The organism is Bacillus sp. FCW2 (assembly GCF_021228595.1).
Lineage (GTDB): Bacteria > Bacillota > Bacilli > Bacillales > Bacillaceae > Bacillus > Bacillus velezensis.
The window spans coordinates 3,945,352-4,000,296 of the sequence record NZ_CP089436.1 but is presented as its reverse complement, the minus strand read 5'-3'; the positions used below and the strand labels follow the sequence as shown (position 1 = coordinate 4,000,296).

Sequence of the window (54,945 nt, the reverse complement as noted above, 5' to 3'; positions counted from 1 at the left end):
TCATTTTGTCTTTCGTTCAAGCGACTTTATTATTATATCTTATCAATCTCTTGAAGTCAACAACTTTTTGAATTTCTTTTTTTCGTCAGCGCCTTGTTTAGCGGCAACGAATAATAATATACCACCTCACAAATAATAGTGCAATAGTTTTTTAAAAGAAAATCAAAAAAGTTTTACGAGCGGCTTGTTTCTAAAAAAGCGCCGTACTGCGATAAGCAGAAACGGCGCCTGCCCTTTTATTAGCGTTGTCTCATTTGAGGGAATAATAAAACGTCTCTGATAGACGGAGCATTTGTTAACAGCATGACAAGGCGGTCGATACCGATACCCAATCCCCCGGTCGGCGGCATGCCGTATTCAAGAGCTTCAACGAAGTCTTCATCCATCATATGCGCTTCATCGTTTCCTTCTTCTCTTTCTTTTAATTGCGCTTCAAAGCGTTCCCTCTGGTCAATAGGGTCATTCAGCTCCGTAAACGCATTAGCGTGCTCACGGCCGACGATAAACAGCTCAAAACGGTCTGTAAAGCGAGGGTCCTCCGGATTTTTCTTAGCAAGAGGAGAAATCTCTACAGGGTGGCCGTAAATAAATGTAGGCTGAATGAGTGTTTCTTCAATTTTTTGTTCGAAGAATTCATTGATGATATGACCCACCGTCATTGAGTTTGTGATCTCGATACCATGCTCTTTTGCATGACCGCGCGCTTCTTCAACAGTCATCTCATTCCAGAAATCTACGCCTGTCGCTTCTTTGACCGCATCTACCATGTGGAGTCGTTTCCATTCAGGTTTCAGATCAATCTGCTCTTCGCCGTACTGGATTGTGGTGCTTCCAAGCACTTCCTGCGCAATATGTGCAACGAGGTTTTCCGTAAGGCTCATAATATCTTTATAATCGGCGTACGCTTCATACAGCTCGATCATCGTGAATTCAGGGTTATGGCGTGTAGAAACACCTTCGTTACGGAACACACGGCCGATTTCGTAGACTTTTTCCAATCCGCCGACAATCAGGCGTTTCAGGTGCAGTTCAATCGCAATACGCATATAAAGAGGCATATCGAGCGCGTTATGGTGCGTGATGAACGGGCGTGCAGACGCTCCTCCCGGTATGCTGTGCATCGTAGGTGTTTCAACTTCTAAGTATCCATGGTCATCTAAGTATCTTCTCATCGCTTGGATGATTTTGCTGCGTGTGATAAACGTTTGTTTGCTGTCAGGGTTTACGATGAGATCGAGATAGCGCTGGCGGTAACGCTGTTCAACATCTTTTAACCCATGATATTTATCAGGAAGAGGACGCAGTGCTTTTGTCAGCAGTTCAAAAGATGTCGCTTTGACAGAAAGCTCGCCTACGTTTGTTTTGAAAACTTTCCCCGTGATGCCGATAACGTCTCCGAGGTCTGAAGATTTAAAGATTTCATATTGTTCTTCGCCGACACTGTCTTTTCTTACGTAAATTTGAATTTGACCTTCTAAGTCCTGCAGATGCGCAAAGCCGGCTTTCCCTTTTCCGCGCTTTGTCATCATACGGCCTGCAATGGTCACTTCGATCGCTTTTTCTTCCAGTTCTTCTTTAGAAAGCTCCTGGTAGGCGTCAATGATCTGTTGAGATTGATGCGTTCTCTCGAAACGTTCGCCGAAAGGGTCAATGCCGTTTTCTCTCAGCTGGTTCATTTTATCTCGTCTGACTTGCAGCTGGTCGTTCAATTCCTCATGATTTTGCTCTTCTTGACTCATTGGTATCACTCCGTTACATTTTGATTTCACGAAAAAGCAGAAAAACTGCCAGCGGTAAGCTGGCAGTGAGCAGCAATAGAGGGTGTATATTAACCTACTTTTGCATCTTGAAGCTCTTTTGCCTCTGCTTCGGCGGTAAATGCATCTAAAAGCTGCACAACTTCTTCACGCGTCTCACATTGGTTGATTTCGTTGCGTACATTCGCATTGCCTCTGACACCTTTCAGGTACCAGGCAGCGTGTTTTCTCATTTCTCTGACTGCCACATTTTCGCCTTTTAACTTAATCAGGCGGTCTAAGTGCAGTTTGCATACCGACATTTTTTCACGGACTTTCGGTTCGTCTTTTAACTCACCGGTTTCAAGGTAGTGCACCGTACGGTAAATCATCCACGGGTTGCCGAGTGCGGCCCGGCCGATCATGACGCCGTCAACTCCTGTTTCCTCAAGCATACGTTTCGCGTCCTGAGGCGTTTTGACATCACCGTTTCCGATGACGGGAATGGAGACGGATTGCTTCACTTCTTTAATGATATCCCAGTTCGCAGTGCCTTCATACATTTGCACTCTTGTGCGGCCGTGCAGGGCAACGGCTTTTCCGCCGGCACGTTCAACGGCTTGGGCATTTTTCACCGCATAGATGTGCTCTTCATCCCAACCCATTCTCATCTTCACTGTAACCGGCTTATCAACAGCATCTACTACTGCGGATACCATTTCATAAATCTTATCAGGATCGAGAAGCCATTTGGCGCCCGCATCACATTTTGTAATCTTGGGTACGGGACATCCCATGTTAATATCAATAATATCAGCAGTCGTGTTTTGATCTACAAACTTCGCCGCTTCCACAAGAGTTTCCTTTTTCCCTCCAAAAATCTGAAGGCTGAGCGGTTTTTCACGTTCATCAATGTAAAGCATCCCCATTGTTCTGGCGTTGTTGTAAAGAATCGCTTTGTCACTGACCATTTCAGCGCATACCAATCCGGCTCCGAATTCCTTTACAGTCAATCTGAACGCTGAGTTGCAGACACCGGCCATAGGGGCAAGCACAACCCGGTTTTTCAATTGAATATCACCGATTTTAAACATTTTTCCCCTCCTTTCATTTGTCTATTTTTCAGGCGGGGCCAATTCGTCCGCACTTATATTTAAAACATCTGCCGCATCTTGAATGATGGCATCTGACGGCAATCGGTTTCCGCGTTCAATTTCACCGACAATAGAAACTGATATACCTAATGCTTTTGCAAATCCTTCTTGAGTATAACCTTTCAGCTTTCTGAATGCACGAATTCGCCTACCCCAGATTTCTGCTTCCATACTCTTACACCTTCTTGGTTTGTTTCAGCGCTTATCGTGATATGATCCGCCTGCGGACATATTTCTTTTAACGGCGCAAGGACAAATAAGCGCTCATACATTCTCGGATGCGGAACAATCAGCCGCTCTGTTTCAATATTTTCACGATTATACAGCAAAATGTCAAGGTCTGCCGTCCGCGGTCCCCAGCGAATCTCTCTCGTTCTGCCTAATTCAGCTTCAATGCTCTGCGTTACATCAAGAAGTTCAAAAGGAGATAACGACGTTTTCACTTCAACCGCCATATTGAGAAACTGATCTTGATCCTCATAGCCGACGGGATCTGTTTCATATATGGAGGACACCTTTGACACCGTCAAACCATGATGCCGGCTGAGCATGGCCACTGCCTGGCGCAAATAATGTTCACGGTCGCCCATATTGGAACCGAGGCCGATATATGCCGTATTGTTCATGATTTCTTTCTCGTCATTTCTATAGCTACTGATTTATAATGGCCGGGAATCGGCGGGTCAGGCTTAACAACCTTTACCGTACATTGCTGCACCGGCTCAAATTTCTCAAGGACGGTGTCTGCGATCCGTTCCGCAAGGGTCTCGACCAAATTAACGGGCTCGCCCTCAACGATGCCGCGGCAGACACTGTACAATTCCGCATAGTTAATGGTATAAGAAAGGTCATCCGTTTGCCCCGCTTTGCTCAAATCCAGTTCGGCAGTCAGGTCTACTTTGAAGCGCTGGCCGAGTTTGTTTTCTTCTTCGAACACGCCGTGATATCCGTAAAACTCCATACCTTCCACATATACTTTATCCATAATGTGCGCCTCCTTTGTTCAACATAGCATCCATCATCTTAGTCATTCTTGCGATCTCTTTGACATCGTGCACCCTCACAATGTCGCAGCCTTTCTGGACGCCAAGGCATACTGTCGCTCCCGTTCCCTCGGCACGTTCTTCAGGGGGAAGGTCAAGTACACGGCCGATGAACCTTTTTCTCGATGTCGCCAGGAGCAGCGGATAACCTAACCCGCTGAACACCTCCAGCTTGTTCATGACAGCCAGATTGTCCTCATAGTTTTTCGCAAAGCCGATCCCCGGATCCAGAATCATGTTTTCATCTGTGACGCCGGCTTCTGCGGCAATTTTCACGCTTTCCATCAGGTCTGCAAGCATATCAGGAATAAGATCGTTGTAGTTTCTTTCCATGCGATTATGCATTAAGATAATCGGAACCCCGTGTGCGGCGGCTACTGACGCCATGTCAGGATCACCTTTCGCCCCCCAGATGTCATTAAGGATAGAGGCTCCCGCTTTGACCGCTTCGTCTGCCACGGACGCTTTGTACGTATCGATTGAAAGCGGAATGTCCAGCTCGCTTGTGATCCGTTCTATGACGGGGATGACTCGTGACATTTCCTCATCAGCCGACACGAGTGATGCGCCGGGTCTTGTCGATTCACCGCCGATATCTATGATATGCGCCCCTTCTTCAGCCATCTTCACCGCACGCAGAAGCGCCCTTTCCGTACTGTCGTATTTGCCGCCGTCAGAGAAGGAGTCTGGCGTTACATTTAATATCCCCATAACGAGCGTCTTCTCTTTATAGGACAGAGCGCCTTTTTTTGTATGAATCAGTTTAGGCTGTTCAATTGTTTGCTGCGCCATTTTGTTCCTCCTCCTGTACATTCATTTTGTTTATTTCATGCTGATACTGCTTACGGAGCAATTGCACCGTTTTTCCGCTCATTCCTGGCAGCGGAACTTCCTCTATTTTAGAAAACGGGATGATTTCAAGCACGGAGTTTGTCATCCATGCTTCATCCGCTTCAAGCATTGATTGAAAACGGAATCGGCCTTCGGTGACTTCTGTCCCCTGCCGTTTCAATTCATCAATGACAAACTGTCTCGTTACGCCGTCGAGAATTCCCGTATCCAAAGATGGCGTAAAGACCTTGTCTCCTTTTCGCCAAAACACGTTGGAGACAATGCCTTCCGCGACATCTCCTTCTCCGGTCAGGAAAATGCCTTCAAGATTGGGATCATTCCCGATCTCCCGTTTAGCATACATGTTGTTTAAATAGTGATGGGATTTTAACCGAAAAGATCCTTCAGGCGTGTTTCTCCGGACAGAGAGAAGCCTGCCTTCTTTTTGAACAGGCAGAGTTTCCGGATTGAGCCGGTTGACAAAACAAAGGACGGTCGGCTTTTCATAAGTCTGCGCGGCAAATCCCTTATCGCTGACGCCTGCCGAGATGTTAAGCCGGACACGCGCGCTGCCGTCCTTGATGTCATTGAGGAGCAACAGTCTCAGAAGCATATCAAGCAGCTCCTGTTTGTTCACCTCATATGCAATCTGCAGATCCCGAAGCGCCCTGTTGAGCCTGGCGACATGCGCATCCGGCAGAAACGGCCGGCCGCTGTAAAGCCTGAACGTCTCGAACGCGCCGATCCCGTACAGATAACCATGGTCAAAAGGAGAAAGCGCCGCTTCTTTCTCCTCTATATATTGACCATTCAAATATATAATCACACCGTTACTTCCTTTTTGCGGTGTGTCTCTATAAAGTTTCTGAGCATCTCTTTGCCGAAGGAGGTCATGATGGATTCCGGATGGAACTGAACACCTTCAACAGGCAGCTCATTATGGCGGATTGCCATAATTTCTCCTTCTTTGGTTTGAGCGGATACCGTAAAACAATCCGGCAGCGTGTCCGCTTTGACAATAAGTGAATGGTACCGGGTGGCGACCAGCGGATTTTGCAGGCCTTTAAAAATCGTCTGTCCGTCATGCATAACTTCTGACGTTTTGCCGTGCATGAGCCGCTCTGCTCTGACGACATCGCCGCCGAATACTTGCGCAATCGACTGATGCCCGAGACATACGCCGAAAATAGGAATACTGCCGGCAAAATGTTTGATGGCTTCGAGGCTGATCCCCGCTTCATCAGGACTGCACGGCCCGGGTGAAATCATTAAGAAGTCCGGACCCAGCTCTTCAATCTGCTCAATCGTAATCTCGTCATTCCGTCTGACGATCAGTTCCTCCCCGAGCTCACCCAAATATTGAACCAAGTTGTACGTAAATGAATCATAATTGTCAATCATTAAAATCATCTCTGCTCACCTCGTCTGATTTTTTGTCTCTTCTTCGCTCAGCTCTAACGCCTTTTTCATCGCAAAAGCTTTTTTGAACGATTCCTTGTATTCATGCTTCGGAACCGAATCAATGACCACTCCTGCTCCGGACTGCATAAAAGCATGTCCGCCGGCTGCATAGATCGTCCGGATCACAATGTTAAACTGCAAATCTCCGTTGAATCCGAACCAGCCTATAGATCCAGTATAAAGCCCCCGTCTTGTCGGCTCAAGCTCTTCTATAATTTCCATCGTTCTCACTTTGGGCGCTCCCGTGATGGTGCCCCCCGGGAACACCGCATGAATAATGTCTGTCGCGTCATATCCGTCCTGCAGCTCTCCCTGTACGTTTGACACGATATGCATGACGTGGGAATACTTTTCGATCGCCATAAATTCGTTAACGCGCACGGAGCCGTAGCGCGATACGCGCCCGAGGTCATTGCGCTCAAGATCAACAAGCATGACGTGTTCCGCACGTTCTTTTTCATTGTGAATTAATTCGTCAGCCAAAGCCTTGTCTTCAGCATCGTCTTTTCCTCTTGAACGCGTACCCGCGATCGGTCTCGTTTCAAGCTTCTTCCCCTTCTTTGTCACCAATAGCTCCGGCGACCCGCATATCACTTGAAACCCCGGTGTCTCGAGATAGGCCATGTAAGGAGACGGATTGACGTTTCTCAAGTGTTTATACACCTCATACGGATGAACGGATAAGGACTGAGACTGCCTGATGGACAAATTAACCTGGAACACATCGCCGCTCGCGATATATTGTTTAATTTGTTCTACAGCCTGCGAAAATCCTTCTTCAGTGAACGGAGCGGCGTACGATCCGTCCCCATTCCGATCCAGCGGTGAAAAAGGCTCGTCCGCCGTTTGGAGGGAACACCACATGTCCTCTAAGCCGGACAGCTTTTCTTCCGCAAGATCCGCTTCTTCCGCTTCAGTATGGGTAATGAGCCATAACGCCTCATCCTCATGGTCATAAACGGCCACATCATCAAAAACAAGAAAGTAAATATCAGGTGTTTCCAGATCATCTAACGACAGCATCTTAAAATTCTCAATATATCGGGCGTAGTCGTAACTGATAAAACCAATCGCACCGCCCTGAAAGTCCGGAAACTCAACGTTTGTTTCCGTTCCGAGCGTTCCAAACCATTCATGAAAGGCCCGCAGCGGGTCACCTTCTTTAAACAGTGTTTCCCCCTCATGCTTGATCGTTGTAATTCCGTCTTTCCCTCTGACGGACGCAATCGGATCTAGACCGGCTATACTGAATCTTCCCCCTCTCGCGCTTTCGAGCAGAACATGCCGTTTTCTCGATTTCGAAAGGTTTTCATATCGCTGTAAAAATGCTTGTTTCGTAAAAGGTATTTTTCTTCCTGCCGGTCTGCGTTGTGCCATCATATCAATCCTCTGCTTCGTTTTACTGTAGTTTTATTTTAAAGCAATCACACTGGTGAAAAAAGTGAATTTCACTTCCAACCATAAAATTCGAAACGTTTTTTGGATTTTCGATGCTTCAGCACAAAAAAACTCCCGGATACAGCCGGGAGCCGTGTGTATGTCTCTATTCAAACTGATAAAGCGGTGTGCTTAAGTAACGTTCTCCGTTACTAGGGATGATCGCAAGCACTTTCTTGCCTTTCCCCAGTTTTTTCGCGATTTCCAGTGCCGCGTAAATGGCCGCTCCGGAAGAAATGCCGCCGAGAATCCCTTCTTCTTTTGCCGTTTTACGGGCATATTCAAATGCATCCTCGTTTTTGACGGGAATGATCTGATCATAGATGTCCGTATTCAATGTTTCAGGGACAAATCCCGCTCCGATACCCTGAATTTTATGCGGGCCCGGTTTTCCGCCGGAAAGAACTGGAGAATCCGCCGGCTCTACCGCATAGATTTTGATGGATGGATATGCTTCTTTCAGCACTTCGCCCGCTCCCGTGATGGTTCCGCCGGTACCGATTCCGGCCACGAACGCATCAAGCTGGTCGTCACCAAACTGTTCTACGATTTCTTTCCCCGTCGTTTGGCGGTGAATTTCCGGGTTTGCTGCATTGTTGAATTGCTGAGGCACAAAGTATCCGTGTTCCTCGGCAAGTTCTTCCGCCTTTTTAATGGCGCCCTTCATTCCTTCTGCGCCCGGAGTCAGCACAAGCTCCGCTCCGTATGCGCGCAGCAGATTGCGTCGTTCCATACTCATTGTATCAGGCATAACGAGAATGGCTCTGAGACCTTTAGCCGCTGCCACCATCGCAAGACCGATCCCTGTATTTCCGCTTGTCGGTTCAATGATTGTGTCGCCGGCTTTTAATTTTCCTTCTTTTTCAGCCGCTTCAATCATCGCCACTCCAATCCGGTCTTTTACGCTGCTGCCCGGATTCATGTATTCAAGCTTCAGATATACATCTGCACTGTTTTCATCCGTCAGGCGATTCAATTTCACAATAGGAGTATTTCCGATTAGTTCAGTAATAGAATTTGCAATACGCACCATGTTGGACACCTCAATTTCCGACTAAATTTATTGGTATTATAAATATAAGTTATCAATTTCAAAATTTTTTGTCAATCATTTAGTTCTTTTTTCCCCGTAGAACCAAGAGACCCCCGCCTCTTTCCACAGCGTTTTGACTGTCGCCTTGTCACCTAATTGATCCATCGCGATCTGGCGTCTGATTTGGCTCTTCACTTCATTGTATGAGAAAGTTCTCGCTTTAAGCTTTTCTTTCAGCTGAATGACGGCGTATCCTGAGGAAACTTTAATCGGTTCAGCGGACCATTCATCTTCTTTAAGATTTTTAGCTTCTGTGATATATGCCTGCGGGATATTTTCCTGGTTTTCTGTCACAAAGCCGAGGTCTCCGCCATACTGTGACGTGTATCTGTCCGTGGAACGCTCAGCGGCGACGGCTTCAAAGCTGGAACCGCCTTTCAAATCAGCAAGCACCCTGTCCGCCTCTTCTTTGTTTTTGACGACGATGTGCCGGATTCTGTAGGAATCATCGAAATGGTACAATTCTTTATTTTTATTATAAAATGATTGCATTTCCTTATCCGATATATCGATGTCCTTCGTCAGCAGTTCTTCAAGAAGAATGTTGTAGCGGATCTGGTCTTTCCATTCTTTTTCGGTAATATGGCTGTCTTCATAAAATGAATTATTCACCGCTTTGATTAAAAGAAACTCCCGCTCCAATTCGCTGTTTGAAACTGTGAGTTTATTCTTTTTCGCAAGCTCTTCCACTACTTGTGCATTAATCATGTCTTCCAGAGTTGATTTTCCGTACTGGTCTTCCATCTTTTTCATCCAGTCTTGCCGTGTGATATGTTTATCACCGATTGTCGCGATGGATTCTTCAGATGACCCCGCGGCTTGGGATTTTGTTAACTTATACGCCACTGTCACACTGCATACTAACAGCGCCGCTACAATAATCGTCAAAAGTGTTCTCGATTTCAAAATCTACCCCATCCCTTTTATAAAATAGAACAACCCGCTAAAGAGCTAGCGGGTTGTTTCGTCACGAAGCTCTTCCAGTTCTTCTTTTGTAAATAAATATTTCTCATTACAAAAATGGCAAACCGCTTCGGCTTTTCCGTCTTCTTCTATCATATCTTGTATTTCTTTTTTGCCTAGTCCTAAAATGGCCGTTTCGAATCGATCTTTTGAACAAGAACAGTGAAATTTGACCGGCATTGTTTCGAGAACGTCCGGTTTTTGACCCAGAACTTCTTCTAAGATTTCTTCCGGTGTCAGGCCTTTTTGAATCAATTTTGAAATCGGTTCGATTTGAGATAATTGCTTTTCAATTGTTGAAATGGTTTCTTCATCAGTCCCCGGAAGAAGCTGAATGATGAACCCGCCCGCAGCGAGAATCGTGTTATCAGGATTTACTAGAACACCTACGCCGACAGATGAAGGGACTTGTTCAGAAGAAACAAGGTAATACGTGAAGTCGTCACCTAGTTCACCCGAGACAATCTCTACTTGTCCCGTAAAATAATCACGCAAGCCCAAATCTTTTACGACACTGAGTGTTCCGTCAGTTCCGACCGCCCGTCTGACATCCAGTTTCCCTTGTTCATTGAGATCAAAATGAACGTGCGGGTTTGATACGTACGCTCTTACCTCACCCTTTGCGTTCGCATCTGCGACAATGGCTCCGATCGGGCCGCCGCCTTCTATTTTGACTGTCAGCTTATCTTCACCCTTAAGCATCGCTCCGAGCATCAGAGAAGCTGTCATCGTCCGGCCGATTGCGGCTGATGCCGTCGGCCACGTGTCATGCCTTCTTTGCGCTTCATTAACCATATCTGTCGTTCTGGCTGCATAAGCCCTTACTTTACCGTCATATGCAATTGCTTTAATTAAATAATCCATCGTTTACCTCCTATACGTGACCCACACGATTTCGCTCATAAATGATTTCCAGCCCTTTCAGAGTGAGAAACGGGTCAACAATATCAATACAGTCTGATTCGTTTGCGATTAATGACGCAAGCCCGCCTGTCGCAATGACTTTCGGTTCCTGTGTTGCCTGCCATTTCATCCGCTTTACTATACCTTCAACTTGTCCGACATAGCCGAAAAGGATGCCGGACTGCATGGCGCTTACCGTGTTTTTGCCGATGATATTGTCCGGACGGGCAATTTCAATTCTCGGAAGCTTCGCCGCACGTGAGTACAGCGCTTCCGTCGAAATCGTAATGCCGGGAGCAATCGCGCCGCCCATGTATTGTTTGTTTTCATCAATGTAGCAATACGTCGTCGCCGTTCCGAAATCAACAACAATTAAGGGGCCGCCATACTGCTGGATCGCCGCAACGGCATTGACGATCCTGTCAGCTCCCACTTCTTTCGGATTGTCATACTTTATATTTAAACCTGTTTTCATTCCCGGGCCGACAACTTGCGGCTCGATGTGAAAGTATTTTGTGCACATTCTTTCTAAAGAGAACATAATCGGCGGCACCACGGATGAGATGATAATCCCTTCAATCTGTTCAAACATGAGTCCGGAATGTTCAAATAAGGAGCGGAGCAGCATGCCGAATTCGTCTTCTGTTTTGTGCCTGCTCGTTTCTATGCGCCAATGATATTCTAATTCCCCATCATGATATACACCAATCACGGTGTTGGTGTTCCCCACATCTATAACCAGTAACAACCTCTATCACCACTTTTGAATAGTTTCTAATCATAACATTTTCAACATTCTACAATACCATACACGATCTGCGGCTCTTTTGTAAACAAAACGGAACCAGTAAAAAAACCGCCGGTATACGCCGGCGGTTTTCATGTCAGAAAGCGAACTATTCTTTCGGCTCGTCTTTCTTTTCGTCTTCTGTTTTAGAAAGGATGTTTACTTTCACATCGTCTTTTTGAAGATGGTCATCTGAGAAATTGCGCTCAGGGAGTTTTCCGTGATCCACGAGATGCTTGATTTGTTCCGCATCTAATGTTTCCACATCAAGCAATGTCTGAGCAATCAATTCAAGCTTATCGCGATTTTCAGTCAGGATGGTTTTCGCACGCTCATAACATTCTTTAATGATGCGCTGAATTTCCTGATCGATTTCGTAAGCGATCTGATCACTGTAGTTTTGCTCGTTGTTGAAATCCCGGCCCAGGAATACTTGACCGCCTTGAGATTGACCGAACTGAAGCGGTCCGAGTTTTTCTGACATACCGAACTCTGTCACCATTCTTCTGGCAATGTTCGTTGCCCGCTGGAAGTCATTGTGAGCGCCCGTGCTGACTTCGCCGAAGATAATTTCCTCGGCAACGCGTCCGCCCAGAAGACCGACAATTTTATCGAGAAGTTCAGGTTTTGTCTGGAAGTAACGGTCTTCTCTCGGAAGCATGACCGCGTATCCGCCCGCCTGCCCCCTCGGAACGATCGTTACTTTATGAACCATATCGGCTTCATCCAGCACAAGACCGATAACGGTGTGACCGCCCTCGTGGTACGCCACGATATTGCGTTCTTTTTTCGATATGACGCGGCTCTTCTTCGCAGGGCCCGCAATCACACGGTCCGTCGCTTCATCAATGTCGCGCATATCAATTTTCTTCTTGTTTTGACGGGCAGCAACGAGTGCCGCTTCGTTAAGAAGGTTTTCTAAATCGGCGCCTGAGAAACCGGGTGTTCTTGAAGCGATCGCTTTTAAGTTCACCGTTTCATCAAGCGGTTTGTTTCTCGCATGGACCTGTAATACGGCTTCACGGCCGATGACATCCGGACGGTCTACCGTAATCTGACGGTCAAAACGTCCCGGACGAAGCAATGCAGGGTCGAGAATGTCCGCACGGTTTGTCGCAGCGATAATAATGATTCCTTCATTCGCACTGAAACCGTCCATCTCTACAAGCAGCTGGTTCAGCGTCTGTTCGCGTTCATCATGCCCGCCGCCAAGACCTGCGCCGCGCTGACGTCCCACCGCGTCGATCTCATCAATGAAGATCAGACAAGGCGCATTCTTTTTCGCATTTTCGAATAAATCACGCACACGGGAAGCACCGACACCGACAAACATTTCAACGAAGTCAGATCCGCTGATGCTGAAGAAAGGAACGCCCGCTTCACCGGCTGAGGCTCTCGCAAGCAGCGTCTTACCGGTTCCCGGAGGTCCGACCAACAGCACGCCTTTAGGGATTCTGGCGCCAAGCTCGGCGAATTTGCGAGGATCTTTCAGAAACTCAACAACCTCAACAAGCTCCTGCTTCTCCTCATCCGCGCCGGCTACATCTTTAAACTTCACGCGTTTCTTTTCTTCCGTATACAGCTTCGCTTTGCTCTTTCCGAAGTTCATGACACGGCTGCCGCCGCCCTGAGCCTGATTGAGCAGGAAGAAAAACAGAATAAAGATGATGACAAACGGAATGATCGTCGTTAAGAACGTCACCCACCCGCTTGTTTCCTGTGCGGGATCAACTTTTACGTCCGTCTTTTTAATTGCATCAAATATCTGGTCTGCTCCTTTTCCTTCAGGAACATGTGTTAAAAAGTACTGGTCTTTGTCGTATTTTTTCAGCTGTCCTTTTACCTCATAAACACCTCTGACAGGCTGAACCGATACGCTATCAACTTTCCCCTCATCGAGGTTCTTGATAAACGTACTGTACGACATATTTTCTGTTTTCGGGTTTGAAGTCTGGAAGTAACTCACAACCCCGATTACTACTAATAAAATAAGTAAATAAAAAATGGTATTACGGAAGACCCGATTCATTCCTTACCTCCTCCCACAGTAAGCACAACTATGTTCAATAGTACCATAGAAAATCATTCCAATACAACCGATAACCATCTCGGAAGCAGGCAGCCGATCAGCTTTCATAAATCGCCGGTTTTAATACTCCGATGTAAGGCAGATTGCGATAGCGTTCGGCATAATCAAGTCCGTAACCCACAACAAACGCGTCAGGAACTTCAAAGCCTACGAAGTCTGCTTTAATGTCCGCTTTTCTTCCGCTTGGTTTATCCAACAGGGTAACAATCTTAATTGATTTCGCTTTACGATATCGGAAGAGTTCTACGAGATAGCTCAAGGTTAACCCACTGTCGATAATATCTTCAATGATTAAGATGTCCCGGCCTTCTACAGATGTATCCAAATCTTTGATGATTTTGACTTCTCCCGAAGAAACCGTGGAATTTCCGTAGCTTGATACATCCATGAAGTCCATTTCCAAATATGTATCAATATGCTTTATAAGATCAGCCATAAAAGGAAGCGCTCCCTTTAACACACCGATTGCCAACGGAAACGTGTCGCTGTACTCGCTTGTTAATTGTTCTCCAAGCTGTTTTACTTTCTGCTGGATCTCATCTTCTGAGATCAGCACTTTTTCGATATCCTGTTTCATGTTAATGCTTGCCCCCTACACTTTTCATGCTGTCTATATTGTAATACAATGCGGTCACTGTTTGAAATCACAAGATCGTCAAAGATGGATTTTTTCAAGCCAGGCAGCCAGATAATTTCACCGCTCGCATCCGTTACAATCGGCCATTCGTCCCGATCCCGCAGAGGCAGTTTATGATCAATAAATATATCTTTCACCTTTTTCGAGCCATTCATCCCTTTAAGTTTGATCCGATCGCCGATTTTTCTCGTCCGGATTGTTAAAGGAAATTGCACCTTATTTCTGCTTGTCATAAAAACAGCATTCCCATTTTTGATATGAGGGTCAGCCTGATCGGCCACCTCTATCATAAAGCCGTTGGGGAGAACAGCAGTCTCGCCTTCCGCTCCTTGCAGCTGCAGCTCAAAGGGAACCTTTTCACATTGCCATTGTTCAAATGTAAACAAACATGTCTGATATGATTTGACCACCTTCAGCCCTTTCGGAAAATCAAGCACTCCCGAGGCGCTTCCATTTTCCGCCCATTCGAGAAACTGCTGTATGTGGCGGGCGGAAAACGACGATGGAACGTTTTCATAAAGATAGTTTAATATTAGTTGAACTCCTCTTCTTTGTAAAGGTATCGGAAGGGCAAGCAATTGAGAGGAATTGACTTCAACCGATGTGTCAGACTTGCTTGTAATAACCTTATTCATTCGTTCTTTCGTTAATGACTGCAGGTATTGTTCGTCTTCTGTCAGTGCTTCACTCACCTTTTGAAACATTTTATGAACGTCAGGTGATTCTTGTTTTAAAAAAGGAAGCACGGTCTTTCTGAATCTGTTTCTTGTATAATCGTCTTTTGCATTGCTCTCATCCGTTCTGTAGCTGAGCCCTTTTTGACGGCAGTATTCAAGGATTTCATCCTTTGCCGTATAGAGGAAAGGCCTGATCAGCCAGCCGGATGCAAATTCGCGGACGGGCTGCATTCCCGCAAGCCCTGCCCCGAGCGTACCTTTCGCAAGCCTCATGAGCATTGTCTCAACCTGGTCATCGCCGTGATGAGCCAGCGCCAAAAACTTCGCTTGGTGTTTTGTCATCAGATCTTCGAAAAACTGATATCTGCAATCACGTGCGGCAGCCTGCTTGTTCAGCTTATTCTTCTTTGCGTATGCAGAAACATCAATCTGTACCGTTTCGCAGAGGATGTGTTCCGCTTCGCAATATGACTGCACAAACTTCATATCTTCTTCAGATTCAGGACCCCTGAACTGATGGTCGACATGCGCCGCTATGATAACGGAAGAATGCCCGAAGTGCTTATTCAGCATACTGAGAAGCGCCATTGAATCAGGGCCTCCGGAGACCCCGGCAATAATCGTTTCTCCCTCCGCCTGAAGATGATATGTTTTGAAAAAATCTTCCACGCTTTTCACAATGTCCCCCTCACAATGAGCAGGTTTTTTAAAGATATACATATCCTATCACTTTCATTCCCTCCAAGCAAAGAAGAAGCATGAGCGCAGGCGTCCGGCCGGCACTAGATGAGAAAAAAGACGATGTAAGCGAAATAAAGGGCGAGAACACTGATTAAAATAAGTGTTGTTTCAAACAAACCATTGTGCTTTGCGGGTTTTTGTTTAGGTTTATACCGCGTCTGAGATACAGTGCCCTGCCGCGGTTTTGAATGCGGCGGCTTAGGCTTGACGGCGGCTTTCCTTTTGCTCCCGGCGCTCTGACCCGCTGTCAGGATGTCATGCTTCATGGCTTCTGCAGACGGATATTGACCGTTTAAAGCAGAAAACAGAACCTTCTTATACTTATTCAGAAACGGGTGGCCTTCAATGATAGAACGAAGCTGTTCTTTCGGCTGTCCTGACTTTTTGCACTCTTTCTTCTGGGCACAGTGGATCATGATCATTGCGACAGCAAACAGGTCATAGGATGGTTCTGCTTTTCTTGTTCCATACCCCCAATAGCCCCTGTCGTAAAACTCCGTATACTCTTTAATCGCGCGGCCCTGTTTTGTCGTTCCCCCTACATCAATGCAGCGAATGGCAGCCGGAGGTCCGGTTACAATGAGATTGTCCGGTTTGAGGTCGCCAAAAACCCACCCTTGCTGATGAAGGACTGACAGGCTGGAAAGAAGCTGCACCATCAGCACCGGAATCCACTCCGCTCCCTTACTGCTGATATATTGCGGAAGAAGCGGCCCTTCTATGTACTCCATCACGTAAAAAGAGACATTTTTATTCAGCTGCGGAATAAACGCATCGTCCGCATCAAAAAAAGAAGGCCCCATCGTTTGCGACCGGGCCTTTGAAAAGGATTTTAAGACATTCACTTCAGAGGTAACAGACATGCTGTCGCTGCTTATTTTCAAAGCGACCTGTCCGCCTGATGCTTCTGCCAAATATACAATACCGTTAGCCCCTTTTCCAAGCTGTTTGAGCAATCTGTAGGATTTGCCGTTCCATTTGCCCTGAATTGCCGTCCCCGGTGCCAGACTACATGCCAAACTCGTTAAAGCGTCGTTCATCATCTGCCAACATGCTCCTTCTTGAGCGGATTCTCTCAAACTGCTGCGTCGCTTCCCGGATAGCGGGGCCCGTAGGGGTGATACCGCCGGTCGACAGCTTCGCAAAGAGTGCAGAAAGGGATTCAAGCTTCGGCGTCCAATTCAGTACAAGCTCAACTTCCTGGCTTTTCCCGGGAAATATACACATTGCAAATTCATTTTGTCCGGCCCGGGAATTTAAACTGATGGAAAGATCGATCAGCGCTTCTTTCACCGTCGGCAGTTTCGGCGCCATACTCGCACTCGTATCAACCAGCACAAGCACTTGCAGATGAACCGTTTCGCCGAGTTCATCAACCACTTCCATCACTTCGCCGCGTTTTTCAGGAGAAAGCTCTTCCATTTCAACGTTTTTCCCTAAAATTTGTTTAAGCTCTTGATTGACGACACCTTGCAGCGTCTGGGTCATTGCTTTTTTCGTCACCATTTGAACCGTCTGAGACAATTGTGACGCGTACACAACTTGATGGACGCCGCCTCCGGCCATGGCGATGCCTTCAACTTCCTTCATTGCCTCTTGGTCAATCGCGTTTTCTTCCATAATTCCTATAACATTCACCGTAATCCCCTGCTCCTTGGCGAAAGCCGCCATTGCGATCGGGTCTTCACCATGATTGGAGCAGCCATCTGTAATCAGCAGAACTTGATTTAAATGTCCCTTATTCACATACATTCCTCCCGGTGATACGATTAGTCCCATCTTCGCCAGAAGGAAAGTGATTTATACGAAAGGATTAAGAAATCTCCTTTTTATTTTGGAAAACCGCCGGCACCGGGATGGAAGCCCATTTCGGCGTGTTGTGATCAATCCGGACAACAACCACCGTCATATCGTCTTCGATTTGGCCGGAACGCGTTCTGATGACCTCTTCCATTAATATATCAGCGATTTCCTGCGGATCTTCGGTTTTCAGCCCTTTCATTTTCCGTTTCATCCACAGGTCGTGGTTTTCAACGTGCTTCGGCCCTTCAAAAATACCGTCACTCATCATGACGAGCAGATCTCCCGCTTTTAACTGTTCACTTACAACCTCTACATCAAATTCATTGATGATGCCGATCGGCAGATTGCTGGCCTGCACTTTCATGACTTGATCTCCCCGCTTGATAAAACTCGGCGTTGAACCGACCTTCAAGAATTTGCAGCTTGCATCCTGAAGATCAATGATAGAAAGATCGAGAGTTGAGTAGATTTCGTCTGTCGTCCGTAAAGACAGAATACTGTTGATCGTTTTGATCGCTATTTTTTCATCAATACCTGATTCGAGAATTTTTTCGAGCAGCTTAATCGTTTCATTGCTCTCATAATGGGCCCTCGCCCCATTGCCCATGCCGTCACTGATCGCGGCCGCATACTTTCTCGCCCCCAGTTCCATCATGCTGTAGCTGTCGCCGGAGACAAGGCCGCCGCCTTTTGCCGCATGAGCCGCGCCTGTCGATACCCGGTACGACTTGGTCGAACCGAACGCGACATGGCTGTAGCCATTCGGATGAGTCGAGTGCTGTTCGCTTTTGACAAGTATCTGCTCCTCAAGAATGTCAGACAGCATCGGGGCGATAATTTTCTCACTCTCGCCGTGTCCTCCGCTGAACGGGATTGTCATTTCGATATCAATATTGCCCTGCTCCAAGCTGTATATCTCGACATGCTGAATCTCGATTCCGAAATGCTGAAGCGCCTCTATCATTTGTTCTTCTTGAATAAAATGCTGCTCCCTCTCCCGTTTTATTTCCCGAGAAAAGTCCGCCATGACCTCAGAAACCCCCAACAGCTGCTCGGCAACAAGCCTTCTGCTGTCCTGAACTTTTCTCTTCAGTGTCAGATGGGCGTGATGGTGGGCAAGTTCGTCCTCAATCAGCTCTTCCACCTGTCTGGATTTGGAGCAGTGTTGTTGAAACTCCTTTTTTAATCTGCGGTTTGAGGCATACTGTTTTTCTTCTGTTTCATGCATAACCTGTTTCATTAAGTCATATGTTTTATCAAAGTTTTGAACCCAGCATTTGCTTTTCTTATAGCAGGATTGGCAGGAATGCTCGGTGATTTTGCTTAAAAAGAGATCCACTTCCCCTTCTTCCGCCTGCTCATCAGAAGACGTCTGATGAAAGGTGGCGAAGCTCTCCGACAAGGCATGAAACACATTGGAGAACTGGTCTACTTTCTGGGCGGTGACATCTCTGATTTTCCTTGCGTACTGCTGCTGTTCCTGACTGTGCTCAGCAGTGCCCGGTATGTATCGCGCCACCTTTTTCGTAATCGATTGGGGCGTAATCAAAAACAAAACAACGGCAATCAAAGATTCATAAAGAGTGGTCATTAATCCGGCAGATCCTTCTCCATATAATGAAATCAGCAGTGAGCCGATCACTAATCCGACTGCGGCGCCGGCTTTCTTTCCTTCTTTCAGCAGCCCGCCAAGAAGCCCGGAAAACGCAAGCAGACTCATTTGATAGAGATTCCCGATATTCGCAAGCCCGAGGATCAGTCCGGTCACAACACCGACCGTACAGCCGATGCTTGCCCCGCCGACAAAGGAAAAACTCAGCACGACATAGCGGGCCAGGATATGTTCAGCCTGCATTCCCTGAAATGAAACACCGGCAAGCCCGGTTAAAACGGATGCGATCAAGATCATAAAACAGATGATTTCTTCTATTTTTAACGATTGCTTCACTTTTTTGATCGTGAAGATCGGCAGGCTTTGTAAAAAGATCAGCGTCAAAATAAAGGCCAGGCCCGCCTCGACAACAGCCATCACATAATCATAGGTGGTAAAAGCGCCGCTTTCAACATAAACAAATCCGATTCTCGCGGCAGCCATAGAGAAAAACACCACGATCGGCAGCATCTTCACCCGGTCCTGCACGATATATGTACCGATTTTTGAAAATAGAGTGAAGACGGCCAAAGCTGTGAGAATCAATAAAGAGTGTTTCGGCGAAATGGTTAAAGCGCCCGCAAGTAAAGACAGACAAGCATAGAAGGCTTTATCTCTTCTGATCAACAGCATCGCTCCGAAAAACGGCAGCGCAAACGGAAGAACCTCAGATAATATGAAAGCCCGTCCAAGTAAAAAACCGATCACGACATAAATGAACCCCTTATAGAAAAAAAGTGAATGCGCTTGATGGACTGTAAGCTTTGCCGCCTTTTCAAAAAACGATTGCAGTTTTTCCAGAGCTTGTCCCGCCATCGGCCCGTTCACTCTTCTTTCCGCTTTTTCCATTGCTCTCATCCCCCACCTGTTTTATTCGTTGCTTGTCATTATAAATGAAAGCACAGATAGGATTTTGTCAAAAGAAGGTAACAATTCCAAAGAACTCTTCGACGCTTTCTCCCTTGTTCCCCTTTCCTTTCGTATTTCCTCCGACATTTCTCAAAAAGTTGTCTAAATATGAAAAAATCGGCTTCTGCAACAGAAGCCGATTCGCTTGATGACCCGTACGGGATTCGAACCCGTGTTACCGCCGTGAAAGGGCGGTGTCTTAACCGCTTGACCAACGGGCCGGATATATATGGTAGCGGCGGAGGGGATCGAACCCCCGACCTCACGGGTATGAACCGTACGCTCTAGCCAGCTGAGCTACACCGCCATATAGGTGCTTATAAGCACAAGTTATATAATACAAAGGTTTCTTCATCTCGTCAACAGAAACTTTAAAGTTTTAATTTTCTGACTATACGGACGCATACAAAAAAAGCACCCGCTGGGATAGACGGATGCTCCATGTATTTATAGAAAGCAGCAAGTTATCCTCTTCTTGCTCCGCGCCCTCCACGTTTTGATTCCGTGTTTCGTTTTAAAGATGATAAGCGGTCTTCGCTATCTTTAAGAAACTTGTTCATTTTCTGTTCAAAAGATTCTTTCGGACGGAAATCATTTCTAGGTCTGGCTTGCGGACGGTCTTTAGCTTTTTTAATTGATAAACCAATTTTCCCGTCTTTTTCAACGTTGATGACTTTCACTTCAACTTGATCGCCGACTTTTAAATGCTCGTTAATGTCTTTTACATAATTATCGGCTACCTCACTGATATGAACGAGACCGGTTGAGCCTCCAGGCAATTCAACAAATGCTCCGAAATTTGTAATACCTGTTATTTTCCCTTGCAACTTGCTGCCAACTTCAATCGACATAAAAAAAGTGCTCCTCCTTAGGCTTATAAAAAGATCGTTTGTTTAATTATACCTAAATAAAAATTTAAGTGTCAACAAGGCTACTTGCTCTTCTTCTCTACATTAAAGAGAATCTCACCATTTCCTGACATAAACAAGTCTCTTCTGGCAAGCTCTGTGACGTAATCCTCATCCTTTAATTTGGAAATTTCATCTTTTAAATCAGCCTGTTTCGCGTTCAATTTTTTCACTTGTTTTTCCAGCTGAGCTTTCTTTTCTTCGTTTGCGCTAAGGGAAGAGGTCTGTGACCACAGAGAACCCGCTAAGACAATAGCCGTCAACAACACAAGGGCGCCGAATACGATCAACCGTCTGAAAAGCCCTTTCCGCCTTCTTTTCATAAGCTGGGATTGCCGTTCAACCTGCTCTTTATAGTCGTTTTGAATTTCAGTTATTGTACGTTCTCTAGATAGATTCAAACCAGACGGTCCTCCTTTCACCTTTTCAAAATACGTATCATGGTCGATCTGATTGTTATGATTAGTTTCTTGCTCTTTTGTGAAAATCCTGCACTTTTTTGAAAATATCGTTTGAAAGTAAGACGCCATTTTTCAGGAAGAAGTTTCAATAATTGTTTCAACAGGAAGAACAGCGGATACAGCAAAAACGCTACGATCTTAAAAAGACACTTCGCAAAAAAGGCACTCACCCGATAGGAGTATAAAGAAATAACCGTGATCAGCCCGATGAGCAGCTTAAAGAGCAGAAGCACCGGACGGAACAGCACGTGCTGAATGAGCTTTTTTGCGAATTGGTAAAGAGACACCGCAAGATGAATGGAAAATTTCAGTATTTTTATATACATTCGTTTAAACAGGCTTTGGTACGTCGCAATACCCAGTAAGACAGCCAAGAAAATGTATACCCTGAGTTCTCCTTCATTCACGTTGAGCAGCACATAGAAAAACATCAGACCTTGTACAATCCAAAAGAGAATGTCATGAATGAATAACAGCCATCTGGCCGTTTTGGCGCGGCTGACAAACAGTCTGTATGTATCAAGCGACGCTCCGAGCCAGGCGCCCATACCGGTCATTGCCAGCATCGTATAAAATTGGGTCGTCAGTGTCATTTAAACAACTTGCTAAAAAACCCTTTAGCTTTATCCCCTTGCTGCTCGTCTAAATATACAAGGTCAAACACCCTGCCTTTTATAGATACAATCCCTTTTTCCACATCAAGGTTTTTCATCTGCAGGTTCTCGCCTCTGACGGAAAGCATTCCCATAACTGTTTCCAGCAAAAACTCTTCGTTGTCAAAACTTTCCACATGCTTGACGCCCGAAATGTCTAAATGCTTTCTCCCTTTCATCGTTACATCATGCTGTTCCGGAACAGAAGAAGAACCTTTTTGCTCATAATATGAATTCATCTATTCAGCCCCCATATCCTCGATACTTTTAGCATTATTACTGCATTGTATGAGGCGGGAGCCTTGTTTAGAACAAGCCTATTCGCCGAGTTTTTCTTCTTTGACGATTGTATACATGCCCGCGGCTTCTTCTTTTTTCGTTGTTTCTTTCAATTCGTTTACCTTCACGGTGACAAGCTTCTGGCCGAAGCGGACCGTCAGTTCATCACCGGCTTTTACGTCTGAGCTGGCTTTCGCCTGATTCCCGTTAACGGTGATTCTCCCTTGATCGGCGACCTCTTTCGCCAATGTGCGGCGTTTAATTAATCTGGATACTTTTAAAAACTTATCAAGTCTCATATCAGAATCTCCTCTCCATTTCTTTTGCTTCATCCCACAATTTGTCCATTTCTTCAAGTGACATTGCGGTCAATTCAAGTCCCTTTGCTGCCGCTTCTTTCTCAATATAAGCAAAGCGTCTGCGGAATTTGTCATTTGTCATGGCGAGCGCTTCCTCAGGCTCAATTTTATAGTATCGGCCGATATTGACCAATGCAAATAAAACATCGCCGAATTCAGCTTTTAAGCTGATTTCATCTGCTGATTCGGCGGAAGCCTCTGCAGAAAATTCCTTTAGCTCTTCATTTACTTTATCCCATATATCCTGAACGTCATCCCAGTCAAAGCCGGTTTTTGCGGCTTTTTTCTGAAGCTTGGCCGCTTTTGCAAGAGAAGGCAGTGTTTTCGGCACGGCATCCAGCAATGAAGAGGATGTTGTTTGCTTTTCCGTCTTTTTGATTTCTTCCCAGTTGGCGACGACATCATGTTCATCCTGAACCTTAACATCCTTAAACACGTGCGGGTGCCGTCTGACCATCTTCGCACTGATGTCTCTGATGACATCATCAATTGAGAAATACCCCTCGTCTTCTCCGATCTGGGCGTGCAGCATAACCTGAAGCATGACGTCCCCGAGTTCTTCTATCATGTGATCCGTGTCCTCTTCGTCAATGGCCTCAAGCAGTTCGTAGCATTCCTCAATCATATATTTCTTTAATGACTGGTGTGTCTGCTTTTGATCCCACGGACAGCCGTTCGGCCCGCGAAGCTCGCGAATAATACTTCGGAATGCAGAAAATTCCTGGTAAAGGAGTTCTTCTTTTTTAATCGGCGGAACATACACGCTTGTTAAGTTATTTATTTCTACATTGCGGTCAAGTTCAAACAAAGGCACCTTGGTCATCTTTTCTCCCTTGCTTCCGGCTGCCGTGACGATGACCACTTCATAGTCGTCAGGCAATTTCTCCATAAGCGTCAGCTTTACCTCAGAGGCCGTCATCTGGTCATAAACCTGGCAAATGATCAGGTGATGGCGGAGTTCGAGCTCATCCGGCGTCATTGTTTGCGCATCCGTAAATTGAAACCCTTCAATCGGATCAATTCGCAATGCATTAAAAGTGGCATCCAGAAAGCTTTGCCCTCCGGCAGTATGAACAGCTACCTGTTGTTCTTCCCGGCGTTCAAATAACAGCTGAACGGTTTTCTCAGCGACAAACGGATGCCCGGGCACAGCGTAGACGATATCCTCTTGCTTCGCTTTTTCAAACAGAATGTCCGCGATCTCTTCATAGACCGCTTCAAACTGATCATGTTTTTCATAAATATCATCAAAATACCGGATGTCCGCTTCCGTCTCTTGCTCTAATTCCGGAATCAAAGGGTGGTCTTTCGTTCTTATATATAAATGCTTCGCCTGAGTCAGCAGCTTATGTACGCCCACTGTCAATTGATCCATGTCTCCGGCGCCGAGGCCGACGACCGTAATGTTACCTGCCATGTTTTTCTCTCCTCTTTTTCAATTTGCTTAAAGCACTGCCGAAAGGAAGGCCGCTCAGCTCTTCGTCCGTGAAAATCTTCATTCTTATCATACAATAAATAAACAATAGCCCTCCGATGACTGACGCAGACAGACTCTCACATACAGCTCCGGCCCTGCTGACAGGAACAAATAACTGCCAAAGCTTCATATATACGAGCAGAAAGAAGACCATCAGCAGGCTGCACCAGCATAGACGGGCAATCACGCCGCCGATATTCGTCAGCCAGCCCTTCGACCAAATTCTCCGGAGATTCAGGCACGCAACTGCGGCAAATGCCAAGACGGTCGCCAGTGCCGCTCCTGTAATACCCCAGCCGGGGACCAGCCAAACATTCAGCACCCATTTCAGCGCCCCTCCCGCCAAAACGGATACGGCGGGGAAAACGGTATGTCCCGCTCCTTGCAGAATCGCGGCTGCCGTAAGCGCAATCGAGGCAAAAAAGATAGATAAGCTGAATATTTGTAAGGTCTGCGTCCCCTCACTGTTTTGGAAAAGCATGATATTCACCGGCTCTAAAATGCAAAAAAGCCCGGCTGATGCACCGATCCCTACCGCAAGGCAGAGCTTGACGGCTGATGTCGCTTTCTCTTTTATGATAAACGGCTTATTCTCATGCACCGCTTTTGAAATTGAAGGAACCAATGACGCGGCGATACTGACGGCAAACACGGTTCCCAGCTGAAGGAGCGGCTGTCCGCGGTCATATATGCCTTTCAGCTGTTTCGCGGCATGGCTCTCCGTCCCGTCTGAAAGCAGTGAATATAAGTTTAAGGCGTCTACAAGCTGAATCAAAAGCATAAGTACACTGCTGATACAGATGGTGACTGAATAAAGCAGCAGCTTTTTTATAATGACGGCCGTTTCGATATGTCCGCCGTCCTTCTTTGTTTCTTCCCGCTTATACCAGAAAACAGCCAATACACAAAGGGCCGCCAAGCTTCCGGCAATTGATCCCGAGGCCGCCCCCGCACCTGCCGCGTATAATGAGCGGCCGCTTTTCAAAAGCCAGAAGGATAAACCGAGAAGCACCGCCACGCGAAGAAGCTGTTCCGTAATCTGGGATAAGGCTGACGGCATCATATCATGCACGCCTTGGAAATACCCCCTGAAAACCGCCGTAAACGGAAATAGTATGAAAGCGAACGCCGCGACCCTTATCAGCATCACAAGGCGGTCGTCACCCATAAAACCGGCCAACGGCGCCGCGCCGGCATACATGAGCGCAAACAGAACAAGTCCGGCCGCCGTGACATAAAGGGCGGAAATTTTCATTATTTTTTGTTTATGATCGCTATAATCGTTCATTAATTTAGAGATGATTACCGGAAAACCAGATGTTGACAGCATGACCGCGATCCCTAAAAACGGATACACCTGCTGATAAATGTAAAATCCGACGTCACCGACAATATTCTGAAAAGGAACCCTGTACACGGCGCTTAATATCTTCGTCACGATGCCCGCAACGACGAGCACAAAAGCACCTTTCCATGCCGATTGCCGCTTGGCGCCAACTGAATCGTTCATCCAAAAGCTCCTTCCAGCCGCTAGAAAATTACGTCTATAAAACGAGCTTATTATATCACAATCCTAACGGCCGAACCGATAGAGAGCACATATGAATATGAAAAAGAACAGCACTTGTATAAGAGCTGCTCTTTCTCCGTTTTCTTATTTCAATAATGGTAATAAGACCTACTGCTCCATTTGTCTCGCCAAAAAACTGGCTGCCGTTTCTACCGCTTTATGTTCTACTTCTCCAAGTGCCTGTTCCTTGGAAAAGATGACCACGGCGCCGATAGGATCGCCATTTGCCACGATCGGGGCTATTGTATAGGAGCTCATATCTTCATCAATGTCATTAACAAGCTGCGCGGACTTCACGTCGTTTTCTACCACTGAGCTGCGCTGATCCATCGTTTTTTCGAGCAAATCGCTGATGGCTTTGTTCAGAAATTCTTTTTTCGAACTGCCTGAAACGGCAATATACGCGTCACGGTCGCAAATCAAGACGGAATGGCCGAGACTGTCATACAATGCATCTGCATATTCCTTCGCAAAATCGCCAAGCTCACTGATAGGAGAATATTTTTTCAATATAACTTCTCCGTCGCGGTCAACGAATATTTCAAGCGGGTCTCCTTCCCTGATTCGCAGTGTTCTCCGAATTTCTTTAGGAATGACGACCCGTCCTAGATCATCAATACGACGTACGATACCTGTAGCTTTCATCTCTCTGGTGCCTCTCTTTCATGTGATGATATTTAAGGGAAAGTACTAAAGCTCTTTACTTTATGTAGCTTCCGCCACTCGCTTGAAATTAGTATCCGTCACATCAAATGTAATATACACCAGAGAGTAACAATTTTTATGAGGACGCGATTGTTTCTTTCTTCACATCCTGAAGGCCTTTCAGCATGCCGAGCACGGTCTCCAGCCACTCTTCCGTTTTGCGGCCTTTCGTCTGTACTGAGATTTTCAGCTTTTTCCCTTCCATTCCCAGTCCGATCTGCCGGCCGTATTTATTGCCGAGTTCGAACAATTTCTGGCCGTCAATCTGTGCGCTGGCCTCTTCAGAAATGGTAAATCTGATCGCGTCTTTATCCTGCTTGATGAGTTCGACGCGTTCATATTTTCCATATACCTTCATCTCAGCAACCGTAAACAGCCATTCAACCTCTTTAGGGTAGCTGCCGAACCTGTCGATGATTTCATCTTGAAGCTCATTTTTCTCCTCAATTGTGGCGATCGACCTGAACCGTTTGTACATGTCGATTTTTTGCTTGCCGTCTTGTATATAGTTTTCAGGAATATACGCGTCTAGCTCGATATCGATTTCTGTCTCAAACTGTTCGCTTTTCGGAATATCGCCTTTCCGCTCTTCAATCGCTTCCTTGAGCATTTGCGAGTACAGGTCAAAACCGACTGAGTCAATAAAGCCGTGCTGCTGGGCGCCGAGAAGGTTCCCCGCTCCCCTGATCGTCAAGTCACGCATGGCGATTTTAAAGCCAGATCCCAGCTCGGTAAATTCTTTAATCGCCTGCAGCCGTTTTTCCGCCACCTCAGTGAGCACTTTGTCTCTGCGGTACGTAAAATACGCGTAAGCGACGCGGTTGGAACGGCCGACCCGTCCTCTCAGCTGATACAGCTGAGACAGCCCCATTTTGTCTCCGTCGAACACAATCAAGGTATTGACATTTGGTATATCTACGCCTGTCTCAATAATAGTCGTGCTGACAAGGACGTCTGATTCCCCCTCCAGAAAATTGAGCATGACGCTTTCCAATTCATTTTCAGTCATTTTTCCGTGGGCATATGCCACTTTCGCATCGGGAACAAGCATGGAAATTTCATCAGCCTTCCGCTCGATGTCATCCACGCGGTTGTACAAGAAATATACCTGTCCTCCGCGCGCCAGTTCTCTTTCGATGGCTTCCCGAACAAGTGCGCCGTTGTATTCCACGACATATGTCTGAACAGGGAAACGGTTTTCCGGCGGCGTTTCAATAACAGATAAGTCCCGCACACCGAGCATGGACATATGAAGCGTACGCGGTATCGGCGTCGCTGTAAGAGTCAGCACATCGACATTGGCTTTGATCTGTTTGATTTTTTCCTTATGCGTTACGCCAAAGCGCTGCTCTTCATCAATGATGAGCAAGCCGAGATCTTTATAGACGACGTCTTTAGATAAGAGCCTGTGGGTTCCGATTACGATGTCTACAGTTCCGTTTTTCAGGCCTTTAATCGTTTCATTGGATTCTTTTCTCGTTCTGAATCGGCTGAGAAGACCGATGTTAATCGGATAGTCCTGGAAACGCTCCATAATGGTTTCATAATGCTGCTGCGCGAGTATTGTCGTCGGCACAAGAAGCGCGACCTGCTTTCCGTCTGCGATCGCTTTAAAGGCCGCTCGGATGGCTACCTCCGTCTTCCCGTAACCGACATCACCGCAAAGCAAACGGTCCATCGGACGCTCTCTTTCCATGTCCTTTTTAATCTCCTGAATGGAACGGAGCTGGTCCTCTGTTTCCTGATAAGGGAAAGCAGATTCGAACTGCCGCTGCATTTCATGATCCGGCGAGAACGCATAGCCTTTGCTTGCTTCCCGTTCCGCATAAAGCTTAATCAGATCATCGGCAATATCCTGAACGGAGTTTTCAACTTTTTTCTTCACCCGTTTCCATTCACTGCCGCCCAGTTTATAAAGCTTCGGTTCTTTTCCTTCAGAGCCGACGTACTTCTGCACCTGGTCGATTTGTTCTACAGGGACGTACAGCTTATCGCTGCCCTGATAATGAATGTTGAGGTAATCTTTATGAATGCCTTTGATTTCTAGTGTTTCAATCCCCAAATACTTACCGATCCCGTGGTTGACGTGGACGACATAGTCACCGACTTGAAGCTCGGAATAGCTTTTGATCCGTTCGGCATTTGTCAGCTTCTGCTTTCTCGGCTTTTTCTTAATTCGGTTTTTGAACAGCTCTTCCTCCGTAATGACGGCCAGCTTCATCAGCGGCAGTTCAAAACCGGATTGCAGCTCGCCTTCCATGACATAGACCTGTCCTTGCACAAGCGCTTTGGAGCTGTCCGTTTTTGCGGCTTCAATTTCGTAATCAGCCAGCACGGATGCCAATCTGTCGGTTCTGTCCTTATTCGCGCCTAAAAAGACGACGGTGAAGTTTGATTTCTTAAAGCGCTCCATTTCACCTGCGAGCACATTCATCTGCCCGTGAAAACTCTGCATCTGCCTGCTTGTCACATTCACGATATTCTGAGGGCTTGTATGCTGGACATGACGCAAAAATAATGAATAATAAATAGCCGGGCGCCGCTTTTCGCTCATAAGCTCCTGAAAGCTGAAGGATAAATGAATGTCGTGCAGAATTTTCCCTTCCTCGAGCAGACTTGTCGTAAATTCGGCCTCTTCTTTTTGCAGCTGATCCTCCATTTCATGAATGCGGCTGACCTCGTCTAACAGTAACAACGTGTCTGCCGGTGTATAATCTAGCAAACTAGCAGGCTTTTCGTAAAAGTACGAGAGATACTTCACAAGTTCCTGATCAGTCTGTCCCGTTGATAACCGTTCTTTATCATGTGAGATATTGATATGAAGCATTTCCTTTTGTTTGTCCTGCTTCAGCTTTTTCAGACTGTCGGCAAGCCCTTTATCGAGCCTTTCCATCGCACGGGCTTTTTCTTCCGCCCTGATGATCAATTCCTTCGCCGGTCCGATCGCCACATGTTTGAGCGTCTCAATTGATCTCTGGTCATCAGAATTGAAGCTTCTGATGGAATCGACCTCCGTATCAAACAGTTCAATTCGCACCGGATGCTCCGACGTCAGCGGATAAATGTCGATAATTCCGCCGCGAATACTGAATTCACCGGGTGCAGAAACCATATCGGAACGCTCATACCCCACCTCTACAAGGCGCGCGGACAGCTGATCCGGTTCTATTTCGTCTCCGAGTGAAATGACGAGCTGGCTGCTTTTCCACAGCTCCTTCGGCGGAAGCATTCTTCTCACTGCCGCAACGGGCGCCACAACGATCGGCGCTTCTCCGTTTGTTAATCTATTAATGACATCAAGCCGCTGAGCGCGCAGTTCAGGGCTCGCTACCGCAATTTCTGAAGAAATCAATTCATTTACGGGGTATAAAAAAACAGATTGATCCCCGAGAAGCGCCGTCAGATCTTCCGTCACTTTTTGGGCCTGATATAAATTATGGGTGATAAAGAAAATCGGCCTTTTCGTTTCCTGTGCAAGGGCGGAGGTGAAAACAGAACGCGCGGAACCTGACAGACCCGCAAGCAGCTGTTCCTTCAGCCCCTCATGTAAACCGTTGACAATGGATTTAAAATCATCGCTTTCTTTAATAAAGGTTTGAATGTTGTCCATATGGGCCCTCCTCTCTATTTTCTGCAAGAACAGAAAAACGCTTTGGTCTAGAATCTACACCAAAGCTTCTTATTGAATAAATGTGTTGTGTTCATGGTAGTGCGGATTGCGTTCCAGCGCCTCTTGGCAGTCTTCACAAATTGTAAGAACATGGACATCTCCATTGTCTTTATATGAAATCATATCGTTTCTTTCCTCATTTGTTAAGTGCTGAAATCCAAGTGACTGTGTCGGCACCGTCGAATATTCCAGGCTCCCTACCTTAAAGCCGCAGTGGCGGCAGAAATAATGCAAAGCCATACGTTGGACCTCCTGATGTGAAAAAATCATTTTTCCCTAGTATGGTCTCCCATTATTTATCTTATACATTTGCATTAAATTCGTTCATGACTTCTAAAAATGGTTTCGTTAAGGAAGCTTCGCAGGCTTTTACGGTTTTTGAGACGGCATCATCGATATGCGGCGCTTCTTCCTTCGTAAAAGCTCCCAGTACATAGTCAACGACTTTCATCCCGCCAGCGGGGCGGCCGATTCCGATTCTGACCCGGTCAAATTCGGGGGTTCCGAGGTGCTGTATAAGCGATTTAATTCCGTTATGTCCGCCTGCGCTCCCCTTCGTCCGGAGCCTGATTTTTCCCGTCGGAAGATCAAGGTCATCGTATATGACTTTCAGATCTTCATGATCGGCATCATAATAATCCAGTAGCGGCCGCAAACATTCCCCTGATAAATTCATATATGTAAGCGGTTTAACGAGTAGAACTTTTTTTCCGGAAACAAACCCCATTCCGTAAAGTCCGTTGAATTTCGTTTTATTCAGTTCAATATTCCATTCTTTAGAAAGCTCGTCAATGGCCATAAAGCCGACATTATGTCTCGTGTTCTCGTAGGTTTTCCCGGGGTTACCGAGACCGGCAATCACAAGCATCGTAAATCCTCCCTCAACATCGCTGTAATTCTTCTCATTCTAGCACAAAAGACGTAACCTCGGGCGGGTTACGTCTTAAAGCGCTTATTGATTTTCTCCTTCGGGCTCTTCCCCAGGAGACGGTTCTGCATCTTCTTCGAATGCTTCCTGCTTAGGAGGAAGGATGGAAGCCACGACTTCTTCCGGGTCGTTTGTAAATGTATAATTGCCGTCAGCAGTCAGATCTGCGATGGTCAGCACATCATTCATTTCAAGCCCGGAAATATCAACATTGATTGTCTGAGGGATGTCCTTCGGTCTGGCCTTAATCGAAAGCTCATGCAGCGGCTGCTGGATGACGCCTCCGTCTTTGACTCCCTTCGCCTCTCCCGTCAGCTGAATCGGCACCTCGGCCTCCAGCTCCTCACTCATATTCACGACTTGAAAATCGGCGTGCGTCAATTCGTTTTTGAGCGGGTCTGTCTGAAGATCAGTCACCATAACCGATTGCTGATTTCCGTTGACATCAATTGTGATAATCGTGTTTTTTCCTTCGTCCCGCAATGTTTTAAGCAATTCGACACTGTCTAAAGAGACAGGCGTATTCGTTGTTTCTTTACCGTATATAATCCCTGGAACATGTCCTGAATGACGGATTTTCCGAAGCGTCGAACGTTTAAAATCTGTTCTTTCATTTGCTTTTAAAGTTGCCATATTCAGCACCATCCTAATTATCGTTTTATCGTCCTATTAGAACAATACCCACAATAACTGGGATTTAAACCTTAAAGTTTCGGTTTAGCTGAATAAATAGCTGACAGATTGTTTCTCGTGAACGCGGATAATCGCTTCAGCCAGAAGCGGTCCGACAGAAAGCTGCTTAAAGCGGTCGATTTTTTTCTCATCAGGAAGCTTAATGCTGTTCGTTACGACAAGCTCCTTGATTTTAGAGTTATTGATCCGCTCAACGGCAGGGCCTGACAGTACAGGGTGCGTACAGCATGCATACACTTCTGCAGCTCCGTTTTCAACCAGCGCGTTAGCGGCAAGTGTGATTGTGCCGGCCGTATCAATAATATCATCGATCAGAATCGCTGTTTTTCCTTCCACGTTACCGACGATGTTCATCACTTCTACCTCATTCGGTCTAGGACGGCGTTTGTCGATAATCGCGATCGGCGCTTTCAGACGGTCCGCAAGTTTGCGGGCGCGCGTCACACCGCCGTGGTCAGGAGAAACAATGACGATATCTTTCAAGTCTTTACCTTCAAAGTAATGGCCTAAAATCGGAACACCCATTAAGTGGTCAATCGGAATATCAAAGAAACCTTGAATTTGCGGCGCGTGTAAATCAAGCGCGATCACGCGTGTCGCACCCGCTGTTTCAAGCAGGTTTGCAAAAAGTTTTGCCGTAATCGGTTCACGTGATCTTGCTTTTCTGTCCTGGCGCGCATAACCGTAGTACGGAATCACAATGTTGATTGTTTTCGCGGAAGCGCGCTTTAAAGCGTCAACCATAATCAGCAATTCCATAATGTGCTCATTAACCGGCGCACTTGTAGACTGAATGATATAGCAATCACAGCCGCGAATACTTTCTTCTATGTTGATCTGGACCTCTCCGTCACTGAATCTTGTAACAGAGCACTTTCCTAATTGAACCCCTACATTATCCGCGATTTCTTTTGCAAGTTCTGGATTTGAATTCAAAGAAAAAATCTTTAAATTCTTATCTCCGTATTCGTTAGACATGGTAAACCTCCGATTTTAGGATTATTTTTTATGAATGTTTTTCACATAATCTTCTTTATTTACTTGTCTTGCTCTGGCAATGGCAAGCGCTTCGCCCGGCACATCTTCAGTTACGGTTGAACCCGCAGCGACGTACGCGCCTTCTCCCACTGTAACAGGAGCGACCAGATTGGAGTTGCAGCCAATAAAGGCGCCGTCTTCAATTTTGGTTAAATACTTTTTCTTCCCATCATAATTGACCGTGATGGAGCCGCAGCCCAGATTCACATCCGTGCCCACTTCGGCATCACCGATATAGCTTAAATGAGATGCTTTGCTTCGGTCGCCGAATTGTGTTTTCTTGATTTCAACAAAGTTTCCGATCTTCACTTCATTGCCGATTGCGGAATCGGGTCTGATGTGAGCAAAAGGACCGATATTTACATCATTCCCAACTTTGCTGCGATTGACAACGGATTGTTTAATCACAGTACGGCTGCCGATTGAGCTGTCCTCTATCTCAGTGTGAGGGCCGATGACACATTCATCGCCGATTTCAGCTTGTCCCTTTAACACAGTTCCGGGATAAATAACTGTATCTTGTCCGATACGTGCGTCAGGTGAGATGTACGTATTCATCGGATCGATTAAAGTGACTCCGTTCTGCATATGCCGTTTGTTAATACGCTCTTTCATATACATTTCAGCCTGAGAAAGAGCGACTCTATCATTCACTCCGAGCGTCTCTTGGAAGTTACCAGTCTGGTAAGCGGCAACAGTTTCGCCTTCGTCTTTGAGGATTTCGATCACATCCGGCAGATAATACTCGCCTTGGGCATTTTCATTCGAAACCTGTTCGATGACACGAAAAAGAGCCTCGTTATCAAAACAGTACGTTCCCGTGTTAATTTCTTTCACAAGACGTTCTTGCTCCGAAGCATCCTTGTGCTCCACGATTTTTTGAACGGCGCCGTCTTCACTGCGGATGATTCTTCCGTATCCGGCGGGATCGTCGGCAACGGCCGTTAACACCGTGGCTTTTGCACCTTTGTCTGTATGTTCATTTAGCATGGCTTCCATCGTCTCCGCCGTCAGAAGCGGTGTATCGCCGCAAATAACGATCGTGACACCCTTTTCTCCGTGAAGAAATGGTTTTGCCTGTTTGACCGCATGAGCCGTACCGAGCTGTTCTGCTTGGAGAGCGTAATCGCTTTTCTGTCCGAGCTGCTTCTTCACATCTTCGGCGCCGTGTCCTACGATGGTGACAAGCTTCGCTAAAGATAATTTCAGAGCTTCGTCTGCGACGTGCTCTACCATAGGCTTTCCGCATACCGGATGAAGGACCTTGTAAAGCTTCGATTTCATTCTCGTTCCTTTTCCGGCAGCTAAAATCACTGCAAACCGCTTATCCATTTAATGGCCTCCAATATCCCTTTTATCCATAGAAAAATATATCCTAAATAGCTGTTGATTTCAAGAAGACATCAAAAAGTGCAAGAATTTTCTATGTAATCGCTTTATTACTGAAAAATCAGATTTAAAAAAGGACTGCCGGAAAAGGCCTTGTGTCAGCCTTTATCAGCAGTCCTTACATTTTGTTATGTTTAAGAAGCCCCGGCTTCTTCATATTCTAATGCTTCAGAGTCACCCAAACGATGATACTCATTTAAAACAGCATCCTGGATCTTGCCCCGCGTGCTGGAATTAATAGGATGAGCAATATCGCGGAATTCTCCATCAGGGGTGCGTTTACTCGGCATCGCAACGAAAAGACCATTGTTTCCATCAATCACACGAATATCATGTACGACAAATTCGTGATCCAGCGTGATGGATGCAATCGCTCTCATGCGACCATCGGTATTCACGCGGCGTAATCTTACGTCAGTAACTTCCACAGTAGTTCACCACCTTTTCCCTATATAAAAGCATTAGTCTAACAATTCCACGATTCTTTTTAAATTCCTGCACGTTTCAAAAAGTTTTTTTGAAAATATAGGATATACATACACAATTAGGTGATAAACCATATTTGGGGATCATATACTGCATAAAAAAAGTGATCCCGGAGACCGGAACCACTTTTCTGAGATTTAAGATTTCACCAGCGCAATGACTTCAATTTCCACGAGAGCGTCTTTCGGCAGTCTCGCCACTTCCACACAAGACCTTGCCGGCTTATGTACATCAAAGTATTGTCCGTACACTTCATTCACTTCCGCAAACTGCTCCATATCAGCAATAAACACCGTTGCTTTTACAACCGTCTCGAGCGAAGCGCCCGCTTCTTTCAGCACAGCTTTTAAATTGCTGAACACCTGATGCGTTTGTTCTGTGATATCACCGTTTACCATTTCTCCTTCAGCAGTAAGAGGAATCTGGCCTGAGCTGTAAAACATGTTGTTTACGATGATTCCCTGTGAATATGGCCCGATCGCTGCCGGCGCGTGTTTTGTATGGATTGCTTTTGTCATTTTTCTGTCTCCCCATTCTTTAAATGCTGTTCTTTAAAAAATCGCAGAAAATTGCCGTTTTGAATCTCAATCGTTTTGTCTTTCATATTGATGGTTGAAAGCGTGAGCAGTGACATGTATTCATCGACAAGCCGTTCATTCACTCCCTCGGCTTCAACCAAGACGCCTATTCCCGCGACGTTTGCATTAAACTCATCAAGCAGGCTGATCATGCCGTTAATGGTGCCGCCGGCTTTCATAAAGTCGTCAATAATCAAAACGTTCGAACCCGTAGCCAAACTTCTTTTCGCAAGCGACATCGTTTGAATGCGGTTAGATGACCCTGATACATAATTGATGCTCACCGTGGAGCCTTCCGTCACTTTGTTGTCCTTTCGCACGATGACAACCGGAACGTTCAGATAACTGGCCGCTGCGTAAGCAAGAGGGATTCCTTTTGTCGCAACGGTCATCACCACATCAATCTCCCGCTCCGCAAAAACGGAAGCAAAAAGCCTGCCTACATGAGAGAGGACAGATGGCTTTCCTAAGATATCCGTTAAATATACATAACCGCCCGGAAGGATACGCTCAGGATTTACTAAAGACTGTCCCAGCTCCTGTATAAACGCTTCTGCTTCAGCCTGTTTCACTTTCGGAATGTATTTGACGCCTCCGGCAGCTCCCGGCACTGTAAGCAGCGTCCCAATGCCTTGCTGTTCAAAGGTCTGTTTAATAATCGTTAAATCTTCACTGATTGATGACTTTGCTGATTGATACCGTTCTGAGAAAAACGTTAACGGTATTAATTCATGCGGATGGGTTAACAAATAATTTGTTAAGTCCACCAATCTGCCGCTGCGACGAAACTTCATGAACTTACCCCCAAAATCCGAATAATTTAAAAATAATATAACTTAACATACGGATTTAATCAAGAGCATTCTGTTCGCCGATCATCCGCACCGCGTACACTTGATCACAGAAACCTCTTAACCCGTTATAAATCCGCTGCACCTTCGATTCGTATTGAACCAAACCGAATACAGTCGGTCCGCTTCCGCTCATTAACACCGCATCAGCGCCGAAGCGTTTCATTTGATTTTTAATCATCGCCACCTCGGGATGGAGGCTGAGCGTAACCGACTCCAATACGTTTCCTAATTGTCCGCATACCTTTTGGAAGCTTTTTTCTTCAATCGCGTCAATCATCGCCTGCACATCAGGATGCCGAACCTGCTGTAAGTTCAGCCGGCGGTACACTTCGGCAGTCGATACCCCGATCGTCGGTTTGGCGAGCACGACCCAGCAATGAGGCGGAGCACTGATGTGCCTGATCTTCTCACCGCGTCCGGTTGCCAGGGCAGTGCCTCCGTATACACAGAAGGACACGTCTGAACCGATTTCAGCTCCAAGCTCCGCGAGCTCTTCGACAGAAAGCTTTAAATCCCAAAGCCTGTTCAGCCCTCTGAGCGTGGCTGCCGCATCGCTGCTTCCGCCGGCAAGGCCTGCCGCAACAGGGATCACTTTTGTAATCATAATGGAAACGCCTTTTTTGACTTGAAACCGTTCTTTAAGCAGTTTGGCTGCCTGATAAGCCAGATTCCTTTGATCATCCGGAACAAAGCGATTATGCGACGCCACTCTGATAACGTTTTCGGGCAGTTCTGTCAGTTCAATCCGATCTGCCAAATCAATTGTCGTCATGATCATCTCCACTTCGTGATAACCATCCGGGCGTTTACTCGTCACATCGAGGGACAGATTGATTTTGGCCGGCGCTTTTTCTAAAATACGCATAGCTTTCACCTACTTCTCCATCTAAACATAAGTATGAACATTGTATCACATTTGGAGACCCGGAGGTACTTATCCGAAATTGACGCCGGTTTTGACAGCCGATAGAAAAAACCGGGGAACGGATTGTCCCCCGGGCCACTGCATTATCGGTTATTTTGGTTCTGAGCCGCCATCTGCTGTTCGGCAATCTCAATCGCGCGCTTTACCATATTCCCGGCGTCACGCGCCCGAATGCCTCCCCAGCCCTCGTTTTTCACCGTATCGTAAAAACCAAGGTCCTTCGCCAGCTCATATTTGAACTCATCTGACATAACTCCACGACGTCTGCCCAAACGAAACAACCCCTTTTATAGAATTGATCACCATTCGTGCACGCCACGATAAAACATGTGACACTTATAGCTTCCGTTTAATCGGCTGAAACTTTCGAGGGAATAATTAGAAGAGCTTTGGAAGGCAAAACAAAAAGCAGTAAACAAAAGGTTCACTGCCCATTAAAATGCTACTGAGCTTGCCGCATCGTCATTGAATGTCAATTCAACAGTCTCAGTCAGAATATCAGCATAACTGTATGAAACTCTTTCAAACGAATTCTCGTCTTGATCTAGTTGTATCACAAAAACAGAAGGGTACGTCTCAGCTAAAATGCCCGAACGCTCAATCGTTTTTCGGCGGCCGCCGTTTGCTTTTAACGTAAGCCGTTTACCTAAATTCCCATCAAGCGATCTTTTTATATCGGACAACGTCTTCGCCATTGCATCCACCTCACTACATTTATTGTACAACAAGAGCCCAATTTTGTCAAATAAAATTTAAATTATATCAACGTTAATAAGTCATTGTCAACAAAATTATTTTGACAAAATTCTATTGATTTCTGCGTTATTTTTCACAAGTTCCGGAAATTTATGTATCAATATGTAAAATAATTAACCCGCATAGCGAAATATATGCGGGTTTTATCACTCATCCATTTGATTTATACGGCATACCGACACGCAGCACACCCTTCGTTTCAATTCCTCCCAGCCCTTTCTCTCTCGTCAGCGTATTTCTCAGGACATCCCATACATTGATCCGCTCCATAAACGGGGTGAAGCTGATTTTCGCGACAATATATACCGGGTCAAGCGCATGGATATTGACGCGTGACGGCGAACTTGCAAAATTCGCGCCTGCCCTGATTAAAGACTCGAAATGAGATTGGCACGCCCCCGCGAATATGACCAGCTGATCCAAATGAGGTACTTTACGCCTCGCTCTTTGAACGGTTTCGACAAAGTGTTTGGAATGCCTGTAGGCGCTTAAATCGTTCACGCCTCCCTTATGCTTGGAATATGCATCATGGCCGGTGATGACTAAAATATCCGGCCTGTATTTATCAAGCAGCTCGTCAATTGATGCCGGCATTTTTTTCTCATGGCAATGAATTCCGTATACCGGCACACCGATTTTTTCATAAAAGTTCAGGCACTTTTTCAAATAGGCCTCATCGCCGTCCAGATGCAATACCTTTCCGGGCATATGAAAGTAGTGCTCCTGATGCTGATATTGATTTGTCGCATAATATTCCTGTTTTTCCCGAAGCAGCTTATAATCCTGGCGGAGCAGCTCGAGAGATTCATTCATCCTGCTTTCATCTCTTTTCTTTCTCATGGCCTGTTCGTCTTTTCTGACAGGCTCCAAATCAGAAAAATCAGCATCCGCAATCAATCTGACTTCGTCACCATGCAGGATGGCAATTGAATTCCCATTGCTTGTTTGCTCTATACCGATAATGCGAAATAAAACATCCATTTGATAGGATTTCCTGGCTACCATATCTCCTATTTGAAATTGCACGTTACCCACTCCACAAATAGACTAAGCCTCATCATGAAAGAAGTCTTGGCAAATACACCTCTTTCCGCTGCGGCGCTTGATGTTTCAAGCTTTTCTTGCAGTTGAATGAATAAGGTTCTCCTCTAGCCTATGTAGCGGCAGTCCAAGTGGTGACGCAAAACAAAAAGCCCTCTTAGAAAAGGGCTTTATGCAATCCGTTGGACAGGAGCGCGAATTCTTCTATGGACAGGGATTCACCGCGCCGCTTTCCGTCAATATTCGTTTCTTGAAGAACTTCTTCAATTTGAGCTTTTTTCTCTTTTCCGCCCGGAAGATTGTTCACAAGGTTGTTCAGCAAGGTTTTCCGGCGCTGTGCGAAGCTTGCTTTAATCAGCTGGAAGAAAAACGGTTCATTATCGACGTCAACCGCCGGGCCGTCACGAAGCAAGAGACGGATGACGGCTGAATCGACATTAGGCTGAGGCACAAACACCGTTTTCGGGACGGTCATGACGGTTTTGGCCTCCGTATAGAACTGAACCGCAATGGAAAGCGATCCGTACTCCTTAGAGGAAGGATCAGCGGCCATCCGCTCAGCGACCTCTTTTTGCAGCATCACGACAATTCCTTTTAACGGAAGATGTTCTTCCAATAGCTTCATGATGATCGGCGTCGTCACATAATATGGGAGATTCGCCGTCACCATAATTTCATCACAATCCTGAAACTGCTCTTCAATGACGGATTTGACGTCTGCTTTCAGCACATCTTGATGAATGATCGTTACATTGTCATACGGAGACAGCGTATCATTGAGAATGGGCAGCAGGCGCTGATCAATTTCAAACGCGACGACCTTTTTCGCCCGTTTGGCAAGCTGCTCTGTCAGCGCGCCGATTCCGGGCCCGATTTCAATGACTCCGGTCCGATCCGTAATTTCCGCATGGTCCACAATTCTGTCCAATATATTTGTATCAATTAAGAAATTCTGTCCCAGACTCTTTTTAAAAGAGAAACCGTACTTTTTCAGAATTTCCTTCGTTCTGATAGGTGTCGCGATATCTTTATTGTTCATCCTGTTCCTCCTGCCTCATAGCATCGAGCGCATCAATAAAATCACTTCTTTTGATTTGAAACATTTGCAGCCTTTTTTGAAGCTGCTTGCCGTTTGTATAGCCGATCTTCAGCAGGTCGCCCAATCGTTCGCGGCGTCTTTTGGCAGCCGGTCCGCCGATCAGACCGGCCTGTATGACATCTTCAGCTGAAATCTCACTCGGCTTTGCATCCATCTCTTCATGCACATTTTCCAGACATGCTCTGATGCTTTCAATGGATGCGTGCTCAACGCCAATGCCGCGCTTGTTTTTCGGTTTGGCAAGATGTTTGGGCAGAAATGCGTGTTTACAGCCGGGTACTGCTTCAGAAATGGTTTTCCGGATCTTTTCCCCCGGAAAATCCGGGTCCGTCAGCACGATGACCCCTCTCGTTTCCTGCGCCAGCCGAATCTGCCTGATGACTTCGTCTCCGATTGCGGAACCGTTTGTCTCAATCGTATCCGCATCAACGGCAAGTTTTATGCGCGCAGTGTCATCGCGTCCCTCGACTACAATAATTTCTTTAATTTTCATTACTTCCTCCAAAAAAAACTTTTTATATCCAAAACGAAACCTTTGCTTGCATGTCACGTCTAATATACTGAAAATACACTTTACCTATTATAACGAAAAAAACAGAGGGCGCAAAACCCTCTGAGTGAATCGGAATTAATTTAAAATTTTTATTTTGACCTGTTTCTTTCCCCAGCGGTAAGCCGAAGATTTTTCAGGGAAAAAGACATCAATCCGTCTTCCTTTAATGGCTGAGCCCGTATCAGCGGCCACGGCATCCCCGTATCCGTCTACGTGGACTCTTGTGCCGAGCGGGATGACGCTTGGGTCTACCGCAATGACTTTGGCATTCGGATTGCTTGTCAGGTTAACGCCTGTAGCCGTATGGCCGGAACAGCCGCTGCAGCTTGCGGTATAAGCCGTGGAAGACACGGTAATCACTTTACCGGAAGATCCGGTTTCGCCCGAAGATGCCTTCACAGGTGCACTGAGCTGCTCAATCTTGGGACTGTGCCGCTTTGTGCCGACCGCAATGATCTGATCTTTGCTTTTTTCAGATGTTTCTTCTTTAACAAGCTTTCTTGAAACTTCTTTTCCATTTTCTTTGACAACATGAAAATGCTTTTTAAGTTTGCCTTCTTTTCCTTTTTGAACGATCTTTTCTTTCCCGCTGTCGAGAGACGCATCTTCTTTTTCTTTCACTTGATACGCTAATTTTTCCTCAACTACATCGGTGACTTTTTCGATACGAGTGATTTGTATGCCGGCCTGATTTTTTGTGAGCTTTTCGTGTAATGCCGGTTTTACTTTATCTTCGTCTTTCATGTCCATCTTATGCTGCGTTAAAAAGTCAGCGACCGTAGTCGAAGTCGTCCATATTTTCTTTTTCTTTCCCGCATCATTTACAGTGACCTGAAAAGCCGGGTCGACCGTGACTTTCATGCCGTTTGTCACTTTCGTATCTGCTGCTGGATCTATTTTATCGTGCTGATTCACAGGTGTATGCTGTTCGTTCAGAAATGCGCCGACTGTTTTTGCCGTTGACCATAAAGTCTTTTCTTCTCCGCCTCTTGTCACACGGATCTGCTTTGCAGCTTCATACACGACATTCATGTTGTCTGCCAATGCTGTCTGCTTAGACGGGGTAATCCGGTCTTCATTTCTCGTCTCTATATGTAAATCTTCCAGAAGTTCCCCAACCGTTTTTGCATGAGTGCGTATTTGCTTTTTCTTGCCGTTGATGGAAACAGAAACTGATTGTTTTGAGAGCTCATGTGCCCCGTATGCAGTCCCGGTTCCGCCCAGCAGAATAATAGCTGCAATAAGAATAACCTTGCTTTTACCAAGCTTTACGGAAAACAGTTTTTTCATTTTTTGTGTGATGAAAAACGCCTCCTTCTCCTCGGAGAGATTATATAGAGTATCTAAAATGCTGTCAACCCTCCCATCTCGAAGATGAAAAACCTTCAGCGTATCCCTCATTATGCAAAAACAAAGCAAAAAAAGGAAGAGAGACATATCGACAACCTATCTTATGAGGAGAAGGAAGCTTGTAGAACGGTTTTACATATCCACTGAATCGGACAAGCCTTTACACGTTACGACAGCGCATTCTGTCAGTTCATGCGGAAAAGTCTTTTTGCGTTTTCGGTTGTAATTGAGGCAATTTCTTCATATGTCAGCCCTTTTAATGCAGCGAGCTGTTCAGCAACATATTTTACATAGCTTGGCTCATTTCGTTTACCGCGGAAAGGATGCGGTGTCAGGAAAGGACAGTCCGTTTCAATCAGCAAACGGTCATTCGGAATTTCCTTTGCTACTTCTTTTGGTTTCTTCGCATTTTTGAAGGTAACCGGTCCGCCGAATGAAATATAAAAATTCATATCCATACACTGCCGCGCAACCTCCGCGCTCCCCGTAAAGCAGTGCATAATGCCGCCGACTTCTTCCGCCCCCTCTTCTTTCAAAATCGTGACAACATCTTCCGTTGCATCACGATTATGAATGATAATTGGAAGGTTCACTTCTTTGGCGAGAGCGATTTGTTTCCGAAATACTTCTTTCTGAACGTCTTTTGGTGATTTATCCCAGTGGTAATCAAGGCCCATCTCTCCGATTGCCACGACTTTTTCGTGAGAGGACAGTTCCTTAATCCATGATAAATCTTCCTCTGTCATGTCAATTGCATCTACCGGATGCCAGCCGATCGCAGCGTATATAAAGTCATATTCCTCAATCAGCTCCATCGCACGCGTGATAGTGGGTTTATCGAATCCGACAACGACGATTCGTTCAACTTTTTCAGCCTTTGCACGCGCAATGACTTCCTCTAAGTCTGTGTCAAATTGTTCGGCATTTAAGTGCGCATGTGTATCAAAAAGCATCATAAAAACTCCTTTCTTGTTGAAAAACAAAAGGTGTTCGACGGAATGTTACACGTGAAACACCTTTTGCATCTATTTATTTAATTCGAGTGCCTTTCGGTAATGACTGGTCGACAGCTACAACTTTGAGAACGCCGTCCGATTCTCCTGCCAGTATCATTCCTTGAGAAAGCTCGCCTCTCAGTTTTACCGGTTTTAAATTCGTTACACAAATGATCTTCATTCCCACAAGCTGATCCGGTGTGTAATGCTTCGCGATACCTGATACAACTTGGCGCTGTTCAAAGCCCAGATCAATTTGCAATTTCAGCAGCCGATCTGCTTTTTTCACCGGCTCTGCGGACAAGACTTCTGCGACGCGAAGTTCTGTATCCATAAATTGATCAAACGTAATTTCAGGAAGATGCTCTGCTTCTTGCGGCTCTTCCGCCTTTTCTTCTTTAGCAGGAGCAGTTCCTTGCATTTTTTGCTTGATGTAAGCTACTTCTTCTTCAGCTTCAAGACGAGGGAAAAGCGGCTCCCCTTTTTTCACTTTCGTGTTCTTCAATTGGCCGAATGTCTGAATGCTGTCCCATGCTTTAAGAGACTGATCCTCAACTCCTAGCTGGGCAAACATTTTTTCAGGCGTTTGTGTCAAGAAAGGCTGGAGCAATACGGCTGAGATACGTAATGATTCAGCTAAATGATACATGACAGAACGTAATTCTTTTTCTTTTTCCTGATCTTTAGCAAGCACCCACGGAGCAGTTTCATCAATATATTTGTTCGTACGGCTGATTAATTGCCATAGCGTTGATAAAGCGACTGAAAACTCCATGTTTTCCATTGCCTTTTCATAAGCTTTAACCGTTTCACCGGCTACAGAAGAAAGCTCTGAATCAAAATCTGTCACATTTCCTTCATATGAACCAATCTCGCCGTCAAAATATTTTTGGATCATTGCGACTGTACGATTCAGAAGGTTTCCTAAGTCGTTCGCCAAGTCATAATTAATCCGTTCTACGAAACCTTCCGGCGTAAAGACACCGTCTGAACCGAACGGTACTTCGCGAAGCAGGTAATAGCGAAGTTCATCCAAGCCGTAGCGTTCAATTAACGTTACCGGATCAACGACATTTCCTTTTGATTTCGACATTTTTCCGTCTTTCATCAATAACCAGCCATGCGCGAATACTTGCTTAGGCAGCGGGAGATCAAGCGCCATCAGCATAATCGGCCAGTAAATGGTATGAAAACGGACAATTTCTTTACCGACAAGATGGACGTCCGCCGGCCAGTACTTTTTGTAAAGCTCATCATTTTCCGTATCGTAACCGAGCGCTGTAATATAGTTGAACAGTGCGTCAATCCATACATACACGACATGCTTCGGATTTCCCGGTACTTTTACGCCCCAGTCGAACGTCGTTCTGGAAACGGCCAAATCTTCAAGCCCCGGTTTAATGAAGTTGTTAATCATTTCATTTTTGCGTGATTCAGGCTGGATGAAAGAAGGATTTTCCTCATAAAACTTCAGCAGGCGGTCTGCGTATTTGCTCATGCGGAAGAAGTATGACTCCTCTTTGATTAATTCGACCGGGTGTCCGCTGTCAGGGCTTTTTCCGCCGACAACCTCACCCTTCTCATTTCGTTCCACATCCACCAGCTGTGTTTCCGTATAGAATGTTTCATCAGGGATGCTGTACCAGCCCTCATACTCATCCAGGTAAATGTCACCATTATCAAGAAGTTTTTGAAACACTTTCTCGATAATTTCTTTGTGCCGGCTTTCCGTCGTCCGGATGAAATCATCGTGAGAAATGTCGAGCTGCTTCCATAGTTTTTGGATTTCAGCAACTGCGCGATCCACATAAGCTTGAGGCGTGATATTCTCTTCCTCCGCTTTCTGCTGGATTTTCTGTCCGTGCTCATCCGTTCCGGTTAAGTAGCGTACGTCAAATCCTTTTAATCTTTTGTAACGCGCCATCGCATCGCCGGCCACGGTAGTATAAGCATGGCCGATATGTAATTTTCCGCTCGGATAATATATCGGGGTTGTAATATAAAAAGTATTATTGTCTTGCGGCATGTTGCAACCTCCCATTCAGAATGTCGAAAAGCTCACGCCCAAAGGACGAGAGCGGTTTTATTTGATATACAATATTGATATTTGTCCTCTATCTATGATACCATCTTAGCCTTTAAGATCAAGGATATATACGTACTGCGCGTAAAAGAGTAAATAAAATTAAAAATTTTTATTGAAATTAAAAAAAGTCTTAACATGTCGAAATTTGTCGTATATAATCTACTAATATAAAACATCTTGGTTCGAAAGTCTTGATTTAAAAGGATTTTCAGTAGGATAATAGGTTCGAAAAAGCAGTCAAAAAGCCTGTTATTTCAGGATTTCCAAGGCTTTACTTACTATAAGAACTAATTCTTACAAACAATAGCAAACAAAAAGATTGACGATTATTGGAAACCTTGTTATGCTAGGAATGTAAGGAATTTTGTCGAATAATGACGAAGAAAAATATAAACTACAAATAATTATCTCTCGGGAGGAGACTGTTAATGAAATCTACTGGTATCGTACGTAAAGTTGATGAACTTGGACGCGTAGTTATCCCTATCGAACTTCGCCGTACACTGGGCATCGCAGAAAAAGACGCTCTTGAAATTTATGTTGATGATGAAAAAATCATCCTTAAAAAATATAAACCAAACATGACTTGCCAAGTAACTGGTGAAGTTTCTGATGATAACCTTAAACTTGCCGGCGGCAAATTGGTACTCAGCAAAGAAGGCGCTGAGCAAATCATCTCTGAAATTCAAAACCAGCTTCAAAACCAAAAATAAGCTATTTCATACAAAAACCGTTCTTGTTACGACACAAGAACGGTTTTTTTATGATTGAATGTGATAAGCGTCATAAATCTCGCGTTTCGGCACGTCCCGATCTACCGCTGTTTGTTTTATGGCCTGTTTGGAAGAAGATCCTTCATTTATGTAATGCTCCACATGTTCTTTCTCAGAAAGCTCCGTCCACCAAGGCTTTTCCTCTTCATCCGGTTCAGCGGTTTGATTTCCTTCGACAACGAGACAGAACTCACCGCGGATTTGATCTTCATTTGCCCATTCAATCACCTCGGCGATGGTTCCTCTGATGAATTCCTCGTACTTTTTCGTTAATTCTCTCGTGACAGCGATGGTTCGATTACCCAAAACGTCATGCATTGCTGTTAATGTTTCTTTTAATCTGTGCGGCGCTTCGTAAAATATCATCGTTTCCTGCCGTTTTTTCAGGAGTTCGAGTTCTTTCTTCTTTTCTTTTTTCTGTCTGTTTAAAAATCCGTAGAAGAAAAACGGCTGCGGGGTGATGCCTGATGCGGTCAGCGCGGTTAATGCCGCATTTGCACCCGGAAGCGGAACGACATATCCGCCGATTTGGGTGAAATCTCTCACAATCTCAGCCCCCGGGTCGGAAATTGTCGGCATGCCGGCATCACTGACCAATGCCACATTCTTTCCGCTTTTCAGCCATTCAATGATTTTATGGCCGCTGCTTTCTTTATTATGTTCATGATAGCTGATGAGAGATGTGTCTATGTCATAAACATGGCACAGCTTTTTCGTCTGTCTCGTATCTTCGGCAGCTATGACATCGGCCGATTTCAGCGTCTCTACTGCACGAAAGGTCATGTCCTCCAAATTGCCGATCGGTGTAGGAACAAGGTACAGAGTTCCCATTTCAGATTTTCCGTTAAAACTCATCTGGCGTCTTAACATATACAGCCTCCTTGCTGCGTTGTTTTTCTTCTATATATTGCTCTTTTTTCTTTCGGGTCAGCTGTTTAAAACGGTATTCCGCCTGCATCGCTTCCCGTTTTGTTTCAAATGATTCCGCATGGCATAACAAAACCGGCCTCCGCGCCCTTGTGTACTTCGCGCCCTTTCCCTCATTGTGGGTTTTCAGCCGTTTTTGCAGATCATTTGTATAACCGGCATACAGACTGTTGTCATTGCACAGCAGCACATAAAAGAAATGACTATTTGTCTCCATATAAAATCGTGCGGATCTCTTTCGTATATTCATTTTGTTCATTGTATACGAACAGCGGGGGAAGAATTTTGAGATCAGGGCGGCCGCCTTTAATTCCTTCAACCAAAATGGTATTCGCTTCTTTACCTTGTTTCGGATAAATAAACTGAACCCGTTTCGGTTCTATTCGGTACGCTTTCATTAATTCAAAGATTTCCAAAAGCCTCCCCGGCCGATGAACGAGAGCCGCTTTTCCGCCTTGCTTCAGCAGTTTGCTGCTGACGGAAATCACATCTTCAAGCGTGCAAAGAATTTCGTGCCTTGCGATTCTGAGATGCTCGTTCAGGTTCTGCTCCGCCTCTTTCGGTGTTTTAAAATAAGGCGGATTGCAGGTGACAACATCATATTTATTATGTCCGAGTCTTTCCGGCATATTTTTCAGATCATCATGAATGAGACTGATCTGACCGCCCAGCCCGTTGTATTCCACGCTTCGGAGCGCCATATCATACAAGCGTTCCTGAATTTCAACGCCGGTGATATCGGCTTTTGACCTTGTGCTGAGCAAAAGCGGCACAATGCCGTTCCCCGTGCATAAATCAACGATGTTCCCCTTTTGAATCGGAACGTATGCAAACTTAGACAGCAGCACGGCATCTAATGAAAAAGCGAAAACCGTCGGACTCTGTACTATTTTCATATCCTCTGCTAATAAGTAATCCAATCTTTCATCATCACGTAATGAAACCATAATCTTATTCCTTTCGGCACTCTTTGAAAAAGGCTTCCGACATCAGCGGAAGCCTTTTCCTTATTTTTTATTTAAGAAGGACAGACAAAAAAGGCAATCTCCCTTGCGGACGCTCCCATAATGGACGTTGCAAATATGAAAGCCTTCTTGATACAGCCGGGCCAGATTGTCGTACCCTTCTCCTATATCACTCTGCTCTGCCTTCTGTGTTTTTGTTTCTTTCTGATCGGCTTTGAATTTCTCAATTTGCTCTGTCGTGTCATCAAGCCGCTTACGCAAATGCTTATTTTCAAGCTGAAGATGGTGATTCTCTTCAATCATTTCGCCGATATGCTGCTTTAAGTCACCCAGCTGACGGTACAGCGAACCGATTTGTTCCTCCAGGTTTATGACAGTATCAAATAACTCTTTTTTATCCAAGGTTCCACACCTCGTTAATCTGTGGTTTGTGCGGATACGACGCCCTCTTCCAAGAGCTCTTCCCAAGTATATTCTATCACTTTTTCACGATTCTTCAGTTCCACCTGAAGCACCCGTTCCAGAATATTAAGACCGACAACCTTTGCGGGGCCGTTTGCCGTCGTAATCATTTCGCCTAAATCCGGCAGCTGTTCTTTCGCCGTCTCATACTCATCATTTTCGTACTTCAAACAGCACATCAAACGGCCGCACAGACCGGAAATCTTCGTTGGGTTCAACGATAAATTTTGATCCTTCGCCATTTTGATGGACACTGGTTCAAAATCACCGAGGAACGTGGAGCAGCAAAGCATTCTCCCGCATGGTCCGATACCGCCGAGCATTTTCGCCTCGTCCCTCACCCCGATTTGGCGCAATTCGATTCTCGTTTTAAAGATAGAAGCCAAGTCTTTGACCAATTCCCTGAAATCAACCCGTCCGTCTGCTGTAAAGTAAAAAATGACTTTATTGCGGTCAAATGTAAACTCAACATCAACCAGCTTCATATCTAAGCCGTGGTCAGCCACTTTTTTCTGACAGACTTCAAAAGCGGACAGGGCCTCCTGTTTGTTTTCTTCTACAATGAGAAGATCGCGTTCATCAGCAACGCGTATGACCTTTCGAAGCGGAAGCACAACATCATGCTCGTCCACTTGTTTATTTGCGATGACAACCTGCCCGTATTCGACACCTCTTACGGTTTCAACAATGACGCAGCTGTCTTGTTCTATATCAAATCCGTTCGGATCAAAATAATAAATTTTTCCCGCTTTTTTAAAGCGGACGCCTATTACGTTGTACAAGCTTATCCCTCCTGCAACGTTAACACCAAGTGCTCCATTAATCCCTGCACATTCACATTGGAATGAAGCCGTTTTTTTGCTTCTAAAACAGCGAGAATTTGGTTCGTAACGCTTTGTTGTGTAAATTGCAGCGCATGCTGTTTTATTGATTGGAATAAGTCTTGATAAATCAGTTTATCTTCATTTCCAATTTGGATGGATAATACATCACGGTATATCAATAAGAGCATATCAAGACCCATTTCTTGATGGGTTTTTTCTTTGAAAAAGGGCACCCACTGATCCTGAATGAAGAAAAAGGCATGTCCTTTCCGCTGATGTAAGACTTCATACAATTTTATCACTTTCGCTCTGGACTCTGCAAACTCATCATTTCGACTTAATTCGACTGCTTCCGCAATATTATTTGTCATATTTGCTAAGAGCCGGGCCATGTGAGGGCTCACTTCCTGTTCAATCAGCCTTTCTTCTATGGCTTTCGGCTGAAGCGGCTGAAACGGAAGAACCTGACATCTCGAAACAATGGTATCCAGTATTCGGTGGAGCTGCTCAGTAATAAGAATTGCGATGGTGTCTTGACTCGGCTCCTCTAAAAATTTCAGCAGACTGTTTGCTGCATTTGTCGTCATTTGATCCGCATGGGATATAATGTACAGCTTTTTATGCGATTCCAGTCCTGTTTTGGAAAACTCTTCCTGAAGCGATTGGATCTGAGCCTTTTTAATGGATAATCCGTCGGGCTGAACCACATGCAGGTCGGGATGGTTTCCGGATTCGATACGCTTACAGTTCCGGCATTCCCCGCAAGGCTCAGTCCCGTCTTCAAGGCAAAAAAAGCTTTTTGCGAGAAGCAGTGCGGCATCCAATTTGCCCGTACCTTTTTTGCCTTCAAACAGATAAGCGTGAGAAAGCCTTTTCTTTTCAATGCTGTTATGCAAAAGCCGCATCACTCTGGGCTGCTGCCCGGTCATTTCCTTCCATGATATTGCCATTGTATCACTCTCTATGTGTAAAGGTTAATCAATAAACCTTTTATTTCTCCGATTCGATCCAGCAAATCAATTGCCGGTTTTTCCTGATCTAACATTTCTTCCGTCAGCTGAAGCAGTTTTTCATCTATTTCTTTCACAAGCCCCAGAGTCCGGCTGCTGCCGTACAGGTCAAAGCTTTTCTCCGTCTCATGCGATAATCCGCTGTCTACGGCCTCTTTTACAAAGCGTTTTACCAATCCTTTGAATTTCGCTAAGTCTTTAAAGTTTCTCGACTTCGTCAGCCTTTTCCCGAACGTTTCTATATCCGTTAAGAACCTGCTCAGCTGATCAAATTTCAGCTTGCTGCTTTGGCTGTCCATTGAACTTTTAAACGTTCCGGACAGCTCTGCCGCTTTATAAGCAGGCTGCTGCTTTTTCTCAATAAATGTACGTAAGTCAGAATTTATTTTCACGTCGTCAAATCCTTAAAATTGATGAAATTCATCGACCGGGAGGACAAAGACCGTCGCTCCGCCGACTTCCACTTCGACGGGATATGGAACGTAGGAATCCGCATTCCCGCCCATCGGGGATACCGGGGCAATCATCTGATCACGTTTACAGCCATTCTCTTTAATGAGGCTGAGCGCTTTATCGACACGGATATCTTCCACCCCGATCATAAACGTCGTATTGCCTGATTTAAGGAATCCGCCTGTTGTCGCAAGTTTCGTCACCCTGAAGTTGTGGTCGGTTAATACTTTCAAAAGCCTGTTGCTGTCCTGATCCTGCACCACTGCCACTATTAGTTTCATTCTCTAGGCCCCCTTTAGGTTGGAAAGAACATTGTCGTTACATTCATTATAGCAACTTATGAGGAACAGGTCACAACTGAATTTTTTTCAATGCTTCATTTATCACTTGAAGTGCGTCCTGAATGACGAGTTCCTTCTTTTTCGATGCGTCGATTGTATGGAATCTTTCCGGAAAACGCTGCATTACCTTTTGGTATCCTTCCCGTACTTTCGTGTGAAAGTGCAGGGCCTCAAGATCGAGACGATTCTTTTCTCTTGAATCATTCGACGTAATCCGTTTCAACCCTTCTTCCGGCTCAATAGAAAAATAGATGGTGACATCAGGCATCGTATCGCCGATTGCAAACTGGTTGATAGAAAGAACTTCATCAATCCCGAGCCCTCTCGCATAGCCTTGATAAGCCAGCGAACTGTCGATGAAACGATCGCACAGCACAATGCGCCCTTCTTTCAATGCAGGCTGCACCTTTTCGGCTAAATGCTGTCTTCTCGCCGCAGCGTAAAGCAGCGCCTCCGTTTTTGCATCCATCAGTGTATTGTTTTTATTTAAGATCACTTCTCTGATCTGTTCCGCAATGTCGATGCCGCCCGGTTCTCTTGTCGCTGTCACCGGGAACCCCTCTGCCGACAGAATCTCTTTCATTTCCTGAAGCACAGTCGTTTTCCCTGCACCTTCAGGACCTTCAAATGTTATAAATAAACCGCTCATGATTTCTCCTCTTCTATATAGACAAGTAATTGTTCCCCGTTTAATAAGCCTTGAATATGCGCGTCCATGCCGATTAAACGGGAAAGCTTTTGTACGATCTCTTCTGTTATCCGTTCTCCGTCCATGATCAGCGGAATTCCCGGCGGATAAGGAATAATGTTCCCCGCATGCAAGCGCCCGGCCGCCTTATTTATATCTGCAGGCTCTTTTGTAAACTTCCGCATCTCATTTTGCGGATATTCAAGTGTCGAAATGGACGGAAATGTCCAATTCACGGCATCCGGCAATTTATCGGGCGGTGTATTCTCCAGTTTCTGCTGTATGTTTCTTACGGTTTCCTGTTCTATCATCCGCCGGCCGCCTATCGGCAGGACGAGCAATACTTGGTATTCGTCAGCCAGCTCGGCAACAATGTCTTCACTCTCCAAAATACGTTGTAATGAATAGCCGGAATGTCCGAGCTTTGAGCGAAGAATTAATTTTAACGGATCCGCCCGCAGCCCATATCCGGAAGGCTCGATTATTTCAATAGAAGAAATTGATGCGAACCTTCCTTTGATTTTCTCAATGTGCTCCATATGAATGGGAAGTGTTCCTTTTTCAGCAATATCCTGTACATAAGCGCGCGCCGTATCTAAAGATGCCATAATCGGGTATGACGGGCTGCTGCTTTGCAAACTGCTTATATAATAAGTTAATCGGTCTCTGTCAATTCTGGTGCTGTTCAAATGAAAGTAAGACCCCATCGTCATAGCCGGAAGCGTTTTATGAGCCGATTGAACAACAGCATCCGCCCCCATAGCCAATGATGAAGGCGGGAAAGGCTGGCCTAACACAAAGTGAGCCCCATGAGCCTCATCCACCAGTACAGGAACGCCGTATGAATGGGCTTTGTTAACTGCCGCAGTCAAATCGGCGGCGTGTCCATAGTAAGTCGGGTTGGTCAGCACAAGTCCTTTCGCGTTCGGATATGACGCCAGCGCTTTTTCGATGACTGAAAGGGATACATGTGCCGGCACATGCATGTTTTCATCGATTTCCGGCGACAAATAAACCGGCTTGGCTCCGGCCAATGCCGCCGCATGGAAAACAGACTTGTGACAATTACGCTGGATCAGAATGGGTTCACCCGGTTCACAAACAGCTAAAATCATCGCCAGATTGCCGGCGGTCGTTCCATTGACGAGAAAGAAGCTTTCCTGAGAGCCGTAAAATCTGCTCACCAAATCCTGCGCTTCCTTAATGACCCCCGTCGGGTGATGCAAATCATCAAGACCCGTGATCTCAGTCATATCAATAGATAAAAGAGATTGATATACAGATTTGGCTTCATCAAAAAAGACATCTCCATTGTGATGTCCCGGAACATGAAAAGAATACGTATTTCGGTGCGCATGCTTCATCAGCGCTGTATATAAAGGTGTGTCCATTTTTAAACAAATCCTTTGCCTGTCTTTCTTATTATATCGTGACTGCGAGCCAACTTAAAGCTAAGACTTTTTGCCATCTAGCCGTTATCCCGGCCGGCCCCCATATCACGCAGCTTCTTTTTTAAATCGCCTTCCATGATAACAAGCTCCTCCTCGGCACGCCTGCGTTTCATCCTGCCTTCTTCTTGAATAGACATGATTTCTTCAAGTGTGCTGACTAAGCTTTCCTGCACTTTTTTGAGGGTCTCTGCCTCAACAAGCCCGCGCTCATTAGCTTTGGCGGTCTCGACTGTACTTGTTTTCAGAAGTTCGGCGTTTTTCAGCAGCAATTGATTTGTCGTATCCGCCGCCTTCTGCTGCACATCTGCCGCACTCCGCTGCCTCATAAGCGTCAGCGCGATGGCGACTTGATTCTTCCATAAAGGAATAGCCGTAACAATGGAGGACTGAATTTTCTCTGCCAGTGCCTGATTCGTGTTTTGAATCAGGCGGATTTGCGGCGCACTCTGGAGCGTAATCTGCCTGCTCAGCAGCAGATCATGCACCCTCTTATCCAGACGGTCGGCAAACTGGCGAAGATCATTCACTTCCTGCGCGGCCATTTGATTGTGTTCTTGTAATTCGGCTTTTCTTGCCGCTTCGGGTATCAGCTTTGTTTTCAGCTCATCTAATTTTAATTCCCCCGCTGCTATATACATAGTTAAATCAGAAAAGTATTGTTTATTTTGGGCGTACAGCTGATCTAACAATTTATTGTCACTCAACAGCACATTTTTAGAATGTTCCAGCCTTCTGCTGATACGGTCAATCTGCACACTTGTCTTTTGATATTTCGAAAGCACTTCCTGCACAGAACCGGATACCCTTTTAAACAGCCGGGCGAAAAACCCTTTGTTCTTCATCTGCAGATCATCGGGGTTTACCTGGTCAAGCTTCAGCATCAAATCAGCCAGTATCTGTCCCATCTCTCCTGCATCTTTTCTTTGCACGTGCTCTATCATCGTGTGGGAAAATTCCAGAAGATTCGCCTGCGCCTGTGAACCAAACAGAACAATGCTTTGCATATTCCCAGGATCCAGTTTTTCAGCGAGCTGAAGTGCCGCTTCTCTTGTTTCTTCCGGCAGCGTATCTGCAAGCTTTAGAGGGGTCTGGTCATTTTGGGCGTCCATGCTGTCGTCGGAACGGTCTTTGGCCATTTCCTTCTTCCTTTCTTATTTTCTCAGTGAATGCTTTGCCATATCTAATTCAAAGTGCAGGTCGTCGATGTCCTCCTTCATCAGTTCATGAAGATCCTCTTCCAGCCTTCTGGAAAGCTCTGCTAGAGTCATCCTCGTCTCACTCAAGGACATTGATAAATCTTTATTTTTTCGCGGCTGTGAGGAGAGCAGAGCATACTTTTCCGTCAGTTCCACAACAGAATCAAGCGTTTGATAATAGAAACGCTCTGCCTGATAAAAACGCTTCGGCTCCTGCTTTGTGAGCAGATATATTCGTCGGGTTATCCGCAGTATCTCTGCATTCTGCTTCAGCATTTGTATACTTTTAGAGCGAAAAAGCGCCCTGCGTAATCGAATGATTTTGCCCTTTGCTTCCTCAAGATTTTCCTTGATATAAGCATATTCTTTTCTTGTCAGCCGGTGTTTTTTTAAAAAGAGACGCTTCGCATTCCACAGACCGGCCGCACTGACTGCGGCTCCGCTGGCTGCCCCGTATAAAAGCGAATACAGAAAAGGCTGATGCCCTATCGTAAAGAAGGTTATCCCCGCTAATACAAAAACTGTGCTGCCGCAAAGCGTCCATTTCATATATTGAATAAACGGTTTCATACTTGATCGACTCCTATTTATTCACTTTTATCAGTATTATCTATTACATTCCATGTCTAAACAAGTTTCTCTTCTTATCGTATCAGTTCTTTTATAAAAAGTGTAAAAACTCCTCTGATTTCAGGCAAAAAAAAGACCCTTTTCAGGGTTAAGAATATAACGTCGGTGTATGAAGGCTTTTCAGTTTACGAACGAAAAATTCATAATTCGGATCAGAGGTCGGAGTGGAAACTACTTTCTTCTCACACTCTAAACATATAAATTTCGTATAAATATGGATTCCCCTGCTTTTTTTGGTTTCACACACAATACATGTTTCTTCATGGCTGGACGTTTCATTCATTTTGCCCACCTCCGTATGAATAGCCTTCCCTTAAGCTGTTGATTGTATACACAATTTGGATCTTTTTGAAGTTTACAATTAGTATATGGGCGTTTCCGTATTTCGGTGTTTGTTTTGTTTTTATTCAAAAACAAAAAAGGCAGCTCATCATGAGCTGCCTTTACCGTAATAATA

Annotated in this window: 59 protein-coding genes and 2 tRNA genes; 1 reads left to right on the top strand and 60 read right to left on the bottom strand. The window is 45.5% G+C overall.

Features of this window, described 5'->3' with window-relative positions; translation table 11 throughout:
* Window positions 1-239 precede the first annotated feature (239 nt).
* From lysS to metG, 47 genes are all read right to left on the bottom strand, one after another.
* Complete coding sequence (lysS, locus tag K3G25_RS19940) at window positions 240-1,739, bottom strand: lysine--tRNA ligase (protein WP_014416740.1); 1,500 nt, start codon at window positions 1,737-1,739, stop codon at window positions 240-242.
* A gap of 89 nt (window positions 1,740-1,828) precedes the next feature.
* Window positions 1,829-2,830: a tRNA dihydrouridine synthase DusB gene (gene dusB, locus K3G25_RS19935; protein ID WP_007409948.1), complete on the bottom strand. Its 1,002-nt coding sequence runs from the start codon at window positions 2,828-2,830 to the stop codon at window positions 1,829-1,831.
* A 21-nt stretch (window positions 2,831-2,851) separates the two neighbouring features.
* The gene (locus K3G25_RS19930) at window positions 2,852-3,061 is read right to left on the bottom strand and encodes a helix-turn-helix domain-containing protein (protein ID WP_003150668.1); all 210 of its coding nucleotides are present in this window, start codon (window positions 3,059-3,061) and stop codon (window positions 2,852-2,854) included.
* Complete coding sequence (folK, locus tag K3G25_RS19925) at window positions 3,013-3,516, bottom strand: 2-amino-4-hydroxy-6-hydroxymethyldihydropteridine diphosphokinase (RefSeq protein ID WP_014416739.1); 504 nt, start codon at window positions 3,514-3,516, stop codon at window positions 3,013-3,015. The genes K3G25_RS19930 and folK overlap by 49 nt, the downstream gene beginning before the upstream one ends.
* Window positions 3,513-3,875, bottom strand: coding sequence for a dihydroneopterin aldolase (folB, locus tag K3G25_RS19920; RefSeq protein WP_014416738.1), 363 nt, complete (start codon window positions 3,873-3,875; stop codon window positions 3,513-3,515). Before folB ends, folK begins: the two co-directional genes overlap by 4 nt.
* Window positions 3,868-4,725, bottom strand: coding sequence for a dihydropteroate synthase (gene folP, locus K3G25_RS19915; protein ID WP_014416737.1), 858 nt, complete (start codon window positions 4,723-4,725; stop codon window positions 3,868-3,870). Before folP ends, folB begins: the two co-directional genes overlap by 8 nt.
* On the bottom strand, window positions 4,706-5,590 hold the full coding sequence (gene pabC, locus K3G25_RS19910; protein WP_014416736.1) for an aminodeoxychorismate lyase: 885 nt from the start codon (window positions 5,588-5,590) through the stop codon (window positions 4,706-4,708). Before pabC ends, folP begins: the two co-directional genes overlap by 20 nt.
* Entirely contained in the window at window positions 5,587-6,174 is a 588-nt protein-coding gene (pabA, locus tag K3G25_RS19905; protein WP_007409944.1) for an aminodeoxychorismate/anthranilate synthase component II, read from the bottom strand. Before pabA ends, pabC begins: the two co-directional genes overlap by 4 nt.
* Window positions 6,175-6,180: 6 nt before the next feature.
* Window positions 6,181-7,602, bottom strand: coding sequence for an aminodeoxychorismate synthase, component I (pabB, locus tag K3G25_RS19900; RefSeq protein ID WP_014720621.1), 1,422 nt, complete (start codon window positions 7,600-7,602; stop codon window positions 6,181-6,183).
* 166 nt (window positions 7,603-7,768) lie between these two features.
* A complete protein-coding gene (cysK, locus tag K3G25_RS19895) occupies window positions 7,769-8,695 on the bottom strand; it encodes a cysteine synthase A (RefSeq protein ID WP_007615206.1) in 927 nt (308 codons plus the stop codon).
* Window positions 8,696-8,770: 75 nt separating this feature from the next.
* Window positions 8,771-9,661, bottom strand: a complete 891-nt coding sequence (locus K3G25_RS19890; RefSeq protein ID WP_061861771.1) for a peptidyl-prolyl cis-trans isomerase — start codon at window positions 9,659-9,661, stop codon at window positions 8,771-8,773.
* 45 nt (window positions 9,662-9,706) lie between these two features.
* Window positions 9,707-10,582: an Hsp33 family molecular chaperone HslO gene (gene hslO / locus K3G25_RS19885; RefSeq protein WP_004264606.1), complete on the bottom strand. Its 876-nt coding sequence runs from the start codon at window positions 10,580-10,582 to the stop codon at window positions 9,707-9,709.
* Between the two features lie 10 nt (window positions 10,583-10,592).
* Window positions 10,593-11,369, bottom strand: coding sequence for a type III pantothenate kinase (locus K3G25_RS19880; protein ID WP_007409940.1), 777 nt, complete (start codon window positions 11,367-11,369; stop codon window positions 10,593-10,595).
* A gap of 148 nt (window positions 11,370-11,517) precedes the next feature.
* Window positions 11,518-13,437 carry an ATP-dependent zinc metalloprotease FtsH gene (gene ftsH / locus K3G25_RS19875; protein WP_004264608.1) on the bottom strand — a complete coding sequence of 640 codons (1,920 nt, stop codon included), beginning with the start codon at window positions 13,435-13,437 and terminating at the stop codon, window positions 11,518-11,520.
* 97 nt (window positions 13,438-13,534) lie between these two features.
* A complete protein-coding gene (gene hpt, locus K3G25_RS19870) occupies window positions 13,535-14,074 on the bottom strand; it encodes a hypoxanthine phosphoribosyltransferase (protein ID WP_004264611.1) in 540 nt (179 codons plus the stop codon).
* Window positions 14,071-15,489, bottom strand: coding sequence for a tRNA lysidine(34) synthetase TilS (tilS, locus tag K3G25_RS19865; protein ID WP_029974814.1), 1,419 nt, complete (start codon window positions 15,487-15,489; stop codon window positions 14,071-14,073). The genes hpt and tilS overlap by 4 nt, the downstream gene beginning before the upstream one ends.
* Before the next feature lie 104 nt (window positions 15,490-15,593).
* Entirely contained in the window at window positions 15,594-16,595 is a 1,002-nt protein-coding gene (locus tag K3G25_RS19860; RefSeq protein WP_021494154.1) for a protein kinase domain-containing protein, read from the bottom strand.
* Window positions 16,561-17,298, bottom strand: coding sequence for a vWA domain-containing protein (locus tag K3G25_RS19855; RefSeq protein ID WP_004264624.1), 738 nt, complete (start codon window positions 17,296-17,298; stop codon window positions 16,561-16,563). Before K3G25_RS19855 ends, K3G25_RS19860 begins: the two co-directional genes overlap by 35 nt.
* A 67-nt stretch (window positions 17,299-17,365) precedes the next feature.
* Window positions 17,366-19,855, bottom strand: coding sequence for a stage II sporulation protein E (gene spoIIE, locus K3G25_RS19850; RefSeq protein WP_100261564.1), 2,490 nt, complete (start codon window positions 19,853-19,855; stop codon window positions 17,366-17,368).
* Between the two features lie 209 nt (window positions 19,856-20,064).
* Window positions 20,065-20,136, bottom strand: a tRNA-Glu gene (locus K3G25_RS19845).
* Between the two features lie 9 nt (window positions 20,137-20,145).
* Window positions 20,146-20,222: transfer RNA gene (locus tag K3G25_RS19840), tRNA-Met, on the bottom strand.
* Between the two features lie 157 nt (window positions 20,223-20,379).
* Window positions 20,380-20,766 (bottom strand): S1 domain-containing RNA-binding protein, encoded by a 387-nt coding sequence (locus K3G25_RS19835; protein ID WP_004264630.1) that lies wholly within the window; start codon window positions 20,764-20,766, stop codon window positions 20,380-20,382.
* An 80-nt stretch (window positions 20,767-20,846) separates the two neighbouring features.
* Window positions 20,847-21,224 carry a cell division protein DivIC gene (gene divIC / locus K3G25_RS19830; RefSeq protein WP_014416730.1) on the bottom strand — a complete coding sequence of 126 codons (378 nt, stop codon included), beginning with the start codon at window positions 21,222-21,224 and terminating at the stop codon, window positions 20,847-20,849.
* 17 nt (window positions 21,225-21,241) lie between these two features.
* A complete protein-coding gene (gene yabQ / locus K3G25_RS19825) occupies window positions 21,242-21,877 on the bottom strand; it encodes a spore cortex biosynthesis protein YabQ (RefSeq protein WP_025650343.1) in 636 nt (211 codons plus the stop codon).
* Entirely contained in the window at window positions 21,874-22,176 is a 303-nt protein-coding gene (gene yabP, locus K3G25_RS19820; RefSeq protein WP_004264638.1) for a sporulation protein YabP, read from the bottom strand. Before yabP ends, yabQ begins: the two co-directional genes overlap by 4 nt.
* A 78-nt stretch (window positions 22,177-22,254) precedes the next feature.
* Window positions 22,255-22,515, bottom strand: coding sequence for an RNA-binding S4 domain-containing protein (locus K3G25_RS19815; protein WP_007409934.1), 261 nt, complete (start codon window positions 22,513-22,515; stop codon window positions 22,255-22,257).
* Between the two features lies 1 nt (window position 22,516).
* Window positions 22,517-23,992, bottom strand: coding sequence for a bifunctional methyltransferase/pyrophosphohydrolase YabN (gene mazG / locus K3G25_RS19810; protein ID WP_232489479.1), 1,476 nt, complete (start codon window positions 23,990-23,992; stop codon window positions 22,517-22,519).
* Window positions 23,982-25,562: a putative polysaccharide biosynthesis protein gene (locus K3G25_RS19805; RefSeq protein WP_029974670.1), complete on the bottom strand. Its 1,581-nt coding sequence runs from the start codon at window positions 25,560-25,562 to the stop codon at window positions 23,982-23,984. Before K3G25_RS19805 ends, mazG begins: the two co-directional genes overlap by 11 nt.
* A gap of 168 nt (window positions 25,563-25,730) precedes the next feature.
* Complete coding sequence (gene spoVT / locus K3G25_RS19800) at window positions 25,731-26,267, bottom strand: stage V sporulation protein T (RefSeq protein ID WP_004264646.1); 537 nt, start codon at window positions 26,265-26,267, stop codon at window positions 25,731-25,733.
* Window positions 26,268-26,403: 136 nt separating this feature from the next.
* On the bottom strand, window positions 26,404-29,937 hold the full coding sequence (gene mfd / locus K3G25_RS19795) for a transcription-repair coupling factor (RefSeq protein WP_232489478.1): 3,534 nt from the start codon (window positions 29,935-29,937) through the stop codon (window positions 26,404-26,406).
* Between the two features lie 69 nt (window positions 29,938-30,006).
* Window positions 30,007-30,237, bottom strand: a complete 231-nt coding sequence (locus tag K3G25_RS19790; RefSeq protein ID WP_004264650.1) for an anti-sigma-F factor Fin — start codon at window positions 30,235-30,237, stop codon at window positions 30,007-30,009.
* A gap of 61 nt (window positions 30,238-30,298) precedes the next feature.
* Window positions 30,299-30,865, bottom strand: a complete 567-nt coding sequence (pth, locus tag K3G25_RS19785) for an aminoacyl-tRNA hydrolase (RefSeq protein ID WP_029974667.1) — start codon at window positions 30,863-30,865, stop codon at window positions 30,299-30,301.
* Window positions 30,866-30,949: 84 nt separating this feature from the next.
* Window positions 30,950-31,558 carry a 50S ribosomal protein L25/general stress protein Ctc gene (locus tag K3G25_RS19780; protein WP_014416724.1) on the bottom strand — a complete coding sequence of 203 codons (609 nt, stop codon included), beginning with the start codon at window positions 31,556-31,558 and terminating at the stop codon, window positions 30,950-30,952.
* 84 nt (window positions 31,559-31,642) lie between these two features.
* The gene (locus tag K3G25_RS19775) at window positions 31,643-32,596 is read right to left on the bottom strand and encodes a ribose-phosphate diphosphokinase (RefSeq protein ID WP_004264656.1); all 954 of its coding nucleotides are present in this window, start codon (window positions 32,594-32,596) and stop codon (window positions 31,643-31,645) included.
* 21 nt (window positions 32,597-32,617) lie between these two features.
* Entirely contained in the window at window positions 32,618-33,988 is a 1,371-nt protein-coding gene (gene glmU / locus K3G25_RS19770) for a bifunctional UDP-N-acetylglucosamine diphosphorylase/glucosamine-1-phosphate N-acetyltransferase GlmU (protein WP_004264658.1), read from the bottom strand.
* 191 nt (window positions 33,989-34,179) lie between these two features.
* Window positions 34,180-34,473, bottom strand: coding sequence for a septation regulator SpoVG (gene spoVG / locus K3G25_RS19765; RefSeq protein WP_004264660.1), 294 nt, complete (start codon window positions 34,471-34,473; stop codon window positions 34,180-34,182).
* Window positions 34,474-34,668: 195 nt separating this feature from the next.
* Window positions 34,669-35,049 carry a 2-iminobutanoate/2-iminopropanoate deaminase gene (gene ridA, locus K3G25_RS19760; RefSeq protein ID WP_004264663.1) on the bottom strand — a complete coding sequence of 127 codons (381 nt, stop codon included), beginning with the start codon at window positions 35,047-35,049 and terminating at the stop codon, window positions 34,669-34,671.
* Window positions 35,046-35,903 (bottom strand): pur operon repressor, encoded by an 858-nt coding sequence (purR, locus tag K3G25_RS19755; protein ID WP_004264666.1) that lies wholly within the window; start codon window positions 35,901-35,903, stop codon window positions 35,046-35,048. Before purR ends, ridA begins: the two co-directional genes overlap by 4 nt.
* Window positions 35,904-35,958: 55 nt before the next feature.
* A complete protein-coding gene (gene ispE / locus K3G25_RS19750; RefSeq protein ID WP_007409927.1) occupies window positions 35,959-36,828 on the bottom strand; it encodes a 4-(cytidine 5'-diphospho)-2-C-methyl-D-erythritol kinase in 870 nt (289 codons plus the stop codon).
* A gap of 143 nt (window positions 36,829-36,971) precedes the next feature.
* Window positions 36,972-37,160: a small, acid-soluble spore protein, alpha/beta type gene (locus K3G25_RS19745; protein ID WP_011996172.1), complete on the bottom strand. Its 189-nt coding sequence runs from the start codon at window positions 37,158-37,160 to the stop codon at window positions 36,972-36,974.
* A 162-nt stretch (window positions 37,161-37,322) separates the two neighbouring features.
* Window positions 37,323-37,583, bottom strand: coding sequence for a biofilm formation stimulator Veg (gene veg, locus K3G25_RS19740; protein WP_003218330.1), 261 nt, complete (start codon window positions 37,581-37,583; stop codon window positions 37,323-37,325).
* Window positions 37,584-37,794: 211 nt separating this feature from the next.
* Window positions 37,795-38,670: a sporulation peptidase YabG gene (gene yabG / locus K3G25_RS19735; RefSeq protein WP_004264691.1), complete on the bottom strand. Its 876-nt coding sequence runs from the start codon at window positions 38,668-38,670 to the stop codon at window positions 37,795-37,797.
* A gap of 172 nt (window positions 38,671-38,842) precedes the next feature.
* Entirely contained in the window at window positions 38,843-39,724 is an 882-nt protein-coding gene (gene rsmA / locus K3G25_RS19730; protein ID WP_004264694.1) for a 16S rRNA (adenine(1518)-N(6)/adenine(1519)-N(6))-dimethyltransferase RsmA, read from the bottom strand.
* Window positions 39,714-40,277, bottom strand: coding sequence for a ribonuclease M5 (gene rnmV / locus K3G25_RS19725; RefSeq protein ID WP_014416722.1), 564 nt, complete (start codon window positions 40,275-40,277; stop codon window positions 39,714-39,716). The genes rsmA and rnmV overlap by 11 nt, the downstream gene beginning before the upstream one ends.
* A 135-nt stretch (window positions 40,278-40,412) precedes the next feature.
* Window positions 40,413-41,738: a resuscitation-promoting factor gene (locus K3G25_RS19720; RefSeq protein ID WP_014720609.1), complete on the bottom strand. Its 1,326-nt coding sequence runs from the start codon at window positions 41,736-41,738 to the stop codon at window positions 40,413-40,415.
* Between the two features lie 134 nt (window positions 41,739-41,872).
* A complete protein-coding gene (locus K3G25_RS19715) occupies window positions 41,873-42,640 on the bottom strand; it encodes a TatD family hydrolase (RefSeq protein ID WP_021494159.1) in 768 nt (255 codons plus the stop codon).
* Window positions 42,641-42,716: 76 nt separating this feature from the next.
* Complete coding sequence (metG, locus tag K3G25_RS19710) at window positions 42,717-44,708, bottom strand: methionine--tRNA ligase (protein ID WP_104679163.1); 1,992 nt, start codon at window positions 44,706-44,708, stop codon at window positions 42,717-42,719.
* A 482-nt stretch (window positions 44,709-45,190) separates the two neighbouring features.
* On the opposite strand from metG, the gene abrB reads away from it, so the two are divergent.
* Window positions 45,191-45,481: a transition state genes transcriptional regulator AbrB gene (gene abrB / locus K3G25_RS19705; protein ID WP_169510469.1), complete on the top strand. Its 291-nt coding sequence runs from the start codon at window positions 45,191-45,193 to the stop codon at window positions 45,479-45,481.
* A gap of 48 nt (window positions 45,482-45,529) precedes the next feature.
* On the opposite strand, the gene rsmI is transcribed toward abrB, so the two are convergent.
* From rsmI to K3G25_RS19640, 13 genes are all read right to left on the bottom strand, one after another.
* Window positions 45,530-46,411, bottom strand: coding sequence for a 16S rRNA (cytidine(1402)-2'-O)-methyltransferase (gene rsmI, locus K3G25_RS19700; RefSeq protein WP_014416718.1), 882 nt, complete (start codon window positions 46,409-46,411; stop codon window positions 45,530-45,532).
* Window positions 46,386-46,685 carry a GIY-YIG nuclease family protein gene (locus K3G25_RS19695; protein ID WP_099721929.1) on the bottom strand — a complete coding sequence of 100 codons (300 nt, stop codon included), beginning with the start codon at window positions 46,683-46,685 and terminating at the stop codon, window positions 46,386-46,388. Before K3G25_RS19695 ends, rsmI begins: the two co-directional genes overlap by 26 nt.
* Window positions 46,672-47,415: a tRNA1(Val) (adenine(37)-N6)-methyltransferase gene (locus tag K3G25_RS19690; protein WP_004264717.1), complete on the bottom strand. Its 744-nt coding sequence runs from the start codon at window positions 47,413-47,415 to the stop codon at window positions 46,672-46,674. The genes K3G25_RS19695 and K3G25_RS19690 overlap by 14 nt, the downstream gene beginning before the upstream one ends.
* Window positions 47,416-47,475: 60 nt before the next feature.
* Window positions 47,476-47,835: a replication initiation-control protein YabA gene (gene yabA, locus K3G25_RS19685; protein ID WP_004264720.1), complete on the bottom strand. Its 360-nt coding sequence runs from the start codon at window positions 47,833-47,835 to the stop codon at window positions 47,476-47,478.
* A gap of 14 nt (window positions 47,836-47,849) precedes the next feature.
* Complete coding sequence (gene ricT, locus K3G25_RS19680) at window positions 47,850-48,677, bottom strand: competence/sporulation regulator complex protein RicT (RefSeq protein WP_004264723.1); 828 nt, start codon at window positions 48,675-48,677, stop codon at window positions 47,850-47,852.
* A 2-nt stretch (window positions 48,678-48,679) separates the two neighbouring features.
* On the bottom strand, window positions 48,680-49,669 hold the full coding sequence (gene holB / locus K3G25_RS19675) for a DNA polymerase III subunit delta' (protein WP_007409919.1): 990 nt from the start codon (window positions 49,667-49,669) through the stop codon (window positions 48,680-48,682).
* A gap of 11 nt (window positions 49,670-49,680) precedes the next feature.
* Window positions 49,681-50,121, bottom strand: a complete 441-nt coding sequence (locus K3G25_RS19670) for a YaaR family protein (RefSeq protein WP_004264730.1) — start codon at window positions 50,119-50,121, stop codon at window positions 49,681-49,683.
* Between the two features lie 12 nt (window positions 50,122-50,133).
* Complete coding sequence (gene darA, locus K3G25_RS19665) at window positions 50,134-50,463, bottom strand: cyclic di-AMP receptor DarA (RefSeq protein ID WP_004264734.1); 330 nt, start codon at window positions 50,461-50,463, stop codon at window positions 50,134-50,136.
* A 70-nt stretch (window positions 50,464-50,533) separates the two neighbouring features.
* Window positions 50,534-51,172 (bottom strand): dTMP kinase, encoded by a 639-nt coding sequence (gene tmk, locus K3G25_RS19660; RefSeq protein WP_129091975.1) that lies wholly within the window; start codon window positions 51,170-51,172, stop codon window positions 50,534-50,536.
* Window positions 51,169-52,602, bottom strand: a complete 1,434-nt coding sequence (locus K3G25_RS19655; RefSeq protein WP_232489477.1) for an aminotransferase class I/II-fold pyridoxal phosphate-dependent enzyme — start codon at window positions 52,600-52,602, stop codon at window positions 51,169-51,171. Before K3G25_RS19655 ends, tmk begins: the two co-directional genes overlap by 4 nt.
* Before the next feature lie 77 nt (window positions 52,603-52,679).
* Window positions 52,680-53,798 (bottom strand): toxic anion resistance protein, encoded by a 1,119-nt coding sequence (locus K3G25_RS19650; protein WP_029974643.1) that lies wholly within the window; start codon window positions 53,796-53,798, stop codon window positions 52,680-52,682.
* A 15-nt stretch (window positions 53,799-53,813) separates the two neighbouring features.
* Complete coding sequence (locus K3G25_RS19645) at window positions 53,814-54,428, bottom strand: 5-bromo-4-chloroindolyl phosphate hydrolysis family protein (protein ID WP_014416714.1); 615 nt, start codon at window positions 54,426-54,428, stop codon at window positions 53,814-53,816.
* A gap of 148 nt (window positions 54,429-54,576) precedes the next feature.
* A complete protein-coding gene (locus K3G25_RS19640; RefSeq protein WP_007409914.1) occupies window positions 54,577-54,771 on the bottom strand; it encodes a sigma factor G inhibitor Gin in 195 nt (64 codons plus the stop codon).
* Between the last annotated feature and the right edge of the window lie 174 nt (window positions 54,772-54,945).

Bases quoted from the DNA above. Each gene is read 5' to 3' on its own strand.
- lysS (WP_014416740.1), bottom strand. From the start codon at position 1,739: ATGAGTCAAGAAGAGCAAAATCATGAGGAATTGAACGACCAGCTGCAA.
- dusB (WP_007409948.1), bottom strand. From the start codon at position 2,830: ATGTTTAAAATCGGTGATATTCAATTGAAAAACCGGGTTGTGCTTGCC.
- K3G25_RS19930 (WP_003150668.1), bottom strand. From the start codon at position 3,061: ATGGAAGCAGAAATCTGGGGTAGGCGAATTCGTGCATTCAGAAAGCTG.
- folK (WP_014416739.1), bottom strand. From the start codon at position 3,516: ATGAACAATACGGCATATATCGGCCTCGGTTCCAATATGGGCGACCGT.
- folB (WP_014416738.1), bottom strand. From the start codon at position 3,875: ATGGATAAAGTATATGTGGAAGGTATGGAGTTTTACGGATATCACGGC.
- folP (WP_014416737.1), bottom strand. From the start codon at position 4,725: ATGGCGCAGCAAACAATTGAACAGCCTAAACTGATTCATACAAAAAAA.
- pabA (WP_007409944.1), bottom strand. From the start codon at position 6,174: ATGATTTTAATGATTGACAATTATGATTCATTTACGTACAACTTGGTT.
- pabB (WP_014720621.1), bottom strand. From the start codon at position 7,602: ATGGCACAACGCAGACCGGCAGGAAGAAAAATACCTTTTACGAAACAA.
- cysK (WP_007615206.1), bottom strand. From the start codon at position 8,695: ATGGTGCGTATTGCAAATTCTATTACTGAACTAATCGGAAATACTCCT.
- hslO (WP_004264606.1), bottom strand. From the start codon at position 10,582: ATGGATTATTTAATTAAAGCAATTGCATATGACGGTAAAGTAAGGGCT.
- ftsH (WP_004264608.1), bottom strand. From the start codon at position 13,437: ATGAATCGGGTCTTCCGTAATACCATTTTTTATTTACTTATTTTATTA.
- hpt (WP_004264611.1), bottom strand. From the start codon at position 14,074: ATGAAACAGGATATCGAAAAAGTGCTGATCTCAGAAGATGAGATCCAG.
- K3G25_RS19860 (WP_021494154.1), bottom strand. From the start codon at position 16,595: ATGATGAACGACGCTTTAACGAGTTTGGCATGTAGTCTGGCACCGGGG.
- spoIIE (WP_100261564.1), bottom strand. From the start codon at position 19,855: ATGGAAAAAGCGGAAAGAAGAGTGAACGGGCCGATGGCGGGACAAGCT.
- K3G25_RS19835 (WP_004264630.1), bottom strand. From the start codon at position 20,766: ATGTCGATTGAAGTTGGCAGCAAGTTGCAAGGGAAAATAACAGGTATT.
- yabQ (WP_025650343.1), bottom strand. From the start codon at position 21,877: ATGACACTGACGACCCAATTTTATACGATGCTGGCAATGACCGGTATG.
- yabP (WP_004264638.1), bottom strand. From the start codon at position 22,176: ATGAATTCATATTATGAGCAAAAAGGTTCTTCTTCTGTTCCGGAACAG.
- K3G25_RS19815 (WP_007409934.1), bottom strand. From the start codon at position 22,515: ATGAGACTTGATAAGTTTTTAAAAGTATCCAGATTAATTAAACGCCGC.
- mazG (WP_232489479.1), bottom strand. From the start codon at position 23,992: ATGGCAGGTAACATTACGGTCGTCGGCCTCGGCGCCGGAGACATGGAT.
- K3G25_RS19805 (WP_029974670.1), bottom strand. From the start codon at position 25,562: ATGAACGATTCAGTTGGCGCCAAGCGGCAATCGGCATGGAAAGGTGCT.
- spoVT (WP_004264646.1), bottom strand. From the start codon at position 26,267: ATGAAAGCTACAGGTATCGTACGTCGTATTGATGATCTAGGACGGGTC.
- mfd (WP_232489478.1), bottom strand. From the start codon at position 29,937: ATGGACAACATTCAAACCTTTATTAAAGAAAGCGATGATTTTAAATCC.
- K3G25_RS19790 (WP_004264650.1), bottom strand. From the start codon at position 30,237: ATGGCTTTGCATTATTTCTGCCGCCACTGCGGCTTTAAGGTAGGGAGC.
- pth (WP_029974667.1), bottom strand. From the start codon at position 30,865: ATGCTTGTGATTGCCGGTCTCGGTAACCCCGGGAAAACCTACGAGAAC.
- K3G25_RS19780 (WP_014416724.1), bottom strand. From the start codon at position 31,558: ATGGCAACTTTAAAAGCAAATGAAAGAACAGATTTTAAACGTTCGACG.
- K3G25_RS19775 (WP_004264656.1), bottom strand. From the start codon at position 32,596: ATGTCTAACGAATACGGAGATAAGAATTTAAAGATTTTTTCTTTGAAT.
- glmU (WP_004264658.1), bottom strand. From the start codon at position 33,988: ATGGATAAGCGGTTTGCAGTGATTTTAGCTGCCGGAAAAGGAACGAGA.
- ridA (WP_004264663.1), bottom strand. From the start codon at position 35,049: ATGACAAAAGCAATCCATACAAAACACGCGCCGGCAGCGATCGGGCCA.
- purR (WP_004264666.1), bottom strand. From the start codon at position 35,903: ATGAAGTTTCGTCGCAGCGGCAGATTGGTGGACTTAACAAATTATTTG.
- ispE (WP_007409927.1), bottom strand. From the start codon at position 36,828: ATGCGTATTTTAGAAAAAGCGCCGGCCAAAATCAATCTGTCCCTCGAT.
- veg (WP_003218330.1), bottom strand. From the start codon at position 37,583: ATGGCGAAGACGTTGTCCGATATAAAAAGATCGCTTGATGGGAATTTA.
- rsmA (WP_004264694.1), bottom strand. From the start codon at position 39,724: ATGAACAATAAAGATATCGCGACACCTATCAGAACGAAGGAAATTCTG.
- rnmV (WP_014416722.1), bottom strand. From the start codon at position 40,277: ATGAAAATTAAAGAAATTATTGTAGTCGAGGGACGCGATGACACTGCG.
- K3G25_RS19720 (WP_014720609.1), bottom strand. From the start codon at position 41,738: ATGAGGGATACGCTGAAGGTTTTTCATCTTCGAGATGGGAGGGTTGAC.
- K3G25_RS19715 (WP_021494159.1), bottom strand. From the start codon at position 42,640: ATGCTTTTTGATACACATGCGCACTTAAATGCCGAACAATTTGACACA.
- metG (WP_104679163.1), bottom strand. From the start codon at position 44,708: ATGCCGCAAGACAATAATACTTTTTATATTACAACCCCGATATATTAT.
- rsmI (WP_014416718.1), bottom strand. From the start codon at position 46,411: ATGTTAAGACGCCAGATGAGTTTTAACGGAAAATCTGAAATGGGAACT.
- K3G25_RS19695 (WP_099721929.1), bottom strand. From the start codon at position 46,685: ATGGAGACAAATAGTCATTTCTTTTATGTGCTGCTGTGCAATGACAAC.
- K3G25_RS19690 (WP_004264717.1), bottom strand. From the start codon at position 47,415: ATGGTTTCATTACGTGATGATGAAAGATTGGATTACTTATTAGCAGAG.
- holB (WP_007409919.1), bottom strand. From the start codon at position 49,669: ATGGCAATATCATGGAAGGAAATGACCGGGCAGCAGCCCAGAGTGATG.
- darA (WP_004264734.1), bottom strand. From the start codon at position 50,463: ATGAAACTAATAGTGGCAGTGGTGCAGGATCAGGACAGCAACAGGCTT.
- tmk (WP_129091975.1), bottom strand. From the start codon at position 51,172: ATGAGCGGTTTATTTATAACATTTGAAGGTCCTGAAGGTGCAGGGAAA.
- K3G25_RS19655 (WP_232489477.1), bottom strand. From the start codon at position 52,602: ATGGACACACCTTTATATACAGCGCTGATGAAGCATGCGCACCGAAAT.
- K3G25_RS19650 (WP_029974643.1), bottom strand. From the start codon at position 53,798: ATGGCCAAAGACCGTTCCGACGACAGCATGGACGCCCAAAATGACCAG.
- K3G25_RS19645 (WP_014416714.1), bottom strand. From the start codon at position 54,428: ATGAAACCGTTTATTCAATATATGAAATGGACGCTTTGCGGCAGCACA.
- K3G25_RS19640 (WP_007409914.1), bottom strand. From the start codon at position 54,771: ATGAATGAAACGTCCAGCCATGAAGAAACATGTATTGTGTGTGAAACC.